Here is a 57671-nt window from a genome sequence, read left to right on the forward strand (position 1 = left end):
GAACACCACGGCGCCAGAACCCTCGAAGGTCTCTACGCACGCGTCGCGTCAAAGCTCCTGGCCCTCGCGGCAGGAATCTGGCACAACTGGAAAACCAACGCACCCCGCAAACGCTCCCTCACCGCCTACGACCACTGAAATGATTAGGACTTAATCATCTAGGCGATGGCGTCGACCATCGCGGTGAGCTCGGCGTGCAGCCCGGCGTCGCGGTCAATGGCTGTGCCGTCGATGGAGTTCACCGGGGTCAGCAGCCGCACGCTGGAGACCAGCCAGAGGCCTTCGGCAGCCAACAGGTCCTGCGGGGTCAGCGGCCCGTAGCCCAGTTCCCACCCGGCTTCCCGCGCGGCGGCAAAGATGGCGCCCTGGGTCGTACCGGGAAGGATGCCGGTTTCCAGGGTCGGGGTGATCAGCCGCTTGGTGTCCCCGTCACGGTTCGCCATGAGCACCGTGGACGTCGGGCCCTCCAGGACGATTCCGTCGCTGGAAACGAAGATGACATCATCGGCGCCCAGCTTCCTGGCATGGCGCAACGCTGCCATGTTCACCGCGTAGGACAGCGTCTTGGCGCCCATCAGCAGCCACGGGGCGCGCTCGGCGACCCGCGAGTCGTAGCCGCGATCCAGGAAGATCACCGAGACCCCGCTCTCGCGCTGCTTTCGTCCCAGCTCCGGGGCGGGGGAGACCATGACCCAGGACGTGCCGTGCCCGGTGCCCTCGGTGCCGCGGGTGGCCACGAGCTTCACGACGGCTTCCTCGCTGGGGGACTCGGCATCGTATGCTGCCACGGCCGTCTTGATCGCCGTGCGCCAGTCCTCCTCGTGCGGGATCAACAAGTCGCACGTCGAGGCCGAGACGCGCATCCGTGCCAGGTGGGCGTCGAGCTTGCGCACGACCCCGCGGGAGTACAACGCGGATTCGAAGATCCCGTCCCCGCGCGTCACTCCCTGGTCGAGGACCGAGAGCTGTGCGGTTGCGGCATCGGCGATGCGGCCGGCGGGAAAATCGCTGTCAAGGAACACAAGTGCAGTCATGGCTACCAGATTACCGCCGCGAAAGTGGTTCTCCGGTGTGCGCCGTGCGGGCGGTAGTCTGGGGTATGGCCGGCAATCCGGCTCTGGCAAGGAGGGATCCATGGACGCAGGCAACGACGCACTGGAGATTGGTGCAGCCCTGTGGTCGATCGCCGTGGGCATCGAGCTCACCATCCGCATCACCATGGTGGGAATCGTTCCGGGCAACCGTCGCCCGACCACCGCGATGGCGTGGCTCCTGGCCATCTTCTTCCTGCCCGTGGCGGGCCTGCTGCTCTACCTGCTTTTTGCCAACATCAAGCTGTCGCGGCGCCGCATCGAACGCCAGCGCCGCGTCAACGCGTCGATCCTCGAAGCCACCCAGCACCTGAGCGGGGACACATCGGCGCCCGATGCCCCGGACTGGGTGCTCTCTGCGGTCCAGCTGAACCGGAGGCTGGGCGCGCTGCCGCTGCAGGCCGGCAACGCGGTGGAGTTCATCACCGGCTACAAGGAATCCCTGGATGAAATGCGCCGGGAAATCGACAGGGCCCGGCGCTACGTGCACGTGCAGTTCTACATCATCGGCGACGACGAGCAGTATGTCGCCCCGTTCCTGGAGGCCCTGGAACGGGCGGTGGCGCGCGGGGTCAAGGTGAGGGTGCTCTTTGACCACCTGGGCTCATTGCGCGTCAGAGGCTACTTTTCCCTGGTGCGGCGGATGAGCGCCGCGGGCATCAAGTGGCGGCGGATGCTTCCGCTGGCGCCCTTCCAGCGCAGGTGGCGGCGCCCGGACCTGCGCAACCACCGCAAGATCGTGGTGGTGGACGGCCAGGTGGCCTTCACTGGCAGCCAAAACCTCATCGAGCCCGGATACAAGCGCAGCAGCGCGCACAAGCTCGGGCGGGAATGGGTCGAGCTCATGGCCAAGATCCGCGGCCCGCTGGTGACCAGCCTGGACGTGGTCTTCGCGACGGACTGGTCCCAGGAATCCGACGAAGACCTGCTCAACGACCTGGCGGTGGTGGAAGAGGCGATGACCGAGGCGCCGAACGCCGGGGAGGACCTGGGGCAGGTGGTGCCCAGCGGACCGGGTTTCGAGTCGGAAAACAACCTGCGGCTGTTCAACACGCTGATCTATTCGGCCACCGAGCGCCTCTCCATCACCAGCCCCTACTTCGTCCCCGACGATTCGCTGCTCTATGCCATCACCACCGCCGCCCAGCGAGGGGTGGCGGTGGAACTCTTCGTTTGCGAGAAGGGCGACCAGGCCCTCGTGCAGCACGCGCAGCAGTCCTACTACGAGGCCCTGCTGCGGGCAGGGGTGCGGATCTACCTCTACAAGGCCCCCGCGGTCCTGCATTCAAAGTGCATGGCGGTGGACAACGACGTGGTGGTCATGGGGTCCTCCAACATGGACATGCGTTCCTTCTCGCTGAACCTTGAGATCACCCTGATGCTCCTGGGCGCGGACCTGGTCGGTGAGCTGATGAAGGTTCAGGACATCTACCGGGCCAACTCGACCGAGCTCACCCTTGGGACGTGGAGCCGGCGCACCCCGGTGAACCGGTGGATCGACAACGTGGCACGGCTTTCAGCCACCCTGCAATAAGCCCGGCGCCGCCGAAGGAGGGCGCGGGGGGCCGTTCAAGGTCCCGGAAATACGCTGCCCAGCGCGGAAAGGACGCCGAAGGCCTTGGTCCTGACCTCGTCCCATTCCTCCTGCGGCGACGAATCGGCGGTGATGGCACCGCCCACGCCCAAGGACAGGTTCCAGGTGCCGGGGGCAGCGGCGCTGCCCATGACCAGGGTGCGGATGACGACCGACAGGTCGGCGGCGCCGGTGGCGGAAAAATACCCCACGGCCCCGGAGTACAGCCCGCGGGCCCTGCCGTCCTCGAGCACATCCAGGATCTCCATGGTGGAGACTTTTGGCGCACCGGTCATGGAACCGGCGGGGAACGCCGCGGCAATGGCCTCGGCGCGCGGGGCACCGGGACGCAACCTGGCGTCAATGGTGGAGACCATCTGGTGGACGCTCGCATAGCTTTCAATGGCGCACAGCCGCGGCACCGAGAGGGTGCGGGGATCGGCGAAATGCGACAGGTCGTTGCGCAACAGGTCCACGATCATGATGTTTTCGGCGCGGTCCTTGGGAGAGCTTTCCAGCTCCCGGACCAGTGCCAGGTCTGCCTCGGGCGAGTCACCGCGCGGCCTGGTGCCCTTGATGGGTTCGGCGCGCATCCAGCCATCGGAACCGATCGACATGAAACGCTCGGGAGAGGTGCTGGCCGCTGCCATGTCGCCAAAGCGCAGGTAGTGCGCGAAAGGCGCGGGGTTCGCAGCACGCAGCCGCAGGTAGTTCTCCCACGGGTCGCAGGGCACCGCCTCCGCGCGCAGGGACGTGGTCAGGCAGACCTCGTAGCTGTTGCCCAGGCGGATCTGTTCCTGTGCGGCACGGACCTTTTCCAAGTAGGCGGGGCGGTCGTCATGCGAGGTGAACGCGGGTGCCGGGACCAGCGGCGCGGGCACGGCGGCGGTGGTCGGCAGCTGTGGCAGCAGCTCCCGGACGCGGCCGAAGAAGCCCTCGGCGTCAGCGGCAGCGGTGGACAGCAGGTGCACCGTGGAGGTTTGGTGGTCAACGACTACTACTTGGGAGGGCCTGATCATGGCGGCATCCGCCGGCCCAGAGGGTACCTGCGCGTCCACCCGGATGTCGCTGCCACCGGTTTCCCGCTTGAGTTCGTACCCCAGGTAGCCCAGCCAGCCGGGAACAAACGGAATCTCGCCTTGCGCCGGCAGGAAGCCGGCGGCATCCCAGCTGCGGGCGAGCCAGTCGAAGAAGCCGCCCGCGAGCCTGGCCGTGGCGGTGCCCTCGCGCAAGATCCCCACCGCGCCGCGGTGTTCATAGACCGCGCAGTGATCGGTGGTGGCAGCGGCCATGATGGAGTAGCGGTTGCGTTGGCGCGGGTCCGCGAAGCCCAGGTTGCTGGATTCGAGCAGGACCGCGTGCCCGGCTTCGGCGTAGAGTGCTTCGAAGAGTGCGGCTGCGTCGGGAGCCGCCTGCAGTGCGGTGTGCACCGGTGCCTGGGCCGCGGACTCGGTGCGTTCGGGGGAGAGTGCCGGGGCACACCGGGGCAAGGCCTTCAGCGCGCGCAGCACGTGCTCGGGGGCGCTTCCGTCCGCCCGGTTCTCCACGGTGACATCGGCGTTCTCGGGGACCGCATCGGCGGCGAGATACGCCTCTTCCTGGGCTGCCCAATGGTCCCAATGCTCGGCAAAGACCGCACCGTCGCGTTCCAGCGCCCTGACCTTGCGCGTGGCATCGGGAACCTGGACCCAGATCACTGCATCGAGCAGTTCGCGGGCGGCGGCACAGCCGGCACCCACGCCCTCGATGATCACGACGGGTGCGGGGGAGAGCGTGGAGCGCGGACCGGGGGTGCTTGCCGCCCAGTCCCAGCTGTTCCAGGCCGCGGCCTCGCCGCGCGACAGGGGTGCAAGGACCTGGGTGACATAGTCGTGGGTGCCGGCTTCCAGGCCGTCCCATCCGGGGTAGATGTCCTCGAGGTGGAAGAGTGCTACCTCTCGGTGGCGGCGCAGCGCGGTGGCAAGTTCCGCGGCAAGCGTGCTCTTTCCCGCGCCCGATCTTCCATCGATGCCAAGGACCAGTACGGGGCTAGTTGCCACGTTGGGGCATGATGTGTGCGCGCACGTAGTCCAGAACGCCCGGGATGGCGGCGTTGACCATTTGCCAGCACAGGCGGAAGTCCGCCGAGTCGCCAAACCACGGATCATAAATGCCCTGGCCTTCGACCGGGGCCGAGGCCAGGGTCGTGTCGAAGGAGCGCATCATGCGCAAGTCGGGCCGGGGCACCGAGGAATCGGTAGGCAGCATCTTTGCCAGCGTCGCAAGGTGATCCTGGTCCATGGCCAGCAGCAAGTCGACACCGGTGATCATGGCGGGGTCCAGCACCCGTGCCACGTGCTCTTCGGCGTTGATGCCGTGGGACTGCAGGATGGCGGCGGCCCGCGGGTCGATCGCGTTCCCCACCTCGCCGTCGCTGGTGCCGGCGGACTCGACCGAGACGTCGACGATTCCCGCATCGCCAAGCGCGGTGCGAATCATGTACTCGGCCATGGGGGAGCGGCAGATGTTGCCCGTGGACACTGTGATTATCCGGAACATGGTTTTAGTCTAGGGCCCTGAAGCACCTCGTGACAGGACCAAACACGGTTCGCCGCGATGGTTATCGGATTGTGGCCTTGGCTGGGCCTTCCGAGGGGCCCGGCGCGGGGTTGCAGCGACTCAGTGGATGAAGACCAGCAGGGCTGCGACGAAGATGAAGAGCGTGCCGAAGACCAGATTCAGGATCCGCTGGCCACGCTCGGTGGCCGTGAAGCGGCTGAAGCTCTTGGCCGAGGCTGCGAAGAACAGCCACATCACCATGATGTCCACCGCCACGATGGTGCCGATGAAGACCAGGTACTGTGGCAGCGCGGGGGCATCGAGGCGAATGAACTGCGGTGTGAAGGCCAGGAAGAACACGATGGCCTTGGGGTTGAGCAGGTTGACCCAGAGCCCGCGCCTGAACATCGAGAGTGCCGATTCCCGGCCCTTGACGTCAAGCTCCGCCGCATCCTGCGGCTTGGCCAGGATCAGCCGCACGCCCAGGTACACCAGATAGGCGGCCCCGGCGTAGCGGATGGCGGTGAAGGCTGCCGGGGAACGGGAGACCAGTAGCCCGACTCCGGCAGCGACCACGACCACGTGCACCAGCAGCGCCGCCTGCTGGCCCAGGATTCCCCACATGGAACGGCTGAACCCGGAGTTCAGCGAGTTGGTCATGGTGTTGATGGCCCCGGCGCCCGGGGTGAAACTGATCAGCGTCGAGGCGCCAAGAAGCGAAAGCCACAGGGAAAGAGTCACCGCTCAAGTTTAGGGCAGCTCCCCGACCCTCCCGTACCCGCGGCCAGCCGCTACCGGCGCGCCGGCAGACGGTGCGATGCCGCAACCTGCGCGTACCACTTGGCCGAGGCCTTGGGGATGCGGGCCTGGGTGTCATAGTCGACTCGCACGATCCCGAAGCGCTTGTCGTACCCGAAGGACCACTCGAAATTGTCCATGAGCGACCACACCAGATACCCGCGCACGTCCGCGCCCTGCTCCATGGCCCGGTGCGTGGCGCGCAGGTGCGCGTCGATGAAGGACAGTCGGTCCCCGGAATCATCGACAAAGCCCGATTCGTCGGCCACGTCGTCATAGGCGGCACCGTTCTCCGTGATCACCATGGGGATGCCGGCCGGGCCGGTGTAGTGCTCCTGCAAGCGCAGCAGCAGGCGCTCCAGTCCCTCGGGTTGGACCTCCCAGCCCATGGCCGTGCGTGGCAGGTCCCGCCAGGCGCGCCCCACCCGTTCGCTGCCCACTATCGGGGAGCGGCGGGGCAGGCCGCGATCCGAGGCGAACACCAGGGACTCATCGGGTGCTGGCGGCGTCGTGGGCCCGGCCACCAGCTCGCCGTTGTAGTAGTTCACGCCCAGCACGTCGATGGGAGCGGCGATGACCTCCAGGTCGTTGCCGCGGATGTGGCGTTCAAGTCCGGCCTCGGCCATGTCCTCGAGCACATCCGTCGGGTATTGGCCGCGGAAAATTGGATCGAGGAAGATGCGGTTGAAGGCGCCGTCGATGCGCCGTGCGGCATCGACGTCGACCGCATCGGCGGGGTTGGCCGGATCAGCCACGGTGAAGTTGAGCGTGATCCCCAGCCGGTGGTCCTTGTCCGCCACTTCCCGCATGGCGCCGGTGGCCAGCCCGTGCCCCAGCAGCAGATGGTGCGCCGCTGCCACCGCCTCTTCCGGGTTCGTGTGCCCGGGGGCGTGCTCGCCGCCTGCATAGGAAAGGAAGGAAGAACACCACGGCTCGTTCAGCGTGGTCCAGTCGGTGACACGGTCCTTCAGGTGCTCGAACACTTCAAGCGCGTAGTCGGCAAAGCGGTAGGCGGTGTCGCGGTTGGCCCAGCCGCCGCGCTCCTGCAGCGCCTGCGGCAGGTCCCAGTGGTAGAGCGTGAGCCACGGGGCGATCCCGCGGCCCAGCAGTTCATCGACCAAACGCGAGTAGAAGTCCAGCCCCTTGGGGTTCAGGGTCCGGTCCCCGGGCTTGATCCGCGCCCACGAGGTGGAGAACCTGTAGGTGTCCAGTCCGAGCTCGGCCATGAGCGCCACGTCCTGCGGCATCCGGTGGTAGTGGTCCGCGGCAACGGATCCGTCGTGCCCCTCGAAGACGGCGCCGGGCACCCGGCAAAACGCATCCCAAATGGAATCCTCGCGGCCCTCCTCATGGGCGGCGCCCTCGATCTGGAAGGCCGCAGTGGCGGAGCCGAAGCGGAATCCGGGCGGAAACTCAAGGGTGCGCGTGGAATCGAGTCCGGCGGCAAGCGGGTGGGGCGTGCCGGTGGTGGGGAGTTCGGTCATGGCGGGGAGTGGTCCTCAACGATCATGAACGCACCAGCGTTCGGCCGACAGTTGCCACGAGCCTAGTGCGAATCGCCGCCGCGGGCCAGAGGCGGCGGGCAAGGCCGGGGGAGGAGCCCTTCCCGGAACGTGAGCCCGTGCCGCGCTCGCAGGGACGCGGCCCGGCGAGCACGGCTAGGGGTGCTCCGCGTCGTTCCGTGCCCTGTCCACGCCGGCCGCCGCGTCGGCCATGAAGCGGGAAACCAGCTTCACTTCCTCGTCGGTGTAGGTGGAAATGACCTCCATCATGCGCGCCGCCAGGGGCGCAAACATGGCACGCCCGTCGGCCTGCGCCTTCGGGGTCATCTTGATGCGGACCACGCGGCGGTCCTTGTCGATGCGCAGGCGCTCTATGTGGCCAACGCGCTCGAGGCGATCCAGCATGGCGCTGGTGGCCGGTGAGCTCAGTTGCAGGGTCCGCGAGAGGTCGCCCGGGGTCGGAGGGTTTCCCGCACGTTCGAAGCGCATGATGACGGCCAGGGCGTTCATGTCCGTGCGGTGGGTCTTGTGCCGGGTCCCGGTCGATTCGACGTAACGGTCCGATGCCTGACCGAACTGCTGAAGTAGCAGGACGAGCTCGAAGGCGGCGGCGGGATCCATGCGGACCATTCTATGCCGGAACTTGAAATAGTTCCATGATGGAAATACTCTTTGATGGAGACGTAGCGGGATGTGGGCGCAAAGCCGCCCGAACAACGAGGGGTTGGATCATGGGCAATCACGTCATGGGGGCCGGGAGTGGCCCTGGCCAGCGGGTAGTGAATCGCCGGCCCGGAACGGGCAAGGCGGTCTTCCGCGCGGTGCTGGCCGTCGTGCTGGTGGCGCTGTGGCTGGGCATCGCGGGCGTGGGCGGGCCGACCTTCGGCAAACTCGGCGAGGTGCAGACCAATGACCAGGCGGCTTTCCTGCCGGCCACTGCCGAGGCGACCCGCGCCCTTGAGTGGCAGGCGAAGTTCCGCACTTCCGACGCCATCCCGGCGGTGGTGGTGATTGCGGGGGAATCGGCCATAGACCAAGAGGAAATCAAGGCCCTGACGGCATCGCTGAAGGACCTGGACGGACTGGACGGCGAGATTGTCGGTCCCTTCGCCTCCGAGGACGGACTTGCCGCCCAGTTGCTCGTTCCGCTGGATGGCAGTGGCGAGGTCGAGGATGCCGTAGAGACGCTACGGGCCGAGCTGGGCGAGCGGGTCCCCGCTGGCACCCGTGCCTATGTCACCGGGCCGGCCGGCTTCAGCGCCGATCTCGTTGAGGCCTTCGGCGGGATCGACGGCGTCCTGCTGGGCGTGGCGCTCGGCGCGGTCTTCCTGATCCTGCTGCTGGTCTACCGCTCTGTCCTGTTGCCCCTCACGGTGCTCTTCACCGCCGTCGCCGCGCTCTGCGCAGCCATCTTGGCGGTGTACTTCATGGCCAAGGAAGGCTGGATCCGGTTGGACGGGCAAAGCCAGGGCATCCTCTCGATACTCGTCATCGGTGCGGCGACAGACTATTCCCTGCTGTTCGTGGCCAGGCACAAGGAAGCGCTGTCCGGCGGGAAGGATCGCTGGGAAGCGGTGGCGACTGCGTGGAAGCGATCCGCGGAACCGATCCTGGCCTCCGGCGGCACCGTGACCGCGGGCCTGCTGTGCCTGCTCTTCTCGGACCTCAATTCCAACAAGGCGTTGGGCCCCATTGGGGCCAGCGGCATCGTTTTCTCCATCATCGCGGCCCTGACCTTCCTGCCCGCCGCCTTGGCACTGCTGGGCAGGAAGGCCTACTGGCCCTTCATGCCCAAGCCGGAGGCCCGGCTGGCCCCCGAGGAGTTGCCCGCGGGCCTGTGGGGACGCGTCGCCGGTTTTGTCGGCCGCCATCCCCGACCCATCTGGGTGCTGACCGCGCTGGTGCTGGCCGCCGGGGCGCTGGGCATGACGCAGTTGAAGGCCTCGGGTGTGCCGCAGAGCGAACTGGTCCTGGGCCAGACCGATTCCCGCGACGGGCAAATCGTGCTGGGCGAACATTTCCCGGGTGGCACCGGGAGCCCCTTGTTTGCCATAGTCGATGAATCCAAGGCGAACGAGTCGCTGGCCTCGGTGCAGGACGCCGACGGGGTGGCCTCGGCCTATCTCCAGGCAGCCGACGGCGGGCCGGCGTTGGCCCAGGCAGGCAGGGAGCCACAGCTGGTCGAGGGACGCAGCCTGATATCCATCACCCTGAACGACGCGGCGGATTCCGATGCGGCCAAGTCCACGCTGATCGACCTGCGCAACCTGCTCCACCAGGTGGATGCCGGCTCGTTGGTCGGCGGAACCACCGCAACCCTGGCCGACACCGCCACGACCGCCCAAGCGGACCTGATCAAGATCATTCCGCTGATTCTCGGTGCCATCCTGGTGATCCTGATGTTGCTGCTGAGATCGATCCTGGCCCCGGTGCTGTTGGTGGCAACCACCTTGCTCTCCTACGGCACGGCCATGGGCGTCTCTGCATGGGTGTTCAACGGCCTCTTCAACTTCGCCGGAGCCGATCCGTCGGTTCCGCTCTTCGGCTTTGTGTTCCTGGTGGCGCTGGGAGTTGACTACAACATCTTCCTGATGACCCGGGTCAGGGAGGAATCCCTGGTCCACGGGACGCGTTCGGGGGTCCTGCGCGGGCTGGCGGTCACCGGAGGGGTGATCACCTCCGCGGGCGTCGTGCTGGCCGCGACCTTCGCCGCCCTGGGCATCATCCCCATCATGTTCCTGGTCCAGCTCGGATTCATCGTGGCCTTCGGCGTCCTGCTCGACACCTTGGTCGTTCGGTCGCTGCTGGTTCCGGCGCTGGTCCGCGACATCGGCCCCAAGGTCTGGTGGCCGAGCAAGCTCGGAAGCACAAGGTAACGGATCTCTCGTTCGGCGACGGGCCGGGTACTGATAGGCTGGTTACTTGTAGATCGGTAAGGTGCAAGCACTCTGCTTGCCATCCGAGGGTCTATGCGTCGACAGACTGGATTTCCCGACCCGCCGCATGCTCCGTCTCCCCTTGCGGGAGCCGCTCGCGGCCGGTCGATGTGCGCCTAGCGCCATCTTGGTTCTCTCTTTTCTTCGGCGACCACGCGCGCCGAAACCGTCGTGCGAAGCTTTGAGAGAAAGTACCACGTGAGTCCTTCATTCACTTCCCTTGGCGTGCCCGCAACCTTTGCCGACGTCCTCGCGGCGCAGGGAATCGAAACCGCATTCCCCATCCAGGAAGCCACCCTTCCCACCACCCTGAACGGCGGCGACGTGCTCGGCCGCGGTCAGACCGGCTCGGGCAAGACCCTGGCCTTCTCCCTCCCTGTGGTTGCCCGACTGGCAGCCAACCCCAAGCCGCGCAAGGCCCGCTTCCCGCGAGCCCTGATCATGGCACCGACCCGCGAACTGGCCACCCAGATCGCCAAGGTCGTTGAGCCGTTGGCCAAGGCCGTGGACCTGCGCGTTGCCGTCGTCTTCGGTGGCGTCTCACAGCTGCGCCAGGAAAAAGACCTGAACGCCGGCGTTGACATCCTCATCGCCTGCCCCGGACGCCTCGAGGACCTGCTCAAGCAGCGCGTCGCCGACCTTTCCCGCGTGGAAATTTCCGTGCTGGACGAGGCCGACCACATGGCCGACCTCGGCTTCCTTCCGGTCGTCAAGCGCATCCTGGACCAGGCCCCGCGCGGCATCCAGCACATGCTCTTCTCCGCCACCTTGGACAACGGCGTGGACAAGCTGGTCCAGCGCTACCTCGAGAACCCGACCGTGCACTCGGTCGACGCCCCGACCGCCGCCGTGAACACCATGGAGCACCACGTGTTCCTGGTCTCCAACGACGACAAGAAGGAACTGGTCCGCACCCTGGCCTCGGGTTCAGGTCGCCGCATCATGTTCATGCGCACCAAGCACCACGCCAAGAAGATGGCCGTGTGGCTGTCCAAGTGCGGCATCCCGACCGTTGACCTGCACGGCAACCTGAGCCAAAACGCCCGCGACCGCAACCTCGCCGCCTTCTCGGCCGGGGACGCCCGCGTGCTGGTGGCCACCGACGTCGCCGCCCGCGGCGTGCACGTCGACGGCGTCGAGCTCGTAGTCCACATTGACCCGCCGGCAGAGCACAAGGCCTACCTGCACCGCTCGGGCCGCACCGCCCGCGCCGGTTCGGATGGAACCGTTGTCACCATCGCCACCCCGGACCAGCAGGGCGACGTGAAGTCGCTGCTCAAGGCCGCAGGCCTCAAGGTTCCGATGGTCAAGGTCACCCCGAACTCCCAGGTTGTTTCCGACGTCGTCGGTGAGCGTGCCGAGACCGTTGCCTATGTCGCACCGCAGCTGCGCAGCACCGCCACCGTCCGCAAGGACACCCTGAACGACTCCGACGCAGCAGGCGGCCGCGGCCGTCGCCGCGGCGGTCGCGGCACCGCGAAGAGCGCCGGTGGCGAAGGCCAGCGCCGCGAGGAAAACCGCGGCGAGCGTCGCCCCGAGAGCCGTGGCGGCAACGCCCCGGCCGGACGCGGCGGAGAACGCCGCACCGAGAACCGCGGCGAGGGCCGTGGCTACGCTGCCGCCGGTGGCCGTGGCGGCAACGCCCCGGCCGGACGCGGAGGCGAACGCCGCACCGAGAACCGCGGCGAGGGCCGTGGCTACGCTGCTGCCGGTGGCCGTGGCGGCGAGCGCCGCACCGACAACCGCTCCGACCGCCGTGTCGACGTGCGCCAGGACGATCGCGACGTGGCCCGTCGCGGCGCCGTCCCGAACCGCGGCTCGGCAGCCGCACGCAACAACGCCGGCCAGCGCCAGGGTTCCGGCGCCGGTTCCCGCCCGCGCGGCGGCAACACCATCGCCGACGCGCTAGGCGCGTCCAAGGTGGAAGCCGCAACCGGGGCAGGCCGTGGACGCGGTCCGCGCCGGGCCTCCTCGCCGGCCTCGAACGGCCGCAACTCCTAAGGCCTTTCCTGCCACCACGGGTGGTTGGGCTTGAGCCACCGGCTGGGTCCGGGTTCACAACGAAAGTTGCGAACCCGGACCCAGCCTTCGTTAAGGGGGAATGAAGGCCGTTTTTCGCCTTCATCCCTTTGGCTGAATGCGGCGGGTCCGGGCTAATGAGAGATCATCCTTTTGAGCATCGAGACCGGCAGGACGAACCAATAATCTAGAGGAAACAACGCGCGGCGGGAGAGCACCGAAACGCATCACCCGTTTCGCAATGAAGCCCGCATGGCGACCCCTGCGACATTTGGAGAAGGCCTTGATTGAATCCCTGCAGCAGTTCACGTCCAGTTTCCCTCCTGCGCTGCAGTGGCTCGCCGTGATGCTGGTGGCAGCCGTTCCCTTCATTGAGTCCTACTTCGGCGCGGCACTCGGCGTTGTCATAGGCATCAACCCGGTGATTGCGATTTTTGCCGCAGTCGTGGGCAATGTGGCCTCCATGCTGCTGCTGGTCAATGGCGCGCACTTCGTGCGCCGAAAGGTGGCCAAGGAGAAAGAAGCACCGTCACTGAAGTACGCCAGGCTGCGCGCGGCCTTCGAGAAGTACGGCATTGCCGGCGTCAGCCTGTTGGGGCAGACAATCCTGCCAAGCCAAATCACCTCGGCGGCACTGGTCTCCTTCGGCGCGGCCAAGGACAAGGTCATCTTCTGGCAAATCATTTCCATCATGCTCTGGGGGACCGCCTTCGGCCTGCTCGCCTACCTGGGCGTGGATCTGGTCCTGGGGAGCTAGCTGCCCGCCGGCCTCGACCGGGGCGGGAGGACAAGGTCTTACCGGGTCCAAATCCTTGCCTGGACCTGGTCCCGGCGGCACGCCCGGTCGGGCTGAGGCGGGCCCGGCCGGCCGATCTCTGTCAGCGAACGGCTCTCACAGAAAACTCTCAGTTCCCCGGAATTCCGGGGAATTTTTCTGTTCTTGGGGCGTCAAAACCCCTCTTGAACACAAAGTTGAGTGATAGTCACTCAACTTTGAATTGACATCATTTTGGTGACGGGTAAACTTGAGTGCAGAACGCTCAACCGATTCAAATCGGCTGGACGTTGGTTCATTTCCCCAAGGTAAGAAGGAGCATCCCATGTCTCGTGCCGTAGGTATTGACCTCGGAACCACCAACTCCGTTGTATCCGTCCTCGAAGGTGGCGAGCCCACCGTCATCGCCAACGCCGAAGGCAACCGCACCACTCCGTCGGTTGTTGCCTTCGCCAAGAGCGGCGAGGTCTTGGTTGGCGACATCGCCAAGCGCCAGGCCGTGAACAACATCGATCGCACCATTGCCTCGGTCAAGCGCCACATGGGCACCGACTGGAACGTCTCGATCGACGACAAGAAGTACACCGCGCAGGAAATCTCTGCACGTACGCTGATGAAGCTGAAGACCGACGCCGAGTCCTACCTGGGCGAAAAGGTCACCGACGCTGTCATCACCGTCCCGGCCTACTTCAACGACGCCGAGCGCCAGGCCACCAAGGAAGCCGGCGAGATCGCGGGCCTGAACGTCCTGCGCATCGTCAACGAGCCGACCGCAGCAGCACTGGCCTACGGCCTGGACAAGGGCAAGGAAGACGAGCTCATCCTGGTCTTCGACCTCGGCGGCGGAACCTTCGACGTCTCCCTGCTGGAAGTCGGCAAGGACGAAGACGACTTCTCCACCATCCAGGTGCGCGCCACCTCGGGCGACAACCGCCTCGGCGGCGATGACTGGGACCAGCGTGTCGTTGACTGGCTGCTGGCCCAGGCCAAGCAGAAGGGTGCCGACCTGTCCAAGGACAAGATCGCCCTGCAGCGCCTGAAGGAAGCAGCGGAGCAGGCCAAGAAGGAACTCTCCTCGGCCACCTCCACCAACATCTCCCTCCAGTACCTCTCGGTCACCGCCGACGGTCCGGTCCACCTGGACGAGCACCTGTCCCGCGCCAAGTTCCAGGAACTGACCAACGACCTGCTCGAGCGCACCCGCAAGCCGTTCAAGGACGTTATCGCCGAAGCCGGCGTGAAGGTCTCCGAGATCGCCCACGTGATCCTCGTTGGCGGCTCGACCCGCATGCCCGCAGTCGTTGACCTGGTCAAGGAGCTGGCCGGCAAGGACGCCAACAAGGGCGTGAACCCGGATGAGGTCGTCGCCGTTGGCGCCGCACTTCAGGCCGGCGTGCTGAAGGGCGAGCGCAAGGACGTTCTGCTCATCGACGTCACCCCGCTGTCCCTGGGCATCGAGACCAAGGGCGGTGTGATGACCAAGCTGATCGAGCGCAACACCGCGATCCCGACCAAGCGTTCGGAGACCTTCACGACCGCCGAGGACAACCAGCCTTCGGTTTCCATCCAGGTCTTCCAGGGCGAGCGCGAGTTCACCCGCGACAACAAGCCGCTGGGCACCTTCGAGCTGACCGGCATTGCGCCGGCACCGCGCGGCATCCCGCAGGTCGAGGTCACCTTCGACATCGACGCCAACGGCATCGTCCACGTCTCGGCCAAGGACAAGGGCACCGGAGTCGAGCAGTCGATGACCATCACCGGCGGCACCGCGCTGTCCAAGGACGACATCGAGCGCATGGTCCGCGAAGCCGAGGAGCACGCCTCCGAGGACAAGAGCCGCCGCGAGGCAGCCGAGACCCGCAACGCGGCCGAGCAGGCAGCCTACTCCGTTGACAAGCTCATCAAGGACAACGAGGACAAGTTGCCGGAAGAGGTCAAGACCGAGGTCCAGGCCGACGTCGACGCCTTGAAGGCAGCCCTTGAGAAGCAGGACAACGACGACGAGGTCAAGACCGCGTTCGAGAAGCTGCAGGCTTCGCAGACCAAGCTGGGCGAGGCCATCTACTCGCAGGCACAGAGCGAAGGCGCAGCAGCCGACGACGCCGAGGCACCGAACGCCGAGGAAGACATCGTTGACGCCGAGGTCATCGACGAAGACGACGAAAACGTCAAGAAGTAAAGGGGCGCATCGACCATGTCAGAGGAAAATCACGACGAGGCCACCTCACACGAAGAGGTCACTCCCGTTGACGAAGCCCATGACTCGGGCGACGCGTTGAGCCAGGCAGAAGCCATCCTCAATGAGGCCGGCGGCGAGGCCGGGGATCAAACCCCGGCCAGCGACAAGGAAGCCGAATTGCGCGAGGACCTGTTGCGCCTGCAGGCCGAATACGTCAACTACCGCAAGCGCGTAGAGCGCGACCGGGACGTGGCACGCGAAAACGCCGTGCAGTCGGTCTTTACCAACCTGCTGCCGGTACTCGACGACATCGACGCGGCTCGCCTGCACGGGGACCTGGTCGACGGGCCGTTCGCTTCGATCGCCAACAAGCTCGACGCGGTGCTCGAGGGCCTCGGCCTGGAGCGCATCGCCGAGGCCGGCGTGGCGTTCGACCCGAACGTCCACGAGGCACTGATCCAGCAGCCGAATGCGGAGATCTCGGCGGACCATGTGGCGCAGGTGCTTCGCCCCGGGTTCAAGAAGGGTGACCGCATCCTTCGCGCAGCCCAGGTGATCGTCTCCCTCGGGGAGTAGGCACCAACACGCGGCACCTGCAGCAATGCAGGTGCCGCACCCCCCACCAAGGTGCGGCGGCTCGCAATGGTTCCAGAGATGGAACCAGCGATCCGCCGCATACTTGGTGGATCCAACATCACGGATTTCTCCCTGCCACGATTGAGCGGCGGGTGAGCCACAAGGATTTTTACAGCAAAGGAGGCGCCCAGTGGCAAGCCAGGACTGGGTCGACAAGGATTTTTACACGATTCTTGGCGTCTCCAAGGACGCCAGCGACGCGGACATCAAAAAGGCATACCGGAAGATGGCGCGGAAATACCATCCGGACACCAACTCCGGGGATGCCGAGTCCGAACGAAGGTTCAAGGACATCACCGAGGCCCATTCGGTGCTTTCGGATCCCGAGGACCGCCAGCAGTACGACGCCATCCGTGCCATGGGCTCGGGGGCGCGATTCAGCGCAGGGGGCCACGGCGGGGCACCGGGCAACGGCGGCTTCGAGGATGTCTTCTCCAACCTCTTCAACAGCGGAGGCGGGGGCAGCCGACGCGGCGGCCAAGTCCCACCCGACTTTGCCGACCTCTTTGGCGGCGGCGGAGGGTTTGGCGGCTTCGGACAACAGGCACCTCGCAAGGGCGCCGACCGAACTGCAAGCACCACGATCTCCTTTGCCGGTTCCATGAAGGGAACCACCATCGGCCTGCGCGAGGCCAATGGCGAGGTCATCGACGTGCGGATTCCAGCCGGGATCAAGGACGGGCAATCGGTCCGAGTCCGCGGCAAGGGTTCGCCCGGCTCCGCCGGTGCCGGCGACCTGATCGTCAAGGTCAACGTCAAGCCGCACCCGGTCTTTATCCGCGAAGACAACAACATCCGGATCCACGTGCCGGTGACCTTCGACGAGGCCGCCCTGGGCGGGCAGATCGAGATTCCCACGCTGACCGGCGAGACCGTCAAGCTAAAGGTCCCGGCTGGCTCCTCGAATGGCCGCACCTTGCGCCTAAAGGGGCGCGGGGTGAACACCTCCAAGGTCACGGGCGACCTGCTGGTCACCCTGGATGTGGTGGTTCCGCAGAACCTTTCCAAGGAAGCCAAGGCGGCCGTCGAGGCCTTCGCCGAGGCCACCAAGGCGGAGAACCCACGCGAGAGCCTGCTCTCGCGTGCAATTCTCTAGTTATCGATCGCCCCGTGCCGCCCGACAGCGGCACGGGGCGCTTCGCAATGCCAGGAAATTGGCTACGGTGGATGACAATAATTGAAAGGCAGGGATCATGGGCAATGACAGACTAAGGCCGATCTTCGTCATTTCTGTGGCGGCCGACCTGGCCGACATGCACCCCCAGACGCTGCGCCAATACGACCGGCTGGGTCTGGTTTCGCCCTCCCGCCAAGGCGGCAAGCAGCGCAGGTACTCCGAACACGATGTGGACTTGCTGCGGGAAATCCAGCGGCTCTCCAAGGACGGGGTGTCCCTGGAGGGCATCAAGCGCATCATGGCCCTGGAAAACCAGGTTGCCGCACTGAGATCGAGGGTCGGTGAACTGAGCAACGAGGTCTTCGCCCTGCGCAGCGCCCGCCAGGCGTCCGGACTCGGACGCGTCTTTGCCGCCGGCAGCACCGGCGACGTGGTGTCGCTGGCACGGGGCCAACGGCCGCGCGGCCGCAGCCAAGCCGTGGTGGTGTGGAAGCCGCGGGGCAAGCAGCTTCCATGAACAGCAGCGATGATTCGCCACTGACTTCGGGTGAGAGCTATGCGCAGCTCTCCGCCGCTGCCCACGACCGGTTCGAGGCGTTGTGCGCGATCCGCGGCCGGCTGGGCACGTCCCATCGCCAGGGCCTGGACGGCACCGCCCATGCCTTGCGCCGAGGGTCCATGGACCCGGCCATTCCGTCCCGCCACCTGCTGTACCTTGATCTCTCCGCCAGGGAACCACTGGCGGCCGTCGCCGTGGGCGACCTGGACACCGCCACCCACGTCACCTTCCAGCTCTCGGGGACAGGGATCCGGGCACGCAACGCGTTGTGGGGCAGCGTGCGGGAGGCCGGACAGCTATACCTGGAACAACAAAAGGTAGGGGTCGCCGAACCCGCGGTCGTGGCCTGGCTGGGATATCGAACACCGAACCTAACCGGCGCACTGCTGAACACCGCGGCGCGGCGCGGGCTGCAACGGCTGGGCCAGGACCTGGCTACTTTCGTCCGGCTGCGTCCCGACAAGCCGCACATGGCGGTGGAGGCACACTCCTATGCGGCGACCCTTGCGGCACAGGTGCTGGACGCGGAATCCGGGCGCGGGCTTGGGGCCCAGGCGCTGGCCATGATCGGTTCGGCCGGGATTCCCCGGCACTTTTCGCGGGATCCGGGCCGCCTCAACGTGCCATCGGCCAACATCTACGAGGCGATCGCCGAGGGGGACTACCTGGCATGGCTGGGGCGCACCTTCTCGGGTCGCAAATTGCTTGCTGGCCATGAATTCAACGTCGGACCGAAGCCGGGGCTGGGGTTGCACGCGGCCCAGGGCCACAATACCTCCCAATTCCGGGACGACAAGCCGTCCTCGACGAGGGGTTATCGGGATCCCGACACGCTTTCGCTGCGGAACCTGGCGCTGATCACCACCGGACAGGCACCCCTGCCTTAAACACGGGAGGGCGGTGCAGGGCCCAAACCCCGCACCGCCCCGGCATGGCGCTGGTCCTAAAGATCCTTGCGGTATGCCAGGTCGAAGATTAGCCGACCGGCCTTCAACGCCTTGCCCTCGAAGCTGGTCAGCGTGCGGCCCTCAAAGCGCGGGGCCCAGCCACCGCGCCCATCCGTGAAGCCGGGATCCCGGTCCTCGTTTTCCAGGCCGAGGCGGCGGACCCTGGTGAGGTTGCTGTCTTCGCCGGACAACTCGCCCGGGTGGAGGTTGGTGAATGCAGGGGCAGCGTCGAAGACATCCCGTATCTGCTCGGCATAGTTGGACCAGTCGGTCGCAAGACGGACAACGCCTCCGGGAATCAGGACACGTTCGAGCTTCTGGACGAAGGTGTCCTTGATGAGTCGGCGCTTGTGGTGGCGGATCTTGTGCCACGGATCGGAGAAGAACACCCAGATCTCGTCGGCCGAGGTTGCCGGGAGCATGGAGTCCAGGACCTCCGGGGCGTTGGCCTGCACCGCACGCACGTTTGTCAGTTCGTTGTTTTCCACCCGGACCATGAGCGCAGCCAGTCCGGGCCGGTAGACCTCCACTGCCAGGAAGTCCTTGTCGCGGTTCTCGCTGGCGGCAAATGCCATTGCCTCGCCCAGACCCGAACCGATCTCGACAATGAGCGGTGCCGTACGGCCGTAGAGGGCCTGCTGGTCGAATTCGTAGCCTTCGGCCACAGACGTGTCGGCCTGGTTGCGGGGTGGCTCGATGATGTACTTTTGCGCAGTGCGTTCCCAGGCATCGGCGCGGCGCCCGTGCAAGCGGCTGCCGCGGCGGACAAACGACACTGGTTCGGTTTGGTAAAAGCTGAGGTCGTCGACGGCGCGGCCGCTGACCGGCGCCTTGCGTTCTGGGGGAATGCTCATGTAGTTAAGGGTAGCGAACTTCAGTGTCCCACTTTCCCGGACTTCCACTGGCCGGGCTTCTCCCGCCGCGGCGCGGGCGTAGGTCTCACCGGCACCAAGCCCCGCGGGGCCCATGAGCTCGGTGATGGCGACAAAGGCGTACTCCTTGGAGCGCAAACCGGAAAGGATCCTCGGTACGGCGGCAGTGTTGCGGTGTTTCCAGCCAAACGTGTCGACATCCAAAGAGACCCCGGGGGCGCCCGCGGGCCTGTCGCTGATGGAATGGCACGCACCGCAAGGCGGGCGCAGCAACGTCGCGGATGGGACGACGGCCTGGAAGATCATGTCATTGGTGCGGTCAATCTCACGTCGGATCCGGGACGAGGACAACCAGGTATGAGGGCGATGGTTCCAAGGGGTCGAACACCTGCCCGGTCTTGGATCCGTGCCCATAGTCAACACAGGCGGCATCCAACAATCTCCTACGCGTGGCCCGTGATTATCGAATACCCAGGGGGCTTCCTTCCGGATCATTGGAAAGCGTCACCGAACAATGGGGGATGGCTCAGGGTGTTACCCCATGGTGTGCCCCGGCCTCCAGGGAGAGACTTGAATCATGCGAAACACTCTTTCCGTGATCCTGAATATCATCTGGCTCGTTTTCGGCGGCATCTGGCTGGCGCTGGGCTACGTCCTGGCCGGGATCATTTGCTGCCTGCTCATCGTGACGATTCCCTTTGGCATCGCGTCCTTCCGCATTGCCCTGTATGCGCTGTGGCCCTTCGGGCGCACCGTGGTGGACCGTGGCCAAGTAGGTGCATTTTCAACCATTGGAAATGTCATCTGGGTGTTGGTGGCCGGCATCTGGATCGCCATCGGGCACGTCGTGACCGCGATCCCCATGTTCGTGAGCATCGTCGGCATTCCGCTCGGTCTCGCGAATCTGAAGATGATCCCGATTTCCCTTATGCCCCTGGGCAAGGAAATCGTTCCGAGCGCCCGATACATGCCGATGTCCCGCTGAGACCCGCGATCGCCGTATGGCGGCGGAGCGGAGTATCAAACTTCAACGACGGATATCGGCGCCGCCCCTTGTATCTCGAAGAAGCGATTTCTAGTCTGTGGTTGTGAGAAGCAACGCCAATTGTCGACTGGATGAGGCCAAGACCGATGAAAGACCTGATTAACTGCCTGTGGTTCGATGGACAAGGGCTGGAAGCAGCCCGGTTCTACACCGGCATTTTCCCGAATTCCCGGATCGTTTCACAACTCGACATGGATACGCAGGGGAATCCGGTGAACGAGCCGCTGACAGTCGAATTCAATCTCGATGGACGCCCCTTCGTTGCACTAAACGGTGGCCCGCTCTTCAAGTTCAACGAAGCCATTTCCTTCCAAATCATGTGCGAGGACCAGAGCGAGGTCGACTACTTCTGGGACAAGCTCACCGACGGTGGGGAAGAAAGCCAGTGTGGTTGGCTCAAGGACCGCTTTGGCATGTCTTGGCAGGTCGTCCCGGTTCGCATGGTCGAGTTGCTCAGCGACCCGGATCCGGAGGTCGCCCGAAGGGTGGTCGAAGCGTTCATGCCCATGAGGAAACTTGATATCGCGGTTCTGGAGGCCGCTGCCAAGGGATAAGTGGACGGCTGACCTTTCAGGTGCCTCTGCGCGTGGGCCGGGTGCAGAGGAGGCGCTCCTCTGCGTGATCGCGACCGTGGGCCCAGAGGCACGGTCGTCTTGAACAGGTCCGCGTTTTATCCGGCACGGGCACCTTGCCCTGGGCATGCCGACGCACTTCCTGCCCTGTCCGCGTTTTCTGCGGCGGACCGGTGGCTTCCGAGCGAAGGGCATGGCCGGTCCCCACCGGATAGCGCGACTCCGGCCGTGCCCTTCGGAAGTCTCGTGGATCCCGGCAAAAAGTAGCGGGAAACCGGAGACGTTCGTCCATTGCGTTGGTAATGTGAGCAGCAGTCGGGGGGGGACTAACTCTGCTGCACCGCAACCAAGGGGGAACAATGACCCAGCTCGATCCAGCCTACGCGGGGACGTGGCGATTCGATCCAGGCCACACTCGTATCGGATTCAACGCCCGCCACGCGATGGTGACGAAGGTGCGGGGTGCCTTTAACGAAGTCGAGGGAACCATTCATGTCGACGTGGAGGATGTCGGTAAAAGTACGGTCGAGATGTCGGTGAAGGTGGCCAGTGTCGACACGCGCAACGCAGACCGCGACAAGCACCTGCGGACCAACGACTTCTTCGATGCTCCGAAATACCCCAAAATCGTCTTCCGGTCCACGCGCATCGACCAAGTGGATGAGAACAGCTTCATCGTCAACGGCGAACTGACCATCAAGGACACCACGCGCGAGATTGCCGTCCCCATGGAATTCACCGGCGTTGAGACCGACCCGTTCGGCAACCTCCGTGCGGGCTTTGAGGGCAGCCGCCGCATTGACCGCCGCGAGTACGGCGTGAGTTGGAACAAGGCGCTCGATTCAGGGGGCGTCCTGGTATCCGAACGAGTGCTGCTTGAGTTCGAGGTCTCGGCGATCAAGGAAGTCTAGGGCGGGACGGTGCGCGAGCGTGCCGGCCTTCGCATGACCGAACGTCGGCAACCCCTTGGGGGTCGCCGACGTTTCGGCGTTTGGGCAGGAATATTCTTCAGTTGTCCATAGTTGAGTGATGTAGACTCAAGTTTGAGTGATCAACCAACAACGAAGGGATGAGTATGGACACGAAGTTGACGACCAAGAGCCAGGAAGCCCTTTCCGCTTCGGGAATGAACGCCTCCACGGCGGGAAACCCGCAGGTGGAGCCCGCGCACCTGCTCAAGGCGCTTGTCGACCAGCGCGAATCGGTGGCCGTGGCAATGCTGAAGGCCGCCGGGATCGACCCGGACCAGGTTTCGGTCCAGGCCAGTGCCGCCATCAAGGCCTTGCCCACTTCATCCGGGAACAGCGTGGCCCAGGCCCAGTACTCGCGCGGCATCCTGCAAGCCATCACCGCCGCCCAGCAGGCCGCGGCGGGCATGGGTGACGCATACGTCTCCACCGAGCATCTGATGCTGGGCCTGAGCGAAGACACCGGCGCCGCCGGCAAGGCCCTGCGCGAGTCCGGGGCCACGCGGAAGGCCCTTGCCAGCGCCCTGCCCTCGATCCGCGGCGACCGCAAGGTCAACAACCCCGATCCCGAAAACACCTTCCAGGCACTGGAAAAGTTCGGCACCGACATGACGGCCATTGCCCGTTCGGGCAAGCTTGATCCGGTGATCGGGCGCGACACCGAGATCCGCCGCCTCGTGCAGGTTCTTTCGCGTCGCACCAAGAACAACCCGGTGCTCATCGGGGATCCCGGGGTGGGCAAGACCGCAGTGGTCGAAGGCCTGGCCCAGCGCATGGTTGCCGGGGACGTTCCCGAATCGCTGCGCGGCAAGACGCTGATTTCCCTGGACCTCGGCGCCATGGTTGCCGGGGCGAAATACCGCGGCGAATTCGAGGAACGCCTCAAGGCCGTCCTCGAAGAGATCAAGGCCTCCGACGGGCAGATCGTCACGTTCATCGACGAGATCCACACTGTCGTGGGTGCAGGAGCATCCGAGGGTGCCATGGATGCCGGCAACATGCTCAAGCCCATGCTGGCCCGCGGCGAGTTGCGCCTGATTGGCGCCACAACGCTCGACGAGTATCGCCAGAACATCGAGAAGGACCCGGCACTCGAACGCCGCTTCGCGCAGGTGTACGTGGGGGAGCCGAGCGTCAATGACACCATTGCCATCCTGCGCGGGCTCAAACAGCGCTACGAGGCGCACCACAAGGTCACAATCGCCGACTCGGCGCTAGTGGCCGCGGCGAGCCTCTCCGACCGCTACATCGCCGGGCGCCAGCTTCCGGACAAGGCCATCGACCTGGTCGACGAGGCGGCCAGCCGGCTGCGCATGGAAATCGACTCGTATCCCGAGGAAATCGACCAGCTGCGTCGGTCGGTGGACCGCCTGACCATGGAGGAGCTGGCCCTCAAGGATGAAACCGATCCCGGATCCCGCGAACGGCTCGAGGCGTTGCGCGCCGACATGGCGGACAAGAAGGAAGAGCTCGATGCGCTCAACGCGCGCTGGGAATCGGAGAAGGCAGGCCTGAACCGGGTCGGCGACCTCAAGGTGCGCCTGGACGATCTGCGTTCGCGTGCCGAGAAACTGCAGCGCGAGGGCGACCTGGAGGGCGCCTCGCGGCTGCTCTACGGGGAGATCCCGGCGCTGGAAAAGGACATGGACGATGCTGCACGCGCGGAAGCCTCCGGCGGCGACCAGGAATTGATGGTGGCCGATGAGGTCACCGCCGACGACATTGCCGAGGTCATCTCCGCGTGGACGGGCATCCCGGCGGGTCGCATGCTGCAGGGCGAAAGCCAGAAGCTGCTGCACATGGAGGATTTCCTTGGCCACCGGCTGATCGGACAGCAGAAGGCTGTCGTCTCGGTGTCCGACGCGGTGCGCCGGGCCCGGGCCGGGATCTCCGACCCTGACCGCCCGACAGGTTCGTTCCTGTTCCTTGGCCCCACGGGCGTGGGCAAGACCGAATTGGCCAAGGCCCTGGCCGACTTCCTTTTCGACGATGAACGCGCCATGGTTCGCATCGACATGAGCGAGTATTCGGAGAAGCACGCGGTCGCACGGCTTGTCGGCGCCCCTCCGGGCTACGTCGGCTATGAGGAAGGCGGCCAGCTCACCGAGGCTGTGCGCCGGCGGCCCTACTCGGTGGTGCTGCTCGACGAGGTCGAGAAGGCCCACCCCGAGGCCTTCGACATCCTGCTGCAGGTCCTGGACGACGGGCGTCTCACCGACGGGCAGGGACGCACGGTCGATTTCCGCAATGTCATCCTGATCATGACCTCGAACCTCGGTTCGCAGTTCATGGTCGACCAGACGTTGCCCGAGGACACCAAGCGGGAGGCCGTGATGAATCTGGTGAACTCTTCGTTCAAGCCCGAGTTCCTGAACCGGCTGGATGACGTGATCATGTTCGACCCGCTCTCGCTGGAGGAGCTGGGTTCGATTGTGGCCCTGCAGGTCGACACTCTGGCCCGGCGTCTCGCCGGACGCCGCCTGCAGCTAGAGGTGGACGACCAAGCCCGTGACTGGCTGGCCCTGACCGGCTTCGATCCCGCCTTCGGCGCCCGGCCACTGCGTCGGCTCGTGCAGCGCGAAATCGGGGACAGGCTGGCTCGCGAATTGCTGGCCGGAAGCATCCAGGACGGCGACACCGTCGTGGTCGGCGTCAATGAGTCCGCAGATGGGCTCGTCGTCTCCTCGCGCCGAGGATAACGGCCGACCGCATCACGCCGGTGCCCGGGGGTGGTTGTTGCCACTCCCGGGCGCCGGCGAGACTTTTCAGGCCCGGGGGATCAGGTGTTCAGGGCGGAGGTTTCGGCCGGAAGCATGGAGACCCGCACGGTTCCCTCGTTCAGGGCCAAGAAACAGGCAACCGCTCTGTCGCCGGTCTGCCATGTTGCTTCGGAGGGGCGGGAGAAATGATAGGACCAGCCGGTGTCCAGGGGGCTGGTCGGATCCAAGGGGACGGATTTACAAAGCTCCTCGGATTGCGCAAGGATTGCCTCGGGTCCGGGGAATGCATCCCCTTCGATCGTGAAGGTCCCGATGAGTTGTGCGTTGTGGGCGGTCTCGCAGGTGACGACGGTTGAAGGTTCGAGCGGGCCGGTAAATCCCTGAAGGCAATCTCCGTCCCGGAATTGATCCGCAGGGACGTCGGATGCGATGATCCCGTCGAGGCCCGGAGATGCGTTTCGCGTCACTTCCGTGATCGGTTCCGGGGCGTCTTCCTGGCCGAAAAACCTGTCGGCTCCGTAGATCACAATCAACATGATTCCCAGTGCGCCGAGCAACGCCCAAAGAGCCGGGGCACGCCACCAAGAACGCGTCTGTGACTTGGCACTTAGAGCAGGAAGCGCGGCTCTCGGCTCTGGCTGTGGCGGATCAGGCAAGCAAGCTCCCGGGCGGTTGGCAGTCGACTTGGTGGACAAAATAATACTCTACCGGCGGAACGGAGGTTCCGGGCAGGCACTCGCCGCCGAATCATGTTAACCTTGAAATACGAAAGAATTAGTCACATATTCTGGGGCCTCCACCTGACACGGGTGGACCACCTCCAGATCTACTGAAAAAAGGGGGTCACGCCATGGGGCGCGGCCGTCAGAAGGCAAAAGCGACACGACAGGCCAGGGACATGAAATATTTCTCCCCGGCCACTGATTTGTCCGCCTTGGAACGCGAGCTTGGAAAGAATCGTGGTCACAGTACCTCGACACCAAGCCCTGTCGACGTACCTTACGAATCCAATTATTCGGATTACGAAGACAAGTACGCAGACGATGACGACGAGGACGACCAACGGCGCATCAGCTGATGCGCCGACTCCCTGAAGTGACCGTCGGAAAATAGGCGGTTATGGTTTTTCCAGTACGTGAAAACGGCAGCCGTGGCCACCGCGCAGTAACTGCGTCGGTGACCGCGGCCTTTGCCATGCCCGGGGAACCGAGGTAGTCGAACATGCTTCATGAGGGTCGGCTCGGGATCCAGATGGCGCACCGTGCAGCCATTCGTTCGATCGAACGCGTGGTTGGCGAGAATGCCCCGTTGCAGGATGCGGCCATTGCCGCCGCCGGCATCCGCAGGATGCTGGAGGCAGGGTCCGTGCTGGTGCTCACCGGCGCCGGGGTGTCCACCGATTCGGGAATCCCCGACTACAGGGGGCCGAAGGGCTCGCTGCTGCGCCACCGGCCCATGACCTACCAGGAGTTCCTGCACGAGCCCAGCGCCCGGCACCGGTATTGGGCCCGCAGCTTCGTGGGTTGGCGGCACATGGCCCAGGCGGCGCCGAACTCCATCCACCGCAGCTTGGCCCAGTGGGAAGCAACGGGAAAAATCAGCGGCATCGTCACGCAAAACGTCGACGGGCTACATGTGGCCGCGGGTTCCCTGAACGTCATCCCCCTTCACGGTGACCTGCAACAGATCAGTTGCCTGAACTGCGGAGCACTGGAGAACCGGGAGAACCTCGATGTCAGGCTGCACGAGGCGAATCCCGGCTACCTGGAGCGCATCGACCTGGATCCCTCGCTGGTGAATCCCGACGGCGACGTGACCCTCGACGAGGCCCATGTGGCCGAGTTCCACATGATTGGTTGCCTGGTGTGCGGATCGAAGAAGTTGAAGCCCAATGTGGTCTACTTCGGCGAGAACGTCCCGCCCGAGCGCAAGGTTCGGCTCAAGGAACTCGAGGCCCAATCGGCTTCCCTGCTGGTCATCGGCTCCTCGCTTGCCGTCATGAGCGGTTACAAGCTGCTGCTGGACGCCCGCAGCTCCGGCAAACCGGTCGGCCTGATCAACGGCGGTCCCACCCGCGGCGACTCCAAGGCCGACTACAGGTGGCGCAGCAACATCGCCGAGGCCATTGCCGTTCTGGAATCATCTGGCGACGGGGCCGTGCGCCGGCCCATGTAGCCGTGGCCCATGCCTTTGAGCCTCGTGTCCGGCCCGGGCGGTTAATCAGTTGAGGGACCGTGCCCAATGGGCGCGGTCCCTCAACTGGTCAAGGCTCCTGGCAGTTAGCCGGCGAAGTTGCCGCGCATGAGCACGGCACCGCCGTCAACGCCCTTGGCGCCCTGGACGTAGTCCTGACCTGCGGTCTTGGCTTCCTCGGTCACCGCGCCAACGGTGCCCATCACCCACGAGTTCATGCCGCGGGCGTTCAGGCGGGCCAGTGCCGCGTCGGCGATCTCGGCATCGACGATGGCAACCATGCCGACACCCAGGTTGAGCGTGCGCTCCAGGTCCGGCTGCGGCACGGAACCGAGCTCGGCCATGACCTTGAAGACGGCCGGCAGTGCCCAGCTGGAGCGTTCCACGGTGGCCATCAGGCCCTGCGGCAGCACTCGGGCCAGGTTGGCGGCCAGGCCGCCGCCGGTGACGTGGCTGAAGCCGTGCACCTTGATGGCGCCGTCGACGTTGAACGCGCGGACCAAATCCAGGCAGTCCATGGTGTAGATGCGGGTCGGTTCCAGCAGTTCCTCGCCCAGGGTGCGGCCGAATTCCGGCACGTGGCGATCCAGGGCCCAGCCTGCGTGTGCGACGATGCTGCGCACCAGCGAGTAGCCGTTGGAGTGGATGCCGGAGGCCGACATGCCGATGATGACATCGCCGTCCTTGACGCGTTCCGGGCCGAGCAGGCCGTCGGCCTCGACGATGCCGGTGGCGGCACCGGCGACATCGTATTCGTGCTCGCCCAGCAGGCCCGGGTGCTCGGCGGTTTCGCCGCCGACCAGAGCGGTGCCGGCAATCTGGCAACCCTCGGCGATGCCGCGGACGATGTCGGCGATGCGCTCGGGCACGACCTTGCCGCAGGCAATGTAGTCGGTCATGAACAGCGGTTCGGCACCCACGACGACGATGTCATCGACGACCATGCCGACCAGGTCGTGGCCGATGGTGTGGTGGATGTCCATGGCCTGGGCAATGGCGACCTTGGTGCCGACGCCGTCGGTGGAGGTGGCCAGCAGCGGCTTCTTGTAGGAAAGGAACTTCGAGGCGTCGTAGAGGCCTGCGAAGCCCCCCACCCCGCCCAGGACGTTGGCGTTGTGGGTGGCCTTGATGGCGCCCTTCATCAATTCAACGGCGCGATCACCGGCCTCGACATCGACACCGGCCGAAGCATAGGTGATTCCGGAATTCTCAGGGGTGGCACTTGTCATCTCTGAAACTGTCCTTTGCTTAGTTGCGCGGTGTTTTGTCTGCGGCGGTGAGTGCCGACTCGAATTCGGCATCCGGGCCCGGCTCACATCCCGCCTGGTTGCTTCGTTCAAGCAGGTTCTTGCCGATGCGGTCCGAACCCGGCAATGCGATCGGGTAGTCCCCGGTGAAGCATGCGGTGCACAGGCGTTCGCGCTTCTGGAGGGTGGCGTCGATCATGCCGTCCTCGGAAATGTAGGCGAGCGAGTCGGCCCCGATGGACTGGCTGATCTCGTCCACTGCAGCGCCGTTGGCAATGAGCTCGGCGCGGGTGGCGAAGTCGATGCCGTAGAAGCAGGGCCACTTGATGGGCGGGGAGGAGATCTTCACATGGATCTCCGCGGCGCCGGCCTCGCGCAGCATGCGCACCACGGCGCGCTGGGTGTTGCCACGGACGATCGAGTCATCGACGACGACAACGCGCTTGCCCTTGATAACGGGCTCCAGGGCGTTGAGCTTGAGCTTGATGCCGAGCTGGCGCAGCGTCTGCGACGGCTGGATGAAGGTTCGTCCCACGTAGGCGTTCTTCACGAAGCCGTGGGCGAAGGGGATGCCCGACTGCTCGGCGTAGCCGATGGCGGCAGGGGTGCCGGATTCGGGAACGGGGATGACGATGTCGGCCTCGGCGGCGTTTTCGCGGGCCAGCTGGCGGCCCATTTCCACGCGGGACTCGTAAACCGAACGGCCGTTGATCGAGGCATCCGGGCGGGCAAGGTACACGTACTCGAAGACGCAGGCGGCCGGAGTGGCGGCGCCGAAACGCTGAGAGCGCACCCCTTCCGCGTCGATGGCGATGAACTCGCCGGGTTCGATTTCGCGGATGAAGCTTGCACCCACGGTGGCCAAGGCTGCCTGTTCGGAGGCCACTACCCATCCGCGCTCGAGACGGCCGAGCACCAGCGGACGTACGCCGTAGGTGTCGCGTGCGGCGTAGAGGGTGTGCTCGTCCATGAAGACGAAGCAGAAGGCGCCGCTGAGCTTGGGCAGCAGGCGCAGCGCCGACTCTTCCAGGGTTTCGCCGTTGGAGCCGTTGAGCAGTGCCGTCACCAGTGCGGTGTCGGTGGTGTTGCCCTGGGCGATTTCGCCGCGGACCTTTTCCTCGGACTCTGCATGGAGGTCGTTGACCATTTCCATGAGCTCGGCCGAGTTGGTCAGGTTGCCGTTGTGCGCCAGCGCCACGGTGCCCGCAGCGGTGGGGCCGAGCGTCGGCTGGGCGTTGGCCCAGTGGCTTGCCCCGGTTGTGGAGTAGCGGCAGTGGCCAATGGCCAGGTGCCCGGGCATGGAATTGAGGGTGTTCTCGTCGAACACCTGGGAGACCAGACCCATGTCCTTGTAGACATTGATCCGCTGTCCGTCACTCGTGGCCAATCCGGCCGATTCCTGCCCGCGATGCTGAAGCGCATACAGACCGTAATAGGTCAGTTTCGCCACTTCTTCGCCGGGAGCCCAAACACCGAAGACACCGCATTCATCCTGCGGGCCCTTCTCGTTGGGCAAAAGATCATGATTTAGGTTTCCGTCACCACGCGCCATAGGAATTATTCTCTCACGAGCAAGGGGCACGATGGGGCGTGAAGTCACCCACAGGGACGGTTCTAGCGGTGTTCTGGATCACCCATCGGCACGGCAAGCGCGCGACGTGCCTTCTTGCGTGTGATGCGATCCACAACCAGGAATACGATGCTGGCGAGCAGGACGCCGAAGAAGGCAAAGCCGACGGACAGGAATCCTGCCACGGAGGCGCGCGTGAAGTTCGCCGATTCCTCGCCGGTGTACGCGGACACGAGGGCAACGACGACGCCCACCAGGGCGCCAATGCCCACGAACGGCCAGAACCTTGGCGCCGCGTAGACCTCCACCTCGACCTGGGTGCCTGGCTCGTCGGCGGGGGTGGGATTGGTGGGGTTCTGGCTGGATTCCATACCCTCTAGGGTACTAAACCAGGGGCAGTTCGGCGGACAGGTCGGCGCGCAACCCGGAGGCGGAGACCTTTCCGGTGGCCAGCGCCGCGTCCCAGCCGATCCTGCCGGAGGCCAGCGCCAGCCAGAGCTGGGCGGGAAGCTCGATGACGTTCGGGGGAGTGCCGCGGGTGTGCCGCGGACCCGCGATGCATTGGGTCACCCCGAACGGCGGAACGCGCACCTCCACGGAGTTGCCCTCGGCGCGGCTGGCCAGTTCCTCCAGCGTGTAGCGCACGGCCAGGGCTATGACCGGGCGGGGCAGCGCCGCGGCTTCCGCCTCTTCGGTCTCGATCCACCGGCCGAGGGCACGGGCCCCCTCTGCCGGATCAATGCGTCGCTTGATGGCCACTGGATATCAGGAATCCAGCAAGTCCATGACCGGGGTTGCCAGGCGCACCGAACCCACGGGGGCATCCCCGCCGAGCACCGGACGGGTCAGCTTGGCCAGGGTGTCGGCCAGTTGGCCGGTGGTAATGGCGCCGGCGTTGGCCAGCAGCGTCAGGCCCAGCAGGTCGGTTCCACGGCCCGATCCGTCCTGCATCTTCACGGCCACGGCCGTTCCGTTGGGGGCTGCGAGCATCAACACGCCCTCGGCGCCGAGCTTGGCGATGACCCCCAGGTCCTCCATCACCAGGGAGTTGGGCAGGCCATGTCCCTGGACCGCCCACGGGTAGTCCAGCATTGCCGTGGCAATGGTTGCCGCCCGCGCCTCGGCATGCTTGTTCCCCGGGGCCTGGGCCAGCTTGGAAGCGGCCCGGGCAAGTCCGGCCAGGGAGATGACCGGTACCGGCGCCCCGCATCCGTCCACGCCCAGGTGGGAGATTTTCTCCCCGGCATAATCCTCGATGACCTCGATCACCCTTTGCTGCAGGGGATGGTCCGCGGAGAGATAGGTCTTGGTGTCCCAGCCGTTTTCCGTGCAGGCCCACAGGAATGCCGCGTGCTTGCCCGAGCAGTTGAACGACAGCGCCGACTTCTGAAGTCCCGCCCGCAACCGTTCGGCGCGTGTTTCGGGGTCTGCCGGCCAGGCGGCGGGGCACAGCAGGTCGGATTCGTCCAGGCCGGCCTTGGCCAGCATGGATTCAACGACGTCGGTGTGTTCAGTGCTCCCCACGTGGCTGGCGCAGGCCAGGGCCACCTGGGCGCCGCGCAGCGGAACCCCGCACTGCATGGAGGCAAGGGCCTGGAAGGGCTTGAGGGCGGAGCGCGGGTACACCAGGGTGTTCGGGTTTCCCAGCGCGGTGAGCACCTCGCCCGCGGCATCAACGACCACCGCGGAACCGCGGTGGCGGGATTCAACGAAGCCGTTGCGCTCGAGCACCACTAGGTCGACGGTTTCGGAGGCAATCAGCGTTTCGGGCATGTGACCTAGTTTACGGTCTGCGTGCTCTCCATCAGTGCAACGACGAAGTCCGAGTCGGGGCGCAGCGGACGCATGTCCCAGGTGGAAAAGCTGGAAGCGATCCGCAGGCCGGCCGCTGCCACGTCGGCCTCGAACGTTCCGAAGGCGTAGTCCTTGAGCAGGGAGAAGCCCACGACCAGTCGGCCGCGGGGCGCCAGATGCGCGGCCAGCGACGACAGTACGGCGCCGGCGGTGCCCGGTGCCACGAAGGCCAGGACGTTTCCGGGGGAGACGACCACGTCGAAGGTTTCGCGGGTCCCGGAGGCATCCCGCAGGTCCAGCGATGCCAGGTTACCGGGCAGCCACCGGGAGCCGGGGAAATCGCGTTGGGCGGCGGCCAGGAGCTCCTCGTCCAGGTCCACTCCGGTGACCCGGTGTCCGCGAGCGGCAAGCGCCCCGCCCACCCGCCCGGTCCCGCAGCCGGCATCGAGCACGCGCGCGTCCCGCGGGAGCAACGCATCAACGAACCTCGCCTCGCCGTCGAGGTCTGCGCCGGATTCGCGCAGTTGAGCAAAGCGGTCGATGTAGTTCTTGGCCTGCTTCGGATCTTGGCGGGCCTGCTGCTGCCACAAGGTTTCCTTCTCCATGTACACGAGCATAGGCGCAGCCACCGCTTGCCTGCGGGGTCGGGATCGGGCGCACCGCCCGGGGAGGACGGTGGACCCGGTGCGAAGTTGGCGCAAATGCGTCGGTCCCGCGACCCGGGTGGGCACTGAGGGGACCGGAGCCGGTAGGCTTAAGCCTCGTGAAGGTACTGGTTATTGGCCCCGGCGGCCGCGAACATGCACTGATCCGCGCTTTGGCTTCGGATCCCTACGTCACCGACCTGCATTGCGCACCCGGCAATGCCGGGATATCGCGTGACGTCACCACCCACCAAATCGATGCCCAGGATCCCGCGGCAGTGGTGGCACTTGCCCGCGAACTGGGCTCGGATCTGGTGGTGGTTGGTCCCGAGGCGCCACTGGCGGCAGGTGTTGCCGACGCACTGATCTCCGCGAACATCCCCGTCTTTGGCCCCACGCAAGCGGCTGCCCAGCTGGAGGCCTCCAAGGCCTTCGCCAAGACGGTCATGGCCGAGGCAGGCGTGCCCACCGCCATGGCCAAGGTCGCCACCAACTCCGAGGAAGCGGCCGAGGCGCTCGATGCCTTCGGCGCCCCCTATGTGGTCAAAGACGATGGACTGGCAGCAGGCAAGGGCGTCGTGGTCACCAACGACCGCGCAGAGGCCCTGGCCCACGCAGAGGCCTGCTTCGCCGCGGGCGGCACCGTGGTCATCGAGGAATTCCTTGACGGCCCGGAGGTCTCCCTCTTTGTCATCTGCGACGGCACCCATGCTGTCCCGCTGGCACCCGCCCAGGACTTCAAGCGCATCTTTGATGGCGACGAGGGACCGAACACCGGCGGCATGGGCGCGTACTCGCCGCTGCCCTGGCTGCCCGCCGGCTTCGTCGACGAGGTCATGGACCGCGTCGCCTACCCGACGCTGCGCGACATGGCCTCCCGCGGCACCCCCTTCACCGGTGTGCTGTACTGCGGCCTGGCCCTCACCGGCCGCGGCATCCGCGTCATTGAATTCAACGCACGCTTCGGCGACCCCGAGACCCAGGCAGTGCTGGCACGCCTGAAGACCCCGCTGGGCGGACTGCTGATGGCAGCGGCCAAGGGCGAACTCGATGACGCCGAGTTGCTGCACTGGCGCCCCGAGACCGCCGTCGGAGTGGTCCTGGCAGCCGAAAACTATCCAGATGCCCCCGTCAAGGGAGCGGCGATCCAGGGGATTGAAGCGGCAGAGGCCATCGAGGACGTCTCGGTGCTGCACGCCGGAACCACCCGCAACGAATCAGGCGAGGTCGTCGTCGACGGCGGCCGCGTGCTGGCAGTCGTGGGCCTGGGGGCCGACCTGCACGCCGCGCGCGACAAGGCCTACGAAGGCGTCGCTGCCATCTCCTGGGACGGTGCCCAGCACCGCACCGACATTGCGCTGAAGGCCGCCAACGGCCAGATCAGCGTCTCGGAAGGAACACACTAGATGTCAGGCCTGCAAACCGAAACCCTGGACCTGCCGGGGTGGACCCACCACTACTCGGGCAAGGTCCGCGACCTCTACATTCCGGCCGATTCCTCCTTCGAGGAAACCGACCGCGTCCTGGTGGTTGCCAGCGACAGGATCAGCGCCTTTGACTACGTGCTGGAATCCGAGATCCCGGACAAGGGCAAGGTGCTGACCCAGTTGAGCCTGTGGTGGTTCGACAAGCTGGCCGGAATCCCCAACCACGTCATCTCCACCGACGTGCCGGACGCCGTTGCCGGCCGGGCCATGGTCTGCAAGAAGCTGGACATGTTCCCGATCGAGTGCATCGCCCGCGGCTACCTGACCGGCTCCGGGCTGGCCGAATACAAGGACCGCCAGACGGTCTGCGCGCTTCCGCTGAAGGCCGGCATGGTCGATGGCTCCAAGCTGGAACCTGCCATCTTCACCCCCTCGGCCAAGGCCGAGGTCGGCGAGCACGACGAAAACATCACCTTCGAGGAAACCGCTGCCCGCATCGGCGGCCAGCAGGCCGCCGACCTGCGCGACGCCACCTTGGCCTTGTACACCCGCGCCGAGGAAATTGCCCGCACCCGCGGCATCATCCTGGCCGACACCAAGGTCGAGTTCGGGATCGATCCCGCCAACGGCGAGATCACCCTGGGCGATGAGGTGCTGACCCCGGACTCCTCGCGCTTCTGGGACGCGGAGACCTACTCCCCGGGGCAGGCGCAGCCGTCCTTCGACAAGCAGTTCGTCCGCGACTGGCTCACCTCCGAGGCCTCCGGCTGGGACAAGAACTCCGGCGAGGAACCCCCGGCGCTGCCGGCGGAGATCATCGAGCGTACCCGTGCGCGCTACATCGATGCCTACGAGCGGCTGACGGGACTGACCTTCAGCGCCTGATCCGCGCCACCGACAAAGGCCCTGGCCCCCCATCCGTGCAGGACGGGGGGGCCAGGGCCTTTGTCGTGTCCGGGACCCTCAGGGGGCGCGGCAGGGGCGGGATCAGACCAGCGAGTCGAGCCAGGCCTTGTGCAGCGCGGCAAAGCGGCCTTCGGCGCCGATGAGCTCGGCCGGGGTGCCGTCCTCGACGATTCGTCCGTCGTGGACCACCAACACCCGGTCGGCGATCTGCACCGTGGAGAGCCGGTGCGCGATGATCAGCGCGGTCCGGTTGCCCAGCAGGGTCTGTAGCCCGCGCTGCACGGCGCGTTCGGAGGGGATGTCCAGCGAGCTGGTCGCCTCATCGAGGATCAGCACCGCCGGGTCCGCCAGGAACGCCCGGGCGAAGGAGATCAGCTGGCGCTGGCCGGAGGAGACGCGACCGCCGCGCTTGTTCACGTCGGTGTCGTAGCCCTCGGGCAGGGCCGTGATGAATTCGTGGGCGCCCACGGCGCGGGCGGCCAGGATGATCTCCTCGATGCTGGCGCCGGGCTTGCCCAGGGAGATGTTCTCGGCCACGGTCCCGGAGAAGAGGAAGGCCTCCTGGGTCACCATCACCACATGCCGGCGCAGGTCGTTGTTGGCGATCCGCTCGATCGGCACCCCATCAAGGGTCAGCGACCCGGAGCGCAGGTCGTAGAACCTGGCGATCAGCTTGGCCAAGGTGGACTTGCCGGCGCCTGTCTGCCCGACCACGGCAACGGTCTGCCCCGCCGGGATGGCCAGGTCGAACCTGTCCATGACGACGGGGCCGTCCCCGTACCCGAAGACCGCGTCCTTGAATGCCACGGCACCTGCAACCTGTTCCAGCGGCTGCGGCTTGGCGGGTTCCACCACGGTGGGTTCCTCCTCGAGCAGTCCGGAGACCTTTTCCAGCGCCGCGGTTGCCGATTGCAGCGACTGGTAGAACATCGCGATGTTTTCCACCGGCTGGAACACCCGCTTGGTGGCCAGCAGCAGGGCCACCAGCACGCCCACCCCCAGCTCGCCGTCAAGGATGCGGAACCCGCCCCAGGCCAGCACCGCCGCCACCGACAGGTTGCCGATGAGCACCAGCGAGGGCTGGAGCACGCCGAAGAGGTTGATGGAGCGGATCGAGTTGTCCCGGTATTGGCCGGCGACCTGCGCGTAGGCGGCGTCGTTGGCTCGTTCCTTGCGGAAGGCTTTCACGGCGCGAATGCCGGTCATGGTTTCCACGAAGCTGCCGATGACCCGGGCCGAGACCACCCGGGATTCGCGGTAGACCAGTTCCGAGCGTTTCTGGTACCAGCCAAAGAGCAGCCAGATGGGCAGGGCGGCGATGACGACCACGAGCCCCGAGCGCCAGTCGAGGACGAAGATGGATACCAGGGTGAAGGTCACGAAGACGGCGGCCGAGGCGAGTTCGGAAATGCCCTGGTCCAGCAGTTCGCGCAGCGTCTCCAGATCCGAGGTCTGCCTGGAGATGATGCGCCCGGAGGTGTATTTTTCGTGGAACTCCAGGCTCAGGCGCTGGGTGTGCCGAAAGACGCGCAGGCGCAGATCCAGCAGCATGGCCTGGGAGATCTTCGCGGTGCACAGGATGTACCAGCCCAGCAGCGTGCCGGCGGCGATGGCCGAGAGCACGTAGGCGCCGCCGGTGATGCCCAGGGGCGCCCAGTTGCCGGCGGCGACCTGCGGCAGGCCCCAGTCGATGGCCCAGGCGATGATCAGCGGGAAAGCGACGCGGGCGGCGTTGGAGATGACCACGAGCACCACGGTGAGCGCCAGCATGCGCTTTTGTGTCCTGGCCAGGGTGGCCAGCAGCCTCCAGGAGCGAGCGCGCACTCGCTTGCGTTCGTCCTTGGACAGGGTGATGGCGTCCTCGTTGGCGACACCGATGTTCTGGCTCATGCTAGCGGACCGCCTTCAAGGGGAATGATGTCGGATTCCTCGTCCACGAGGCTGGCAATGACGAAGCGGTAGTGCTCGTTGCGTGCCAGCAGTTCCGAGTGCGTGCCCACGTCGTCGATGAGCCCGTCCCTCAGCAGCGCAACCTTGTCGGCCAAGGCCACGGTGGATGGCCGGTGGGCCACGATCAGCGTGGTGGTCCCGGCCAGGGTGGTGCGCAGCCGCTGTGTCACCGCTTCCTCGGTGCGTACGTCCAGGGCCGAGAGCGGGTCGTCGAGCACCAGCACGCGCGGCCTGGCCGCTATGGCCCGGGCCAGGGCGATGCGCTGGCGCTGGCCTCCGGAAAGGGACAGGCCTTCTTCGCCGATGACGGTGTCCAGGCCTTGGGGCAGCGTGCGGGCGAAGCCGGCCTGGGCGGTGTCGATGGCATCCTCCAGCAGCGCGTCCAGTTCCGGTCCGTCGAGCCCGGTGGCTCCCAACAGCACGTTGTCCCGGATCGAGGAGGAAAACAGGATGGTGTCCTCGAAGGCGACCGCCACGTCGCGGCGCAGTTCGACCAGGTCCCGATCGCGCACGTCGACGCCGTCGATGAGGACCTGGCCACCGGTGGCTTCGTAGAGCCGGGGAACGAGCTGGAGCAGCGTGGACTTTCCGGTGCCGGTCATCCCGACCAGTGCCATGGTCTCCCCGGGGGCCACGTGCAGATTGACGCCGCGCAGCACCGGTGCGGCGGTGGCCGGGGTGTCGGGGAAGCGGAAGAGGACGTTGCGCAACTCAAGTTCCCCGCGCGGGTCCGTAGGGGAAACGGGCGAGTCGGGGGAGGTGATGGTGTTGTTGGTGTCCATGACCTCGAAGTGGCGGTCCAAGGCGGTCTTGGTCGTGAGGGTCATGCCCATGAGCATGCCCATGTGTTCAACCGGCCCGGCCAGCACCGTGGCGGTGGCGAAGAAGGCAACCAGCGCCCCGACGCTCAGTTCGCCCTGCGCGGTGAGCCACAGCCCCGCCACCAGGCCCAGGCCCAGCGTGGTTTCGGGGATGGCCACCACGTAGAGGATGAAGCTGGCCAGGGTCCTGGCCTTGGAAACCTCGGTGTCGCGAAGCTGCTCGGCCCGGGTGTTGAACCCGTCGTACATGTGGCGGCCTCGGCCAAAGGCCTTGATGACGCGGATGCCGTGGACCGATTCCTCCACGGCCGTGGCCAGGTCCCCGGCCTGGTCCTGGCTCAGCCGGCTGGCGGCCCGGTAGTTGTTGCGGAAGTGGAACGCCTTGATGGAGATGGGAATGGCCCCGGCCAGGTAGATGGTGCCCAACACCCAGCTGGAACTGAACATCAGGGTCAGCCCGGCGATCACGGTGACGGTGGAAACCACAAGCATCATCGCGCCGAAGGCGAGCCACCGGCGCAGCAGGCTCAGGTCGCCCATGGACCTGGAGAGCAACTGGCCGGAGCCCCAGCGCTCGTGGAAGGCCACGGGAAGCTGCTGGAGGTGGCCGTACAGGCGCACCCTCATCTGGGTTTCCAGGCGGGCCGCGGGGGTGATCACGAATTGCCGGCGCAGGAACACCAGCAGTGCCTCGAGGGCGCCGAGGGCAGCCACCAGGCCCACGGCCAGCCAAACCTCTGAACCCCTTCCTTCCGGGTGCAGCACATTGTTCACCAGCCATGCCAGGACCTGGGGAATGGTCAGGGCGACGACGCCGGCCAACAGCGCGCACAGGAACCCGAAAAACAGCCGGGGGAGGATGGGCTTGACGAAGGGAATGAGCCGGGCAAAGGTCCTGCCCAGCGTGGGCGTGCCCGCCGCGGGGGCGTGTCCTTGTTGTACTGCCACCGGTGTCCGACCTCTATCCCCGCGCATGGTTGTGCTTCTGCGAATACCCTACAGTGTGGGGTTGGGATTCATCAATCGGATGGGTCGGGCTACCCCTGTGCCGTCAACGTGAGCAGGATGGCCTCCGGCGGGCAGGCGATCCGCACCGGGGCGAAGCGCGAGGTCCCGATGCCGGCGGACACGTTCAGCGGCGTGCTCTTGCCGGCGAAGTCCCATTGCGTCAGCCCGCTGGCCCGCCAGGTCGGCAGATCACAATTCGTCACCAGGGCGCCGTAGCCCGGGATGCAGACCTGGCCCCCATGGGTGTGCCCGGCCAGGATCAGGTCGGTGCCGGCGGCAGTGAACCTGTCCAGGACGCGCTGGTACGGCGCATGGGCCAGCGCGATGCGAAGGTGCGGTGCCGAGCCGGAGGTGGCGGAACCGGCCGGCCACCCGGCAAAGCGGTCCAGGTCCAGGTGCGGATCGTCCACGCCCGTGAAATCCAGGCGGGTCCCGTTCACTGCCATGGAATGGTTCCGGTTGGTCAGGTTGACCCAGCCGGCGGTACCGAAGGCGCGGTGCATTTCCTGCCAGGGCAATTGGTACTTGGGGGAGTTCCGCGGCGTGTCCGAGCGCTTGGCGAGATAGCGGAACGGATTCTTTGGCCGTGGCCCGAAGTAGCAATTTGACCCGGGTACGAAGGCCCCGGGGAAGGCCATCAGCGGGTCCAACGCCTCCAGCAAGGCGTCCAGGCCTTCAAGGTGTCCCAGATTGTCGCCGGTGTTGATCACGAGGTCTGGTTTCAGATCCGCCAGGGACTGCAGCCAGCGGCGCTTGAGCTCCTGGCCCGGCACCATGTGGATGTCCGATAGGTGGAGCATCCGGATCGGCAAGGAACCAGGGGGCAGCAGTGCCAGGGTCTCCTCACGGATGCCGAAGCGCGCGGTCTGGCCCAATCCGTATCCGAAAAGGATGCCGGCGCCGGCGGTTGCCGCACCAGCCGCCAAAGCGGCCCCACGCACAGTGCGTGAGACCGCTTCGGCCAGCGATGATGAAGTCGCGAGGGAACTAGTCATCTTCGGTCTTCTTGGGAGGGTTGGGCGTGTTTCCGCTGTTTCCCTTGGGCTTGGGGGTTGCGGTCGCCTTCGGGGCTTCCGATTCCTTGGGCTCCTTGGTTTCCTTTGAATCCGAGGTTTCGGAGCTTGCCGAATCCGCTGTGTCATCGTCGTCGGCTTCCACCTTCTTCGGGGCCGGAGGCTTGGGCGCGGACTTGGCCTTGCCGAAGGATTCGGTCGGGTAGAGATCGCCGACCTTCTTCATGTAGTTGGTCCACAGCGGGGAAGCCCAGGTTCCGGAGTCGACCCAGCGACGGGCGATGCCGTCGATCACCTTGTTCTTGGTCTCCAGGTTCTGTTGCTTGTCGTAACGGCCGACCCATGCGGCGGAGGCCATGCCGGTGGTGTAACCCACGAACCAGGTCGAGTTGGCCTTGTTGTTCGTACCGGTCTTGCCGGAGATCGGGTAGTCGATGGCGCCCTTGGTGACCTTTTGTTTGGCAATCTTTGTCATGGTGCCGTTCATATCGGCGACGACCTGGGGGCTGACTGCCTGCTCGCAAGTGACCGGCTTGACCTTGTATGCGGTGCCTTTGGCATCGGTGACCGAGGTCAGGGCACGGTTGTCGCAGAACTCGCCGTTATTGGCAAAGGTCGCAAACGCGGTGGCCTGGGCCAGCGGGGTGATGCGGGCAGAACCAATCACGAAGGCCGGGTTGGCCGGAGATATCGGCTGTCCCAGGGTTGATTTTTTACCCGTGGCCGGATCGATGTCGTTGTCGTAGTCGATCAGGCCCAGGCGTTCGGTGCCCTCGGCAATGTCGCAGAGGTCAAGTTTGGAGGCCTCGGCCACGGTGGCGGAGTTCACGGAGTTGAACAGGCCATAGTCAACCGTCATGGACGAGGGATAGCCGCTCACCGCGTTGGCTGGATCCCAGCCGCCGCCAACGGTGGTGTATCCGCGCGGTAGGCATGAGGCCTTCCAACGGAATGAAGCCGGGTAGTTCTTCTTATTGGGTGCGCTGATCCGGTCCCACATGTTGCGACCCGATTCGAGCCAGGCCATCGTGGTGTAGGGCTTCATCGTTGAACCACCCTGGAAGCCGCCGGCCCCGCCCAGTGCTTTCTCGACGGCAAAGTTGATGGTGGTGTTCGGGCCGGTGTTTTTGTCCGTTGGGACGTAGTCCTTGTTCTGGCCCATGGCCAGGATGTTGCCGGTGCCCGGTTCGACCGTCACGATGGCCGCGCCGATGTTCGACTTGTCGTCGGCAGGGATCATGGCCCTGGACTGCTTCGCCGCTTCCTTCTGCAGGCGCGGGTCCAACGTCGTCTTGATGGTCAGGCCACCGCGGTACAGCAGGTTTTCGCGATCCTTGCGGGTCTTGCCGTAAGCCTCATCGGTGGTGATGAGCCTCGTGACGTAGTCACAGAAGTAGGCGGAATCCTCGGCGGCGATGCAACCGGACTTGACCTCTTTCGGCTTGACGCCCAGCTTGGACTTCACTGCCTTGTCGTATTCGTTCTTGTCGATGGCACCGGTGCGCAGCATGGCAGCCAGCACGGTGTTTCGACGCTTGAGGCTACGTTCCGGGTACTTCTCCGGGTTGTAGGCGTTGGGCAGCTGGACCATTCCGGCGAGCATCGCGGACTGCTGCAGGTTCAGGTCCTTGGCGTCCACCGAGTAGAAACGCTGGGCTGCGGCCTGGATGCCGTAGTTGCGGCCGGAGAACAGCACAAGGTTCAGGTAACCCTCGAGGATTTCGTCCTTGGTCATTTCCTTTTCGATGGAAATGGCCAGCTTGGCTTCGCGTGCCTTGTCGGCGATGTCCTTGGAGCCGGAGATCGTCATCTCGGAGCGGTCCACGCCGTTGACGACGTCGGCGTTCACCAGCAGGTTGTTGACGTACTGCTGGGTCAGGGTCGAGGCGCCCTGCTGCGACGAGGAAGTGAAGTTGTTCACCGCGGCGCGGGCGATGCCGCGGACATCGATGCCGTTGTGCTCGTAGAAGCGCTCGTCCTCGATGGAGATGATGGCACTCTGCATGACCTTGGAAATGTTCTTGAGCTTTACCGGCTGCCGGTTTTCCGAGTAGAACGTCGCAATCGTGGAACCGTCCTTGGCCAGGATCTTCGAGGGCTGCGCGATGGGCTCGCCCTTGAAACTGGCCGGGAGGGCATCAAAGATTTCGGTTCCGGCGTTCGCACTGCTGCCGGCAAGGGACGCAATGGGGACCATGAGCCCTGCCGCAAGGACGCCACTTAAGGCGCTCACCCCAAAGAAGGCAACGATCTTGCCGAGGGTGGTAGCCGTATCAAAAAACGGGGACTTTTTAGCTGCCATACCTACTAGTTTACAAGGACGCGCTAACGTATCGGTTATGACCAAATGGGAGTACGCCACTTTGCCACTTATTATTCACGCCACGAAGCAGATCCTGGATCAGTGGGGAGACGACGGTTGGGAGCTAGTTGCCGTCGTTCCCGGACCCAATGGAAATGCACCGGTCGCTTACCTTAAGCGTCCCAAGGCCTAACGACAGAAACGAGAAAACCCATGCAACAAGAGACTTCTTCAGCCATCGAGGCACGCCTGGCCGAACTCGGCCACAGCCTCCCCGCAGTCGTCGCACCCGTGGCCGCCTACGTACCGGCCACCATCACCGGCAACCTGGTTTACACCTCGGGTCAACTGCCGTTTATTAACGGGGAACTCACAGTCACGGGCAAGGTCGGCGCGGCTGTTTCCGCCGAAGCCGCAGCGGGCCAGGCCCAGGCCTGTGCACTGAATGCCCTGGCAGCCATCAAGGATGTCATCGGCGACCTGGACCGCATTGTCCGCGTGGTCAAGGTCGTGGGCTTCGTGGCCTCCGATCCGTCCTTCACCGGCCAGCCCGCAGTCATCAATGGGGCCTCCGAATTCCTCGGGGCCGCTCTTGGCGACAAGGGCGTGCACGCCCGCTCGGCCGTCGGTGTTGCGGCACTGCCGCTGGACGCACCTGTCGAGGTTGAACTGATTGTCGAGTTTGCGTAACCAATCCGATTCCGGCGGCCCCGTGAACGAGAATTCCCTGGCGACACCACGGAATCCGTCCACGGGGCTGCTGCGCCGTCTTTGCGACCTTCCGCCAGCGCAGTATGACGCTGCGGAAAACTGGGTTTCCTACGGAAACCGCACACCCCGGGCGACCCGCCCTGCATCATCGGTGGTGCTGATTCGCGACTCCCCAAAAGGTGTTGAAACTTACCTTGGATATCGTCCGGGCGGTTCGCCGCTCGGGAGTGTCGCCTTCCCCGGCGGAAGCCTTGAAGACGACGACGAACGCGAAATTCCCTGGTACGGACCCAGCCTGTCCGAGTGGTCCAAGCGGCTGGGCATCCTTGACCAGCGAGTGGTCAGGGCACATATCGTGTGCGCCATCCGGGAACTTTTCGAGGAAACGGGCGTGCTGCTGGCCGGGACCGACGAGTTGTCCGTGGTGGAAAACTGCGACAGTGAAGACTGGATGGCCGTGCGCGAGGCCGTTGCCGTCCAGGACAAGTCCCTGGAGGATGTGCTCAGGAAGCGCGGGCTGGGCCTGCGCACCGACCTTCTGCGACCGCTTTCGCACTGGATCTCCCCAAACTTTGCTTTGCGGCGCTTCGACACACGGTACTTTGCCGCGGCACTCCCGGTTCGCCAGGAACCGTCGCTCCTGCGCGGCAAGGGCATATGGGCCGCCTGGAAGGTGGCTGCGGAGGTCGTCGAACAACGCAACACCACGTCCCTGGGCGATGAGGTCGGCGCCCCGGACACCAAGGGCCTGTCTCTGAGCAAGATCACGACCCCCGCAGTCGAAGTCATTCTGGAAAAGATCGCTTCCACCCGCGGGACCGTCGCCTATCTTTCTGTTCGCCGTGAACTGAAAAGCTACCATCCCGAACTTGTCCAGGTGGGCGGGGAATTCTACTTGGACGTCACCACCGCGACCGCCGCGGAGGGCGGCGGGCTGGGACGCGGTCGCTGACGTCGAACCGCCGTGGGCCGGCCAACGCCGCCCCGGCCGTGATTCGGCTTAAACAGGTGTGGCGGGGTTCCCCCAAGGAGGAACCCCGCCACACCTGTTCCTGCATGGTGCGCTTTAGCGTGAACGCTGGCGCAGACGCTGGATGTCGAGGATCACGACGGCGCGTGCCTCAAGACGCAGCCAACCGCGCTGCACGAACTCGGCCAGGGCCTTGTTCACGGTTTCGCGCGAGGCGCCCACCAGCTGCGCCAGTTCTTCCTGCGTCAGCTCGTGTGCAACCAGGATGCCGTCGGTGGCCGGACGACCGAAGCGGTCGGCCAAGTCCAGCAGTGCCTTGGCGACACGGCCCGGAACATCCGAGAAGACCAAGTCGGCCAGGGACTCGTTCGTGCGGCGCAGGCGCGAAGCCAGGGCCTGCAGCAACTGGACCGAAACCTCCGGGCTGGTCAGGATGACCTTGCGCAGGTTTTCGTGGCGAAGGCCGGCCAGACGCGTCTCGGAGACGGCGGTAGCGGTGGCGTTGCGCGGGCTTGGGTCGAACAAGGCCATTTCGCCGAACAATTCGCCCGGGCCGAGAACGGCAATGAGGTTTTCACGACCGTCCGTGGAAGTGCGCCCCAGCTTGATCTTGCCCGAAACGATGAAGTAGAGCTGGTCGCCCTGGTCGCCCTCGCGGAAGACCGAGGCGCCACGGGACAGATCCACTTCAGATAGTTCTTCAGTCAGTGCAGAGAACACCTCGTCGCTCAATGAAGCGAAGAGTGGTGCTCGGCGCAGTACCTCGATGTCCATAAAATCTCCTGTCAACTGTCGTTAGCGCTCACCTAATTGTGCCGTACGGTTGGCCCATGTGACAGCTTCCACACGCCAAATCAGGCTAAATGTGGTTAGAATCGCGGGCTTCACACAGGCGGCCGGTCTAGACTCGTGGCAACGAATAGTGTTTTGGGCCCCATTTTGGGTCGTGCAACACGGTATGAGGGGCAGGAGTCCACACTGAATGTTGGGATTGACATGGCTGGACCTGCTGCTCATCATCTCCTTGATCAGCTTTTTGGCCTCTGGCCTGCGTAAAGGCTTCTTTGTCACGCTTGGGGCGATCGTTGGTTTCCTCGCCGGTGGAATAGCCGCGTTCTACGGAATCCCGCTCGTATCGACGTGGGTGACGAACCCGGGATGGCGAATCTTCTGGATTGTTGCCGCCGGGTTGATTTTCATCTTGATTGGCCAGGGAATCGGGATGGCCATCGGCTCCCGAATCCGCTTATGGCTGAACTTCCCGGTGCTGAAGACCTTTGACAGGTTGCTTGGCGGCGTTGCCAACACCGTTATGGCGGCCCTGGTGATCTCCGCAATCGCACTTTCGGCAGCGACGATGGGCGTGCCCTGGGTTTCCCAGCAAGTGGCAGACTCACGGGTTCTGACCACGATCCAGGCCTGGACGCCGAAGCCGATCACCAATTTTGTCACCGAGGCCCGCGCCCAGGTCATGGGCCAGACGCTTCCGGAACTTTTTGAGCCTTTTGCCCCAAAGGTCGCCATCGACGTTCCCGAGCCGGAGGACCTTGGCAGTGGCGTCGAGGCGGCCGAGGGATCGGTCGTCAAGATCATTGGCACTGCCTACGCCTGCGGCGTGAACCAGTCCGGTTCCGGCTTTGTCTATGCATCGGACCGGGTGATGACCAACGCGCACGTGGTTGCCGGGATCACCGAGCCGTCCGTGACCACTCAGGATGGGCAAGTGCTCTCGGGAAGCGTCGTGTACTTCGACTCCGTTGCCGACATAGCCGTCCTGGAGGTGCCGGGACTTGGCTTGAAGCCGCTGGAGCGCGGTGAGGACCTGGAGCGCGGTGACACCGCGGCATTCCTGGGCTACCCCGGGGGCGGGTCGTTCCGCGCCATGGGAGCGGTGGTCGAGTCCCTGAGCACCGTCTCGATCCAGAACATCTACGGCGCCGAACCGACGCCGCTGCGCATCTACCAGCTGGCCGCCAAGGTCGAGCAGGGCAACTCCGGCGGACCGGTGCTCAATTCCCAGGGCCGCGTGGTGGGCATGGTCTTCGCCAAGGCCAAGGGCGCCGCAGACGTCGGCTACGCACTGGCCCTTGAAGAGCTCGACGCGGCACTGGAAAAGTCCGAAGGATCCAGGGAAGCGGTTCCCACGGGCGCTTGCTCGCCGCACTAAGCGCACGGGCCCGATGCTGCCGCCACCTGGCTTAGAGCCAATCGAGCTGTGCCCCATGCTGCCCGGTGCGGGCCAGGGGGACCCTGTCCAGTGCCAGCGTGAAGTGGTTGCCCTCGGAATTCTCCCGGGTCTGGTTCGATCCATCCATGAAGAACGCCTCGTTGGAAATCCAGCGGCAGCCCAGAGTGGCGATGGTTTCTGCAAAGCGGGTCCGCCGCGGCTCGTCCAGGTAGGCCAGCACCGCCGAGTGCATGACCACCGGCACTGCATGTTTCGGCGCCGCCTCGACCAGCTCGACAATGCGTTCGTTCAGGTCCCCGGACAGGATCAGTGGCGGTCCCGCGACCCCTTGCATTTCACCCGACTTCAGCGTGGCCAAGGTGGCCAGGGCGGCATCCAGCTGCTCGAGGCGTGCCTCCTGCCCGGGCCAGACCAGGGCCCGGAGCCACGCCACGGTGTCAGGATCGGTGCCGTCCAACGGGTTCAGGTCGACCCCTGCCCGCCAGGCGATATCGGGCAGGGCCGGGGGGATCGGCGGATTGCCGGTCGTGGTGCAGCGCAGCAACGGGGAACCGGTGCCCAGCCGCGGCGCTCCGTCGTAGGAGTAGGAATAGAGATCCGGCAGCAGGCACAGGCCCGCGGACGGGCCCACCTCAATCAACGCCAGGGGGCGTTTTTCCTGCTCCTCCACCATCGCCAGGGCCGGCAGCAGCGTGGCGCAGCGCCCGGCCTCGTTGGTCTGCGTGGCGCGGCCCATGATGATCCGGCGGACCTCCGGCCAATGACGGCCGAGGTAGCTCTCCAGGACTGGAAATGGTTCGTCGGGGCACCCGTGGAAGCGCGCAGCGGCAAAGACCAAGTTGGGCTGTCGTTTGGGCGCGGGCAGGTCCGCGATGAGTTCCAGCAGTGCCTTGCTGCCGGCGACCCCTCCGGCCCACTGGCTGTACAGCTCGCTGTGCCCGGTGAACCAATGCCGGGCGTAGTCGAGGTACAGCTCCGCGGCGGCCTGCGTGGATTCGTTGCCCATCAGCCCGCCTCCGAGGTGTCGTGTCGCGGCAGGTCTGCTGAAACGGTGCCGCCTGCCAGCCGGTGCGATTCGAGCAGGAGCTCCTCGAGCTCGGCGAGGTCGATGCGTTCGAGCCTGACCAGCAGCAACATTGGCGAGCGCCCATGGTGCGGTGTCCAGAAGTAGGTGCCGGGGTCCATGGCCGCCAGGGCCTCGCGCTCAGTGGTTTTCACCGTGAGCACATCGTCTTCCCACATGCGGGCCATCAGGGTCTTGGCGAACCACGCCGGACGTTGCCAGCTGGGTCTTTCGACGACCCCTGGAAGGGCCAGGCACAGCCTGCGGACGTCGTCTTCGGTGCTCATGGCCCCACGATACCGATCCGGCCCGCCGCGGCACAGGGGCCACGGGCGCCGGGGGCTACTTCCCGGCGAGGTGGATGAGCTGCTGGACGCCCAGGACATACCCGTTGACGCCCGCGCCCACAATGATGGAGGCCGCCACCGGGGAAATATAGGAATGGTGGCGGAAGGCCTCGCGGCGGTGCACATTGGAGATGTGGACCTCGATCACCGGCAGCTGGACGCCGGAGATGGCGTCGGCCAGGGCCACGGAGGTGTGGGTGAACGCACCGGGGTTGAACACGATGCCCGCCACGGCGCCCCGGGCCGCATGGATCGCGTCGATGAGCACGCCCTCATGGTTTGACTGCAGGAACTCCACCTCGTAGCCCGCCGTCCCGGCGGCGGCACGGCAGAGCTCCTCGACATCGTTCAGGGTCTCGTGGCCGTAGATCTCCGGCTCCCGGGTGCCCAGGAGGTTGAGGTTCGGGCCGTTGAGGACCAGGATGCGCGGGGTGTTGTTTTCACTCATGGAACCACTGTAGGCAGTCAGCGTGGTTCGGGCCGTGGCGGCAAGCCGTTCTTGCGTTAAATGACGGGAGGGGGAGGAGCCGAAGCCCTTCCCCCCGCCCGTCGGTGCAGGTGCTACTTGCGCATCGATTCGGCGATCTGCGTCATCACGGTGTTGTCGGCCAGCGTGGTCGCGTCCCCGACCTCGCGCCCCTCGGCGACGTCCTTGAGCAGGCGGCGCATGATCTTGCCCGAGCGGGTCTTGGGCAGCTCCGGGACCACCAGGATGTGGCGCGGCTTGGCGATCGGGCCGATGTCCTTGCCGACGTGGTTGCGCAGCGTGGCCACGACGTCCTCGCCTGCTTCCGGCTCGATCTGCAGGATCACGAACGCGACAACGGCCTCGCCGGTGGTCTCGTCCTTGGCCCCGACGACGGCTGCCTCGGCCACGTAGGGGTGGGCGACCAGCGAGGATTCGATCTCGGTGGTGGACAGGCGGTGCCCGGAAACGTTCATGACGTCGTCCACCCGGCCCAGCAGCCAGATGTCGCCGTCCTCGTCTTTCTTGGCGCCGTCGCCGGCGAAGTACATGCCCTCGAACCGGGACCAGTAGGTGTCCTTGTAGCGGTCCATGTCGCCCCAGATGCCGCGCAGCATGCCCGGCCACGGGTCGCGGATGACCAGGAAGCCGCCCTCGCCGTTGCCCACGGAAACGCCCATCTCATCGACCACGTCCACGGTGATGCCGGGGACCGGCGTCTGCGCGGAGCCGGGCTTGGTGGCGGTGACCCCGGGCAGCGGGGCGATCATGTGCGCGCCGGTTTCGGTCTGCCACCAGGTGTCGACGATCGGGGTCGGGTGATCCTTGCGTTCCCCGTTTTTCCCGTTGTTGGTGCCGATGACGTCGCGGTACCACATCCACGCCTCGGGGTTGATGGGTTCGCCCACCGATCCGAGCACGCGCAGGGACGAGAGATCGTAGGAATCCGGGATCTGCCGCCCCCACTTCATGAAGGTGCGGATGGCGGTGGGTGCCGTGTACAGGATGGTGACCCCGTACTTTTCGATGATCTCCCACCAGCGGCCCTGGTGCGGGGAATCCGGGGTGCCCTCGTACATGACCTGGGTGGCGCCGTTGATCAGCGGGGCGTAGGTGACGTAGGAGTGGCCGGTGACCCAGCCGATGTCGGCGGTGCACCAGAACACGTCCGACTCGGGGTGCAGGTCGAAGGTGTCGCGGTGGGTGGCGGCGGCCTGGGTGAGGTAGCCGCCGGTGGTGTGGATGATGCCCTTGGGCTTGCCGGTGGTGCCGGAGGTGTAGAGCACGAAAAGCGGGTGCTCGGCCTCGTGGCCGACCGCGGTGTGCTCGACGTCGGCGGTGTCGATCGTCTCGGACCACCACTTGTCCAGGCCGTCGTTCCAGGCGACGTCCTGTCCGTTGCGCTTGACCACCAGCACGTTCTCAACCGTGTGGCCTTCCTTGGCCAGGGCCTCGTCGACGGCGGGCTTGAGCGCCGAGGGCTTGCCGCGGCGCCAGGTGCCGTCGGCGGTGACCACGAGCTTGGCCTGCGCATCGTCGATGCGGCTGCGCAGGGCGTCGGCGGAGAAGCCGCCGAAGACCACCGAGTGGATGGCGCCGATGCGGGCGCAGGCCAGCATGGTGATCACTGCCTCGGGGATCATCGGCAGGTAGACGGCGACGCGATCGCCCTTGGCCACGCCGAGGGACTCGAAGGCGTTGGCGGCCTGCTTCACCGCGGTGGTCAGCTGTGCGTAGGTGTAAGTGCGGGTGTCGCCCGGCTCGCCCTCGAAGTGGATGGCGACGCGGTCGCCGAGCCCGTTTTCGACGTGGCGGTCCAGCGCGTTGTAGGCGGCGTTGACCTTGCCGTCGGCGAACCACTTGGCCACCGGGGCGCCCGACCAGTCGAGGACTTCGGTGAAGTCGGTCTCCCAGGTCAGTGTCTTGCGTGCCTGGTCGGCCCAGTAGCCCAGGCGGTCCGCCGTGGCGGCCTCGTATTGCGCGGACGATCCAATGGCATTGGCCGCGAACTCCGCGCTCGGGGCGAAGGAGCGGGTTTCATGCGAGAGGTTGTCAAGCGTGGGGGTGTGGGTATCCGACACGGGTTTTGGTCCTTCCGATAACAAACAAATGGGTCTTGTGATTCAGGTTACAGCCGCGCGGCCCGTCGGGGTGTGGCCCGTCACAAGTATGACAGTGGAGGGTGGCGATTGTGCGCCGAGCGGCATCCCGATGGCGTTCAGCGGTCCCGGGCGGGCCGTCTTGGAGCGCCGCTTGACCGCAGTCCGCTGCGGCGGGCATCAACCTGCCGCACCGCGCCGGCAGATGCGAGCCGAAAGGCGACCCGGTGTGCCGAAACACGCCGGTTGTGCCGCTGCGCGGATAGTGTTGTCAGTAGCCTTTGCCTTTCCGGCCAACCCGGACAACGGCCGCCCGGATCACGGGTGTGCCGCGGGATCACATGCCGGTGCCGGCGCAGGGACAGAACGCAACACATAGCAGAAGCGGGGTCTTCATATGGATAAGGTGCACGCCAAGGCACAGGGTTCGCAACCCGGGCACACGCTCAAGCCGCTCCTCGGGCCGCTGTCGATGCGCGACGCCCTTGTCATTCTCGGCGGGGTGTTGGTGCTAGTGGGGTCGTTGATCCCGATCCCGTGGAACAGGTCCGTCTCGGTGAACATGTGGATCTTTCCGGGACTGCCCTTCCACCTCTTTGTCTCGCTGCTGCTGCCGCTGGGGATCGCCGTCGGGTTCCTGTGGCGCCGGCTCACCGGCCGCACCCGCGTGCGCGTTGCCTCGCTGAGCCTCGACCAGGCAGGTTCGGTGGTGGCCCTGTTCGCTGCCGCCTACTTCTTCAACTCCTACGTGGCCTCCATGTCCCCGGCCTACCTGATCGGGCTTCTCGGTGCGTTGGCCATGATCGCCGGCACCACTCTTGCCACCTACCTGGGAATCTTCCGCCGCGACTTCGTGTCCGGCGGCGACTCGGTGCTCGGTGCCGATGTGCACCCGGTGGCGCTGGCCCCCAAGGAGTCTGCGGTGAAGAAGGCCGAGTCCACCGACGGGCAGGCCGCCGAGGCCGAATCCGAAAGCTTCGGCGCAAGCAGTGCCGGCGGCGCCGGGACAGCTTCCGCCCGACGACCCGGCACGCCCGGGCCCAACAGGTCCGAAGGCCACCGGGAGTCCGCCTCGGCTTCCGCACCCGTCGCCGGTGCCGTGGCCGGTGCCGTGGCCGGCGCGGGGGCCGCTGCGGCGGCCGCCGGGGTTGCGGCGCCCGCACCGGCCCCCGTGAAGGATTTCCCCGCTCCGGAGCACGAATCGACGCCTGCCGCCACGCAACGCCGGGGTTCCGAGGCCGCTGCCTCAGCTACAGCTGACAAAGATGCCGACTCGGCTGAGCCGGCATCGGTGAAGCCGGAGGCACCCCACGCACAGAAGGCGGAAGCCCGCGACGGGCAGCAAGCCCACGGTGCGTCGGACGATGTCAACCAGGACCAGACGAATGCCGCGCACCCGCTAACGGAATGGAAGTCGGTCGCCGAAGCCAAGACCGGCCACCAGTCCGAGTCCGCTTCCGCTGCGGAGACCGGTGCCGGGACGCGCACCGATGCGCAGGCAGCCTACGCCGACAGCCTGCCCTCGACCCAAGGCGCGGAACCCCAGGACGCCGCGACGGACTCCGCCGCCGAAAACCCCTCGAAGCCCGAGGTGGCTGGAGCCGCCAGCGGAACCGCGGCGGTGCAGGGTGCCGGACGCAGCGGCAGCACCGATGCCGATGCCACGTCAGGTCGGGATCCCGAGCCCGCTGCCGCAGAGAAGGCCCCCGAGCCCGAGCCACCCGCTGCCACGGGTGCGGACGCCGGGTCGAATCAATCCGCACACCCGTCGACCATGGCCACGCCCCTGACCGGCGCCGACATCAAGGCCACCGCAGCTCTCTCGCGGGCCGACATCGCCGCCCACCAAGCTGCCGTGGAACGCGCCAAGGCCGAGTCCGAGTCCTCCTTCGGGGCCAAGGCCGAGGTCCACGACCACGACGGCCATGACGGGGAAGCCACCAGCTTCTGGTTTGCACTGAATCACCCGCGCCCGGTCTTCCATCCGGCCAACGGCACGATGCTTTCCACCGCGCACCCCGGGGTCTGGATCCTGTGCCTGGAGGATCGCGGCACCGAGTACCTCATCAGCCTCGCCGACGGCAGGCAGGCAGTGCTGCGCAACCTGGACGACCTGCAATTCCCGGACAAATAGCCATGCAGGGCGACGAAACCCCGCTGGGGCGCAAACGCCGGGCGCGCAAGATCAACCGCGTCCTGGCGCAGGCCTACCCGTATGCGGTCCCGGAACTGGACTTCACCAACGCCTTCGAACTGCTGGTGGCCACGGTGCTTTCCGCCCAGACCACCGACGTGCGGGTCAACGCGGTCACCCCGGCGCTCTTTGCCGTCTACCCCGACGCCCTGGCGATGAGCCAGGCGGAGCCCGAGGTCCTGCAGGAGCTGATCCGTCCCACCGGGTTCTTCCGCGCCAAGTCCAACTCGCTGCTGGCCCTGTCCACGCGCATCGTCGACGAGTACGACGGAGTGGTTCCCGGGCGGCTCGAGGACCTGGTGACCCTGGCCGGGGTGGGGCGAAAGACCGCGAACGTGGTGCTGGGCAACGCCTTCGGGGTCCCGGGCATCACCGTCGACACCCATTTCATGCGCCTGGCCCGCCGCTTCGGCTGGACCAGGGAGAGCGACCCGGTGAAGATCGAGCACGCGGTCGGCGAGCTCTTCGACCCGAAGGACTGGACCATGCTCAGCCACCGCGTGGTGTTTCACGGCCGCCGGGTGTGCCACGCCCGCAAACCCGCCTGCGGCGCCTGCCCGCTGACCACGCTCTGCCCTTCCTATGGGGAGGGCGAGACCGATGAGGCGAAGGCCGCCAAGTTGCTCAAGTACGAACTGGCTCCGGGGCGCGAGGAACTGTTGGAGCGGATGCGTGCAGGGGCCACCCGCCGCGAGCTGCGCGCCGAAGGGTACGGTTTGGAGGCATGAGCGTACGCGAGGAATTGCTGGCCATGATCCAGGCGAAGGCGCACCTTGCCGGCCGCGGCCCGGAACAGGCGACCAAGATGCCCAAAAGCTGGGTGTTCAACCCGCTGGATCCGGCCAGCGCACGGCACGCGGCGGTGCTGATCCTCTTCGGCCGGCTTGACGACGTGCCGGCTGCCAGCGGGGTGAGGTCGGTCCCCGACGACCTTGACGTGCTCTTCGTGACGCGCGCCGACACGCTGCGCAAGCACGCCGGCCAGGTCGCCTTTCCCGGCGGGAAGGTGGACCCGGAGGACGAGGACGCGATCGCCGCGGCCCTGCGCGAGGCCCGCGAGGAGACCGGACTGGATCCGGCGGGCGTGGAGATCCTCGGGGTGCTGCCCGATGCGGAGCTGCCCATCACCAACTTCGTCGTCACCCCGGTCATCGGCTGGTGGCAGCAGACCTCGGAGGTGTTCGTGGTGGACGTGGCGGAATCATCCGCCGTCTTCCGCGCCCCGGTCGCCGACCTGCTGGACCCCGCCAACCGGGTCTCGGCCGTCGTGGAGCGCGACGGGCAGCGCTTTTGCGCCCCCGCCTTCGACGTGGCCGGCGGCTTCATCTGGGGCTTCACCGGCATCCTGCTGGACAGGATCTTCAACGACCTGGGCTGGACGCTGCCCTGGGATGCGGAGCGCGAGGTCTCGGTGGCCGTCGGCGACCGGCGCGCACCCTAGCCCGACCCTAGTCCGACGCTAACCCGACCCTGACTGACCCTCCCCGCAGCCCGATGCCCGCTACTTGGCCTGGTCGTAGGAATCCACGACCACGGCGGTGACGGGGAAATCCACCGGGATCTGCCCGAAGAGCAGTTCCGAGGCCGCCCTGGCCGAGGCCTGCACCAGCTCCACCACGGTGTCTGCCTGCTCGGCCGGGACATGGAGCATGATCTCGTCGTGCAGGAAGAACACCAGCTCGCCTGTCTCGATGCCCGCCGTCCTTCCGGCGTTCAGGCGTCTGCGCAGCTCGCCCATCCAGCACAGCGCCCACTCGGCGGCGGTGCCCTGGACGATGAAGTTGCGCGTGAAGCGCCCGCGGGAACGCCCTTCCGTCTCCACTGCGCGCTGCTCGGACTCCGATGAGGCCCGCGACTTGGCCTGGCGCCAGGCAGCCGGCACCTCGGGGGTGCCCCGGCCCAGGTAGGTGGCCACCGACGCCCCCGTCTCTCCCTGCGCGGCCGCCCACTCCACCAGGCCCACGGCGCGCGGGTAGGTGGCCTTGAGCTTGGGCATCAGTCGTCCCGATTCCCCCGTGGTCGCCCCGTACATCGCCCCGAGCATGGCGATCTTCGCATGCGCGCGGTCACCGCCGAACCCGGCATCGGCGATGCCCTGGTACAGGTCCTGTCCGCGGGCGGCGGTGGCCAGCGCGTCGTCCCGGGAAAGCGCTGCCAGGATGCGCGGCTCCAGCTGCGCAGCGTCGGCCACCACCAGCACCTTTCCCGCATCGGCGCGCACGGCCGAACGGACCTGGTGCGGGATCTGCAGCGCCCCGCCGCCGTGGGAGGCCCAGCGCCCGGTGACCACCCCGCCGACGATGTATTCGGGGCGGAAGCGCCCCTCATGCACCCAGCGGTCCACCCACGCGTAGCCGTTGGCGGTGGCCAGCCGCGCGATCTTCTTATAGGCCAGCAGCGGCTCGATCACCGGGTGCTTGATCTCCGTCAGCTCCCAGGCACGGGTGTTGGACACCGCGATGCCGGCCCGGTTCATGGCCTTGAGCAGTTCGGCGGGCGAATCCGGGTTCAGCCCCGGGGCATCGAGCAGGGCGCGCAGCTGCGCGGCCAGTTCCTCCATGCGTGGCGGGCGCACCCCGGCCGGAACACGTTCGCCCAGCGCCTCGGCCAGCAGCCGGTGGTGCTCCGCCACGTCCCAGGGCACCCCCGCATGGGTCATTTCTGCGCCGATGAGGGCCCCTGCCGACTCGGCCGCCAGCAGCAATCCCAGCCGGGCCCCGCGTTCCGTCTCGGGAACCGCGGCGCGCTGGGCCCGGAACTCCTCCAGCACGTTCTCCAGCGCCCCTGCCTGGTCCTTGGGTTCGGAAAACAGTTCTCCCTGGTTCTCCGAGACCCGGGCAGGGGGCAGCAGGTGCGCGGGGGCCGCGGTGGAGAGATCGGCCAGGGCACGGACGGAATCGATGTAGCCGCCCTGCTCAGCGTAGGGCGCGTTGCGCAGGATGGCGCGGACCAGGCCCAGGTCGTGGACCCGCTCGATCCGCACCCCGGCGGACAGCAATCCCGGGTACCAATCGTGCACCGAGTCGAAGACCCAGCGCGGCCTGCGCGAGGCCTCCAGCTCCGCCACCACGGCGGGCAGGGAATTGCCGTACACCTGCACCGGGGGCATCAGGGCGGTGCCCGCCGCATCGATGAGCTGCACCACGGCGGTGGCCGAACCGGCTTCGGACTCGGGCTGGGAGATGGAGTGGGTGGCCACTACCGCAAATTGCTGCACGCTCCATTCTCGCAGTTTCCCCACCCGCCCCGGTCCCCACGACTTCCCCCTGTGCTTGCCCTCCGCTCTTGCCCGCGGCGCGGGCCTTCCCGCTTTCCCTCTTTCCCGCACACCTGGCATCCGGCCCGGCGGCCGGTTGTCCTCCGCCGGCGCCCAAGGGGCTTCACCCCGGGACCGGGCGGGCACACGCTGGAAGGCATGAACGAAGAGATGCGATTTGTGGCCCGGCTGCCCGGTCCCGGCCAGCGAACCCTGCAGCTTCCGGCACTGCGGGCAGCCCGGGCGCGACAAGATGCGCGGGAGCGGGAGCGGGAGCTGGAACCTGAACGCGTCCCCGCACGGGAAGGGGAGCAGGAAATGGGCGGGACCCCGGAACCGGCCGATGCGCCGCGCACGCATCCCGTGGAGGTTCCCCGGATGCGCGCGGGGTCCAGGCCGGCGGAATTGGCCAGGTGCATCCTGCTCAGCCGCGACGTGGAGCTCGCCCAGGCGCTGGCCTCGGTTGCCGTGGGTGCCGGAGTCCAGCTGCTGCCCTGCCGGGAGGTGGAACAGGCAGCCGCCTACCGCGACGAGGTGATCCTGGTGGGGCAGGACGCCGTGGGGGAGATCGGCTCACGGCTGGCGGCCTCCACGCTGATTCTCGTCGGGACCGAGGAACACCAGGACGTGCTCTGGCGAGCTGCCGCCACCAGCCCCGGCGCCCGCGTCGCGGTGCTTCCGGCGGCCGCGGCCTGGCTCGGGGAATACCTGGGCGAACTGGGGCTGCACTCCGGGCGCGCCCGCATCACCCTTGTCGCCGGGGCCGGCGGAGGGGCAGGGACCAGCACGTTTGCCTCCCTGCTGGCTGCCACCGCGACACTGGAGGGATCACGCACGCTGCTGCTCGATGCCGACCCGCATTCGGCAGGGCTGTGGCCCATGCTCAAGCCCCGGGATCCGGACGGGCTGGGCTGGGAGGACCTGGAAAGCTCACGGGGCCAGCTCTCCCCGGGCCAACTGGCCGAGATCCTGCCGCTGGCCCAGGGCACCGCGGTGCTGTCCTGGGTGCGGAATCCCGGGAGCTTCGTGCCCTCCGAGGCACTGCTGGCCGAGGTGCTGGCAGCTTCCCGGCGGATCTACGACCACATCGTGATCGATGCCGGACATGTCACCGGGGTCCCGGCATCCGTGGCGGCGCTGGCCAACACCCGATTGCTGCTGCTCGCGGCCCGGTCCTCCAACGCGGTGGCCGGCACCGGGCGGCGGCTGGCCGATCGCCTGGGGGAACGTGCGGGGGACTGGAACCTGGTCCTCACCGGCAAGCTCGCCTCCGGGACCGACACCCGCGCGCTGGCGCAACGCGCCGGCATCGGGCTCGGCGGATACTTCGCACCCAGCCGGGCCATCGCACGCGGCGCCGCGGACGGATCGCTGATGAACGTGTTGGTGCGCCGCTCGCTGAGGCGCAACGTGGCCATGTTGGGCCAGGGACCTGCAACCGAATCGGGGCAGGCGGCATGACCGCGGACGCACCCGGAACAACCGGCGGGCCGGCCGTCGGCGGTGAACGCCGCGGACGCAGGCGCTGGGAAGCCGGCTCCCCGGCCCCTGCCCAGGGCGCTGCCGCGCCCGACCGGGTGCTGGAGGAGGTCAGGCTGCGGGCCATGGGACAGGGAGGCGGCCTGAGCGAAGTGGACCTGGCATCGGCGGTGCGGGCATCGGGACGCGTCATGGGCGCGGCCAGCAGCACCGAGATGCTGCGCAGCCTGAGCGACGACATCCACGGGCTGGGCATCCTTGAACGCCTGGCCCAGGTCCCCGGGACCACCGACATCCTCATCGACGCCAACGGCCGGGTCTGGGTGGACGGCAGCGCCGGGCTGCACGCCTCCGACCTTGGCTTCACCGAGCCCGGGCAGATCCGCGCCCTGGCCGTGCGCCTTGCAGCGGCAGGGGGACGGCGGCTGGATGACGCCCAGCCCTTCGTCGACGTCTCCCTGGGCAACTACCGCATCCACGCGGTGCTGCCCCCGATCTCCACCGGCGGGCCGCTGCTGTCCATCCGCATCAAGGGCAACCGGAACCAGCGGCTGGAGACGCTGGTTGCGGACGCCGGTTGGCTCGCGGCGCTGGGGGCCATCGTGGCGGCGAAACTGAATTTCCTGGTCTCCGGCGGCACGGGGGCGGGCAAGACCACGCTGCTGGCTGCCATGCTGGCCCGGGTGCCCGGCGACGAACGGATCCTCGTGGTCGAGGACTCCCAGGAACTCGCCCCGGCGCACCCGCACCTGGTGGGCCTGCAAAGCCGCGGCGGGAACGTCGAGGGGGCAGGGGAAATCGGCATGGACACCCTGGTGCGCCAGGCACTGCGCATGCGCCCCGACCGTTTGGTGGTCGGCGAATGCCGGGGAGCGGAGGTGCGCGAGTTCCTCGGCGCCATGAACACCGGCCACGAGGGGGCCGCAGGCACCGTACACGCAAACAGCGTTACCGCCGTGCCGGCACGGCTTGCCGCCATGGGGGCACTGGCGAACATGGACGCGGCCGCCACCGCGCTGCAGGCAGCCAGTGCCCTGGACGTGCTCATCCACGTCTGGCGGGACCCTGCCACCGGCACCCGCGGACCCGTGCAGCTGGGCAGGGTGGTGCTCACCGACGCCGGGAACCTGGCCGTGCGCATGATCCGGGAAACCGGGCCGGGGAACTGCGACGCCG

At 66.3% G+C, this 57671-nt stretch carries 49 protein-coding genes and 1 pseudogene (1 of these 50 running past the window's edge); 26 read left to right on the plus strand and 24 right to left on the minus strand.

The window, feature by feature from the left end; all coding sequences use genetic code 11:
- Positions 1-138, plus strand: a pseudogene (locus tag OIU93_RS12280) (IS982 family transposase); the annotation flags it as partial.
- A gap of 20 nt (positions 139-158) precedes the next feature.
- On the opposite strand, the gene OIU93_RS12285 reads toward OIU93_RS12280, so the two are convergent.
- The gene (locus OIU93_RS12285; protein ID WP_264270370.1) at positions 159-1034 is read right to left on the minus strand and encodes an aminodeoxychorismate lyase; all 876 of its coding nucleotides are present in this window, start codon (positions 1032-1034) and stop codon (positions 159-161) included.
- A gap of 100 nt (positions 1035-1134) precedes the next feature.
- Here OIU93_RS12285 and cls point away from each other — a divergent pair, with 100 nt between their 5' ends.
- Positions 1135-2625: a cardiolipin synthase gene (cls, locus tag OIU93_RS12290; protein ID WP_264270371.1), complete on the plus strand. Its 1491-nt coding sequence runs from the start codon at positions 1135-1137 to the stop codon at positions 2623-2625.
- 35 nt (positions 2626-2660) lie between these two features.
- Here cls and OIU93_RS12295 read toward each other — a convergent pair whose 3' ends face one another.
- From OIU93_RS12295 to OIU93_RS12315, 5 genes are all read right to left on the minus strand, one after another.
- Complete coding sequence (locus OIU93_RS12295; RefSeq protein WP_264270372.1) at positions 2661-4703, minus strand: chorismate-binding protein; 2043 nt, start codon at positions 4701-4703, stop codon at positions 2661-2663.
- On the minus strand, positions 4693-5202 hold the full coding sequence (locus OIU93_RS12300) for a low molecular weight protein-tyrosine-phosphatase (protein ID WP_264270373.1): 510 nt from the start codon (positions 5200-5202) through the stop codon (positions 4693-4695). Before OIU93_RS12300 ends, OIU93_RS12295 begins: the two co-directional genes overlap by 11 nt.
- 120 nt (positions 5203-5322) lie before the next feature.
- Positions 5323-5943: a LysE family transporter gene (locus OIU93_RS12305; protein WP_264270374.1), complete on the minus strand. Its 621-nt coding sequence runs from the start codon at positions 5941-5943 to the stop codon at positions 5323-5325.
- Positions 5944-5993: 50 nt separating this feature from the next.
- A complete protein-coding gene (locus tag OIU93_RS12310; protein WP_264270375.1) occupies positions 5994-7484 on the minus strand; it encodes a glycoside hydrolase family 1 protein in 1491 nt (496 codons plus the stop codon).
- A 174-nt stretch (positions 7485-7658) separates the two neighbouring features.
- Positions 7659-8123 carry a MarR family winged helix-turn-helix transcriptional regulator gene (locus OIU93_RS12315; protein WP_264270376.1) on the minus strand — a complete coding sequence of 155 codons (465 nt, stop codon included), beginning with the start codon at positions 8121-8123 and terminating at the stop codon, positions 7659-7661.
- Between the two features lie 110 nt (positions 8124-8233).
- Between OIU93_RS12315 and OIU93_RS12320 the strand changes: the two genes are divergently transcribed.
- From OIU93_RS12320 to OIU93_RS12355, 8 genes are all read left to right on the plus strand, one after another.
- Positions 8234-10378 carry an efflux RND transporter permease subunit gene (locus OIU93_RS12320; RefSeq protein WP_264270377.1) on the plus strand — a complete coding sequence of 715 codons (2145 nt, stop codon included), beginning with the start codon at positions 8234-8236 and terminating at the stop codon, positions 10376-10378.
- A gap of 258 nt (positions 10379-10636) precedes the next feature.
- Positions 10637-12439: a DEAD/DEAH box helicase gene (locus OIU93_RS12325; RefSeq protein ID WP_264270378.1), complete on the plus strand. Its 1803-nt coding sequence runs from the start codon at positions 10637-10639 to the stop codon at positions 12437-12439.
- Positions 12440-12740: 301 nt separating this feature from the next.
- Complete coding sequence (locus OIU93_RS12330; protein WP_264270379.1) at positions 12741-13214, plus strand: hypothetical protein; 474 nt, start codon at positions 12741-12743, stop codon at positions 13212-13214.
- 343 nt (positions 13215-13557) lie between these two features.
- Complete coding sequence (gene dnaK, locus OIU93_RS12335; RefSeq protein ID WP_264270380.1) at positions 13558-15411, plus strand: molecular chaperone DnaK; 1854 nt, start codon at positions 13558-13560, stop codon at positions 15409-15411.
- A gap of 15 nt (positions 15412-15426) precedes the next feature.
- On the plus strand, positions 15427-15987 hold the full coding sequence (locus tag OIU93_RS12340) for a nucleotide exchange factor GrpE (protein ID WP_264270381.1): 561 nt from the start codon (positions 15427-15429) through the stop codon (positions 15985-15987).
- Between the two features lie 190 nt (positions 15988-16177).
- Positions 16178-17143: a DnaJ C-terminal domain-containing protein gene (locus tag OIU93_RS12345; protein ID WP_264270382.1), complete on the plus strand. Its 966-nt coding sequence runs from the start codon at positions 16178-16180 to the stop codon at positions 17141-17143.
- Positions 17144-17240: 97 nt separating this feature from the next.
- Positions 17241-17681 (plus strand): heat shock protein transcriptional repressor HspR, encoded by a 441-nt coding sequence (locus OIU93_RS12350; RefSeq protein WP_264270383.1) that lies wholly within the window; start codon positions 17241-17243, stop codon positions 17679-17681.
- Positions 17678-18610, plus strand: a complete 933-nt coding sequence (locus tag OIU93_RS12355; protein WP_264270384.1) for an alpha/beta hydrolase family protein — start codon at positions 17678-17680, stop codon at positions 18608-18610. Before OIU93_RS12350 ends, OIU93_RS12355 begins: the two co-directional genes overlap by 4 nt.
- 56 nt (positions 18611-18666) lie before the next feature.
- Here OIU93_RS12355 and trmB read toward each other — a convergent pair whose 3' ends face one another.
- Positions 18667-20037 carry a tRNA (guanosine(46)-N7)-methyltransferase TrmB gene (gene trmB, locus OIU93_RS12360; protein ID WP_372342921.1) on the minus strand — a complete coding sequence of 457 codons (1371 nt, stop codon included), beginning with the start codon at positions 20035-20037 and terminating at the stop codon, positions 18667-18669.
- 82 nt (positions 20038-20119) lie between these two features.
- On the opposite strand from trmB, the gene OIU93_RS12365 reads away from it, so the two are divergent.
- From OIU93_RS12365 to clpB, 4 genes are all read left to right on the plus strand, one after another.
- A complete protein-coding gene (locus tag OIU93_RS12365) occupies positions 20120-20527 on the plus strand; it encodes a YccF domain-containing protein (protein WP_264270385.1) in 408 nt (135 codons plus the stop codon).
- A gap of 146 nt (positions 20528-20673) precedes the next feature.
- Entirely contained in the window at positions 20674-21141 is a 468-nt protein-coding gene (locus OIU93_RS12370) for a VOC family protein (protein ID WP_264270386.1), read from the plus strand.
- 377 nt (positions 21142-21518) lie between these two features.
- Entirely contained in the window at positions 21519-22070 is a 552-nt protein-coding gene (locus OIU93_RS12375) for a YceI family protein (RefSeq protein WP_264270387.1), read from the plus strand.
- A 164-nt stretch (positions 22071-22234) separates the two neighbouring features.
- On the plus strand, positions 22235-24826 hold the full coding sequence (clpB, locus tag OIU93_RS12380; protein ID WP_264270388.1) for an ATP-dependent chaperone ClpB: 2592 nt from the start codon (positions 22235-22237) through the stop codon (positions 24824-24826).
- Positions 24827-24906: 80 nt separating this feature from the next.
- Here the strand turns inward: clpB and OIU93_RS12385 are convergent, their stop codons facing one another.
- Positions 24907-25383, minus strand: a complete 477-nt coding sequence (locus tag OIU93_RS12385; RefSeq protein WP_264270389.1) for a septum formation family protein — start codon at positions 25381-25383, stop codon at positions 24907-24909.
- A 314-nt stretch (positions 25384-25697) separates the two neighbouring features.
- On the opposite strand from OIU93_RS12385, the gene OIU93_RS12390 reads away from it, so the two are divergent.
- Positions 25698-25925, plus strand: a complete 228-nt coding sequence (locus OIU93_RS12390) for a DUF3073 domain-containing protein (RefSeq protein WP_264270390.1) — start codon at positions 25698-25700, stop codon at positions 25923-25925.
- A gap of 143 nt (positions 25926-26068) precedes the next feature.
- Entirely contained in the window at positions 26069-27022 is a 954-nt protein-coding gene (locus tag OIU93_RS12395) for a Sir2 family NAD-dependent protein deacetylase (RefSeq protein WP_264270391.1), read from the plus strand.
- 104 nt (positions 27023-27126) lie between these two features.
- On the opposite strand, the gene purM is transcribed toward OIU93_RS12395, so the two are convergent.
- The 6 genes from purM to OIU93_RS12425 form a co-directional block, all read right to left on the minus strand.
- A complete protein-coding gene (gene purM / locus OIU93_RS12400) occupies positions 27127-28269 on the minus strand; it encodes a phosphoribosylformylglycinamidine cyclo-ligase (protein ID WP_264270392.1) in 1143 nt (380 codons plus the stop codon).
- A 19-nt stretch (positions 28270-28288) separates the two neighbouring features.
- A complete protein-coding gene (gene purF, locus OIU93_RS12405; protein ID WP_264270393.1) occupies positions 28289-29839 on the minus strand; it encodes an amidophosphoribosyltransferase in 1551 nt (516 codons plus the stop codon).
- A gap of 62 nt (positions 29840-29901) precedes the next feature.
- Complete coding sequence (locus tag OIU93_RS12410; RefSeq protein ID WP_264270394.1) at positions 29902-30228, minus strand: hypothetical protein; 327 nt, start codon at positions 30226-30228, stop codon at positions 29902-29904.
- Between the two features lie 13 nt (positions 30229-30241).
- Complete coding sequence (locus tag OIU93_RS12415; protein WP_264270395.1) at positions 30242-30616, minus strand: sterol carrier family protein; 375 nt, start codon at positions 30614-30616, stop codon at positions 30242-30244.
- A gap of 6 nt (positions 30617-30622) precedes the next feature.
- The gene (locus OIU93_RS12420; protein ID WP_264270396.1) at positions 30623-31630 is read right to left on the minus strand and encodes an asparaginase; all 1008 of its coding nucleotides are present in this window, start codon (positions 31628-31630) and stop codon (positions 30623-30625) included.
- A 5-nt stretch (positions 31631-31635) separates the two neighbouring features.
- Complete coding sequence (locus OIU93_RS12425) at positions 31636-32256, minus strand: bifunctional 2-polyprenyl-6-hydroxyphenol methylase/3-demethylubiquinol 3-O-methyltransferase UbiG (RefSeq protein ID WP_264270397.1); 621 nt, start codon at positions 32254-32256, stop codon at positions 31636-31638.
- A gap of 158 nt (positions 32257-32414) precedes the next feature.
- Here OIU93_RS12425 and purD point away from each other — a divergent pair, with 158 nt between their 5' ends.
- A complete protein-coding gene (gene purD / locus OIU93_RS12430; protein WP_264270398.1) occupies positions 32415-33701 on the plus strand; it encodes a phosphoribosylamine--glycine ligase in 1287 nt (428 codons plus the stop codon).
- Positions 33702-34607 (plus strand): phosphoribosylaminoimidazolesuccinocarboxamide synthase, encoded by a 906-nt coding sequence (locus OIU93_RS12435; protein WP_264270399.1) that lies wholly within the window; start codon positions 33702-33704, stop codon positions 34605-34607.
- Positions 34608-34709: 102 nt separating this feature from the next.
- Here OIU93_RS12435 and OIU93_RS12440 read toward each other — a convergent pair whose 3' ends face one another.
- The 4 genes from OIU93_RS12440 to OIU93_RS12455 form a co-directional block, all read right to left on the minus strand.
- Positions 34710-36518 (minus strand): ABC transporter ATP-binding protein, encoded by a 1809-nt coding sequence (locus OIU93_RS12440; RefSeq protein ID WP_264270400.1) that lies wholly within the window; start codon positions 36516-36518, stop codon positions 34710-34712.
- A complete protein-coding gene (locus OIU93_RS12445) occupies positions 36515-38347 on the minus strand; it encodes an ABC transporter ATP-binding protein (protein WP_372342922.1) in 1833 nt (610 codons plus the stop codon). Before OIU93_RS12445 ends, OIU93_RS12440 begins: the two co-directional genes overlap by 4 nt.
- Positions 38348-38436: 89 nt before the next feature.
- The gene (locus OIU93_RS12450) at positions 38437-39402 is read right to left on the minus strand and encodes a metallophosphoesterase (RefSeq protein WP_264270401.1); all 966 of its coding nucleotides are present in this window, start codon (positions 39400-39402) and stop codon (positions 38437-38439) included.
- Complete coding sequence (locus OIU93_RS12455; protein WP_264270402.1) at positions 39395-41722, minus strand: transglycosylase domain-containing protein; 2328 nt, start codon at positions 41720-41722, stop codon at positions 39395-39397. Before OIU93_RS12455 ends, OIU93_RS12450 begins: the two co-directional genes overlap by 8 nt.
- A gap of 213 nt (positions 41723-41935) precedes the next feature.
- Here OIU93_RS12455 and OIU93_RS12460 point away from each other — a divergent pair, with 213 nt between their 5' ends.
- Together OIU93_RS12460 and OIU93_RS12465 are read left to right on the plus strand one after the other, a co-directional pair.
- Positions 41936-42412 (plus strand): RidA family protein, encoded by a 477-nt coding sequence (locus OIU93_RS12460; RefSeq protein WP_264270403.1) that lies wholly within the window; start codon positions 41936-41938, stop codon positions 42410-42412.
- 22 nt (positions 42413-42434) lie between these two features.
- A complete protein-coding gene (locus OIU93_RS12465) occupies positions 42435-43385 on the plus strand; it encodes an NUDIX hydrolase (protein WP_264270404.1) in 951 nt (316 codons plus the stop codon).
- A 114-nt stretch (positions 43386-43499) separates the two neighbouring features.
- Here the strand turns inward: OIU93_RS12465 and OIU93_RS12470 are convergent, their stop codons facing one another.
- The gene (locus tag OIU93_RS12470) at positions 43500-44177 is read right to left on the minus strand and encodes a Crp/Fnr family transcriptional regulator (protein WP_217390218.1); all 678 of its coding nucleotides are present in this window, start codon (positions 44175-44177) and stop codon (positions 43500-43502) included.
- Between the two features lie 208 nt (positions 44178-44385).
- Here OIU93_RS12470 and OIU93_RS12475 point away from each other — a divergent pair, with 208 nt between their 5' ends.
- Entirely contained in the window at positions 44386-45570 is a 1185-nt protein-coding gene (locus OIU93_RS12475; RefSeq protein WP_264270405.1) for a MarP family serine protease, read from the plus strand.
- A 31-nt stretch (positions 45571-45601) separates the two neighbouring features.
- Here OIU93_RS12475 and OIU93_RS12480 read toward each other — a convergent pair whose 3' ends face one another.
- The 4 genes from OIU93_RS12480 to acs form a co-directional block, all read right to left on the minus strand.
- Positions 45602-46597 (minus strand): DUF2332 domain-containing protein, encoded by a 996-nt coding sequence (locus OIU93_RS12480; protein WP_264270406.1) that lies wholly within the window; start codon positions 46595-46597, stop codon positions 45602-45604.
- A complete protein-coding gene (locus OIU93_RS12485; RefSeq protein ID WP_264270407.1) occupies positions 46597-46941 on the minus strand; it encodes an MmcQ/YjbR family DNA-binding protein in 345 nt (114 codons plus the stop codon). Before OIU93_RS12485 ends, OIU93_RS12480 begins: the two co-directional genes overlap by 1 nt.
- Positions 46942-46996: 55 nt before the next feature.
- The gene (aroQ, locus tag OIU93_RS12490) at positions 46997-47449 is read right to left on the minus strand and encodes a type II 3-dehydroquinate dehydratase (RefSeq protein ID WP_264270408.1); all 453 of its coding nucleotides are present in this window, start codon (positions 47447-47449) and stop codon (positions 46997-46999) included.
- Positions 47450-47562: 113 nt separating this feature from the next.
- Entirely contained in the window at positions 47563-49548 is a 1986-nt protein-coding gene (gene acs, locus OIU93_RS12495) for an acetate--CoA ligase (protein WP_264270409.1), read from the minus strand.
- A gap of 415 nt (positions 49549-49963) precedes the next feature.
- On the opposite strand from acs, the gene OIU93_RS12500 reads away from it, so the two are divergent.
- From OIU93_RS12500 to OIU93_RS12510, 3 genes are read left to right on the plus strand one after another with little or no spacing between them, the layout of a single operon-like run.
- Entirely contained in the window at positions 49964-51700 is a 1737-nt protein-coding gene (locus OIU93_RS12500) for a hypothetical protein (protein WP_264270410.1), read from the plus strand.
- A gap of 2 nt (positions 51701-51702) precedes the next feature.
- On the plus strand, positions 51703-52488 hold the full coding sequence (nth, locus tag OIU93_RS12505; RefSeq protein WP_264270411.1) for an endonuclease III: 786 nt from the start codon (positions 51703-51705) through the stop codon (positions 52486-52488).
- Positions 52485-53201 (plus strand): CoA pyrophosphatase, encoded by a 717-nt coding sequence (locus OIU93_RS12510; RefSeq protein ID WP_264270412.1) that lies wholly within the window; start codon positions 52485-52487, stop codon positions 53199-53201. Before nth ends, OIU93_RS12510 begins: the two co-directional genes overlap by 4 nt.
- A 60-nt stretch (positions 53202-53261) precedes the next feature.
- On the opposite strand, the gene OIU93_RS12515 is transcribed toward OIU93_RS12510, so the two are convergent.
- On the minus strand, positions 53262-54977 hold the full coding sequence (locus tag OIU93_RS12515) for a bifunctional 3'-5' exonuclease/DNA polymerase (RefSeq protein WP_264270413.1): 1716 nt from the start codon (positions 54975-54977) through the stop codon (positions 53262-53264).
- A 198-nt stretch (positions 54978-55175) separates the two neighbouring features.
- Here OIU93_RS12515 and ssd point away from each other — a divergent pair, with 198 nt between their 5' ends.
- On the plus strand, positions 55176-56477 hold the full coding sequence (ssd, locus tag OIU93_RS12520; RefSeq protein WP_264270414.1) for a septum site-determining protein Ssd: 1302 nt from the start codon (positions 55176-55178) through the stop codon (positions 56475-56477).
- A protein-coding gene (locus OIU93_RS12525; RefSeq protein WP_264270415.1) for a TadA family conjugal transfer-associated ATPase crosses the window boundary here: on the plus strand, positions 56474-57671 show its 5' portion. Its footprint extends 59 nt past the window's final position; 1198 of the gene's 1257 nt are visible here — the first part of the coding sequence; the start codon lies at positions 56474-56476; its stop codon lies off the right edge, out of view. The genes ssd and OIU93_RS12525 overlap by 4 nt, the downstream gene beginning before the upstream one ends.

It is taken from the genome of Paeniglutamicibacter sp. ZC-3, from assembly GCF_025847175.2.
GTDB classification, from domain to species: Bacteria; Actinomycetota; Actinomycetes; order Actinomycetales; family Micrococcaceae; genus Paeniglutamicibacter; species Paeniglutamicibacter sulfureus.

What these genes read in the sequence shown, in the direction of transcription:
- OIU93_RS12410 (WP_264270394.1), bottom strand. Translation starts at nt 30,228, where the DNA reads ATGGAATCCAGCCAGAACCCCACCAATCCCACCCCCGCCGACGAGCCA.
- OIU93_RS12315 (WP_264270376.1), bottom strand. Translation starts at nt 8,123, where the DNA reads ATGGATCCCGCCGCCGCCTTCGAGCTCGTCCTGCTACTTCAGCAGTTC.
- OIU93_RS12470 (WP_217390218.1), bottom strand. Translation starts at nt 44,177, where the DNA reads ATGGACATCGAGGTACTGCGCCGAGCACCACTCTTCGCTTCATTGAGC.
- OIU93_RS12450 (WP_264270401.1), bottom strand. Translation starts at nt 39,402, where the DNA reads ATGACTAGTTCCCTCGCGACTTCATCATCGCTGGCCGAAGCGGTCTCA.
- OIU93_RS12480 (WP_264270406.1), bottom strand. Translation starts at nt 46,597, where the DNA reads ATGGGCAACGAATCCACGCAGGCCGCCGCGGAGCTGTACCTCGACTAC.
- aroQ (WP_264270408.1), bottom strand. Translation starts at nt 47,449, where the DNA reads ATGAGTGAAAACAACACCCCGCGCATCCTGGTCCTCAACGGCCCGAAC.
- OIU93_RS12370 (WP_264270386.1), top strand. Translation starts at nt 20,674, where the DNA reads ATGAAAGACCTGATTAACTGCCTGTGGTTCGATGGACAAGGGCTGGAA.
- OIU93_RS12365 (WP_264270385.1), top strand. Translation starts at nt 20,120, where the DNA reads ATGCGAAACACTCTTTCCGTGATCCTGAATATCATCTGGCTCGTTTTC.
- OIU93_RS12460 (WP_264270403.1), top strand. Translation starts at nt 41,936, where the DNA reads ATGCAACAAGAGACTTCTTCAGCCATCGAGGCACGCCTGGCCGAACTC.
- OIU93_RS12350 (WP_264270383.1), top strand. Translation starts at nt 17,241, where the DNA reads ATGGGCAATGACAGACTAAGGCCGATCTTCGTCATTTCTGTGGCGGCC.
- trmB (WP_372342921.1), bottom strand. Translation starts at nt 20,037, where the DNA reads ATGATCCGGAAGGAAGCCCCCTGGGTATTCGATAATCACGGGCCACGC.
- OIU93_RS12385 (WP_264270389.1), bottom strand. Translation starts at nt 25,383, where the DNA reads ATGTTGATTGTGATCTACGGAGCCGACAGGTTTTTCGGCCAGGAAGAC.
- OIU93_RS12310 (WP_264270375.1), bottom strand. Translation starts at nt 7,484, where the DNA reads ATGACCGAACTCCCCACCACCGGCACGCCCCACCCGCTTGCCGCCGGA.
- OIU93_RS12440 (WP_264270400.1), bottom strand. Translation starts at nt 36,518, where the DNA reads ATGAGCCAGAACATCGGTGTCGCCAACGAGGACGCCATCACCCTGTCC.
- OIU93_RS12340 (WP_264270381.1), top strand. Translation starts at nt 15,427, where the DNA reads ATGTCAGAGGAAAATCACGACGAGGCCACCTCACACGAAGAGGTCACT.
- clpB (WP_264270388.1), top strand. Translation starts at nt 22,235, where the DNA reads ATGGACACGAAGTTGACGACCAAGAGCCAGGAAGCCCTTTCCGCTTCG.
- OIU93_RS12485 (WP_264270407.1), bottom strand. Translation starts at nt 46,941, where the DNA reads ATGAGCACCGAAGACGACGTCCGCAGGCTGTGCCTGGCCCTTCCAGGG.
- cls (WP_264270371.1), top strand. Translation starts at nt 1,135, where the DNA reads ATGGACGCAGGCAACGACGCACTGGAGATTGGTGCAGCCCTGTGGTCG.
- purF (WP_264270393.1), bottom strand. Translation starts at nt 29,839, where the DNA reads ATGGCGCGTGGTGACGGAAACCTAAATCATGATCTTTTGCCCAACGAG.
- OIU93_RS12355 (WP_264270384.1), top strand. Translation starts at nt 17,678, where the DNA reads ATGAACAGCAGCGATGATTCGCCACTGACTTCGGGTGAGAGCTATGCG.
- nth (WP_264270411.1), top strand. Translation starts at nt 51,703, where the DNA reads ATGCAGGGCGACGAAACCCCGCTGGGGCGCAAACGCCGGGCGCGCAAG.
- OIU93_RS12500 (WP_264270410.1), top strand. Translation starts at nt 49,964, where the DNA reads ATGGATAAGGTGCACGCCAAGGCACAGGGTTCGCAACCCGGGCACACG.
- OIU93_RS12425 (WP_264270397.1), bottom strand. Translation starts at nt 32,256, where the DNA reads ATGGAGAAGGAAACCTTGTGGCAGCAGCAGGCCCGCCAAGATCCGAAG.
- dnaK (WP_264270380.1), top strand. Translation starts at nt 13,558, where the DNA reads ATGTCTCGTGCCGTAGGTATTGACCTCGGAACCACCAACTCCGTTGTA.
- OIU93_RS12475 (WP_264270405.1), top strand. Translation starts at nt 44,386, where the DNA reads ATGTTGGGATTGACATGGCTGGACCTGCTGCTCATCATCTCCTTGATC.
- OIU93_RS12300 (WP_264270373.1), bottom strand. Translation starts at nt 5,202, where the DNA reads ATGTTCCGGATAATCACAGTGTCCACGGGCAACATCTGCCGCTCCCCC.
- OIU93_RS12435 (WP_264270399.1), top strand. Translation starts at nt 33,702, where the DNA reads ATGTCAGGCCTGCAAACCGAAACCCTGGACCTGCCGGGGTGGACCCAC.
- ssd (WP_264270414.1), top strand. Translation starts at nt 55,176, where the DNA reads ATGAACGAAGAGATGCGATTTGTGGCCCGGCTGCCCGGTCCCGGCCAG.
- OIU93_RS12320 (WP_264270377.1), top strand. Translation starts at nt 8,234, where the DNA reads ATGGGCAATCACGTCATGGGGGCCGGGAGTGGCCCTGGCCAGCGGGTA.
- OIU93_RS12285 (WP_264270370.1), bottom strand. Translation starts at nt 1,034, where the DNA reads ATGACTGCACTTGTGTTCCTTGACAGCGATTTTCCCGCCGGCCGCATC.
- OIU93_RS12390 (WP_264270390.1), top strand. Translation starts at nt 25,698, where the DNA reads ATGGGGCGCGGCCGTCAGAAGGCAAAAGCGACACGACAGGCCAGGGAC.
- OIU93_RS12455 (WP_264270402.1), bottom strand. Translation starts at nt 41,722, where the DNA reads ATGGCAGCTAAAAAGTCCCCGTTTTTTGATACGGCTACCACCCTCGGC.
- OIU93_RS12395 (WP_264270391.1), top strand. Translation starts at nt 26,069, where the DNA reads ATGCTTCATGAGGGTCGGCTCGGGATCCAGATGGCGCACCGTGCAGCC.
- purM (WP_264270392.1), bottom strand. Translation starts at nt 28,269, where the DNA reads ATGACAAGTGCCACCCCTGAGAATTCCGGAATCACCTATGCTTCGGCC.
- OIU93_RS12375 (WP_264270387.1), top strand. Translation starts at nt 21,519, where the DNA reads ATGACCCAGCTCGATCCAGCCTACGCGGGGACGTGGCGATTCGATCCA.
- OIU93_RS12510 (WP_264270412.1), top strand. Translation starts at nt 52,485, where the DNA reads ATGAGCGTACGCGAGGAATTGCTGGCCATGATCCAGGCGAAGGCGCAC.
- OIU93_RS12420 (WP_264270396.1), bottom strand. Translation starts at nt 31,630, where the DNA reads ATGCCCGAAACGCTGATTGCCTCCGAAACCGTCGACCTAGTGGTGCTC.